60 protein-coding genes (2 of these 60 cut by a window edge) are annotated in these 55,020 nt (G+C 64.1%); 32 read left to right on the forward strand and 28 right to left on the reverse strand.

Features of this window, described 5'->3' with window-relative positions; all coding sequences use genetic code 11:
* The 3 genes from GGQ88_RS13410 to purQ form a co-directional block, all read left to right on the forward strand.
* Positions 1-2,323, forward strand: partial view of a M16 family metallopeptidase gene (locus tag GGQ88_RS13410; RefSeq protein WP_183613938.1) — the 3' portion only. 521 nt of this gene lie to the left of the window's left edge; 2,323 of the gene's 2,844 nt are visible here — the last part of the coding sequence; its start codon lies off the left edge, out of view; the stop codon is at positions 2,321-2,323.
* Between the two features lie 241 nt (positions 2,324-2,564).
* Entirely contained in the window at positions 2,565-2,798 is a 234-nt protein-coding gene (purS, locus tag GGQ88_RS13415) for a phosphoribosylformylglycinamidine synthase subunit PurS (protein ID WP_183613939.1), read from the forward strand.
* A gap of 15 nt (positions 2,799-2,813) precedes the next feature.
* Positions 2,814-3,491 (forward strand): phosphoribosylformylglycinamidine synthase subunit PurQ, encoded by a 678-nt coding sequence (gene purQ, locus GGQ88_RS13420; protein ID WP_183613940.1) that lies wholly within the window; start codon positions 2,814-2,816, stop codon positions 3,489-3,491.
* On the opposite strand, the gene GGQ88_RS13425 is transcribed toward purQ, so the two are convergent.
* The 3 genes from GGQ88_RS13425 to GGQ88_RS13435 form a co-directional block, all read right to left on the reverse strand.
* Positions 3,488-5,782, reverse strand: coding sequence for a putative bifunctional diguanylate cyclase/phosphodiesterase (locus tag GGQ88_RS13425; RefSeq protein WP_183614055.1), 2,295 nt, complete (start codon positions 5,780-5,782; stop codon positions 3,488-3,490). The genes purQ and GGQ88_RS13425 overlap by 4 nt on opposite strands.
* Before the next feature lie 213 nt (positions 5,783-5,995).
* Entirely contained in the window at positions 5,996-6,154 is a 159-nt protein-coding gene (locus GGQ88_RS13430) for a hypothetical protein (protein WP_183613941.1), read from the reverse strand.
* Positions 6,155-6,231: 77 nt separating this feature from the next.
* The gene (locus GGQ88_RS13435; RefSeq protein WP_183614056.1) at positions 6,232-7,827 is read right to left on the reverse strand and encodes an isocitrate lyase; all 1,596 of its coding nucleotides are present in this window, start codon (positions 7,825-7,827) and stop codon (positions 6,232-6,234) included.
* A 143-nt stretch (positions 7,828-7,970) separates the two neighbouring features.
* On the opposite strand from GGQ88_RS13435, the gene GGQ88_RS13440 reads away from it, so the two are divergent.
* A complete protein-coding gene (locus tag GGQ88_RS13440) occupies positions 7,971-9,365 on the forward strand; it encodes a helix-turn-helix domain-containing protein (protein ID WP_183613942.1) in 1,395 nt (464 codons plus the stop codon).
* Here the strand turns inward: GGQ88_RS13440 and GGQ88_RS13445 are convergent.
* The 3 genes from GGQ88_RS13445 to GGQ88_RS13455 are packed head-to-tail and all read right to left on the reverse strand — an operon-like array spanning position 9,346 to position 11,913.
* Positions 9,346-9,507, reverse strand: a complete 162-nt coding sequence (locus GGQ88_RS13445) for a DUF2474 domain-containing protein (protein WP_183613943.1) — start codon at positions 9,505-9,507, stop codon at positions 9,346-9,348. The two genes, GGQ88_RS13440 and GGQ88_RS13445, sit on opposite strands and share 20 nt — an antisense overlap.
* The gene (gene cydB, locus GGQ88_RS13450; protein ID WP_183613944.1) at positions 9,494-10,492 is read right to left on the reverse strand and encodes a cytochrome d ubiquinol oxidase subunit II; all 999 of its coding nucleotides are present in this window, start codon (positions 10,490-10,492) and stop codon (positions 9,494-9,496) included. Before cydB ends, GGQ88_RS13445 begins: the two co-directional genes overlap by 14 nt.
* Positions 10,489-11,913, reverse strand: a complete 1,425-nt coding sequence (locus tag GGQ88_RS13455) for a cytochrome ubiquinol oxidase subunit I (RefSeq protein ID WP_183613945.1) — start codon at positions 11,911-11,913, stop codon at positions 10,489-10,491. Before GGQ88_RS13455 ends, cydB begins: the two co-directional genes overlap by 4 nt.
* Positions 11,914-12,121: 208 nt before the next feature.
* Here GGQ88_RS13455 and GGQ88_RS13460 point away from each other — a divergent pair, with 208 nt between their 5' ends.
* Genes GGQ88_RS13460 through GGQ88_RS13475 form a run of 4 tightly spaced genes read left to right on the forward strand, consistent with a single transcriptional unit; the run spans position 12,122 to position 15,017 of the window.
* Entirely contained in the window at positions 12,122-12,631 is a 510-nt protein-coding gene (locus GGQ88_RS13460) for a GNAT family N-acetyltransferase (RefSeq protein ID WP_246385967.1), read from the forward strand.
* A gap of 22 nt (positions 12,632-12,653) precedes the next feature.
* Complete coding sequence (locus tag GGQ88_RS13465) at positions 12,654-13,223, forward strand: DUF1285 domain-containing protein (protein WP_183613947.1); 570 nt, start codon at positions 12,654-12,656, stop codon at positions 13,221-13,223.
* Positions 13,220-13,822, forward strand: coding sequence for an NUDIX domain-containing protein (locus GGQ88_RS13470; protein ID WP_183613948.1), 603 nt, complete (start codon positions 13,220-13,222; stop codon positions 13,820-13,822). The genes GGQ88_RS13465 and GGQ88_RS13470 overlap by 4 nt, the downstream gene beginning before the upstream one ends.
* Entirely contained in the window at positions 13,815-15,017 is a 1,203-nt protein-coding gene (locus GGQ88_RS13475; protein ID WP_183613949.1) for a CCA tRNA nucleotidyltransferase, read from the forward strand. Before GGQ88_RS13470 ends, GGQ88_RS13475 begins: the two co-directional genes overlap by 8 nt.
* Positions 15,018-15,191: 174 nt before the next feature.
* On the opposite strand, the gene GGQ88_RS13480 is transcribed toward GGQ88_RS13475, so the two are convergent.
* From GGQ88_RS13480 to hisB, 15 genes are all read right to left on the reverse strand, one after another.
* Positions 15,192-15,725: a J domain-containing protein gene (locus GGQ88_RS13480; RefSeq protein WP_183613950.1), complete on the reverse strand. Its 534-nt coding sequence runs from the start codon at positions 15,723-15,725 to the stop codon at positions 15,192-15,194.
* Positions 15,726-15,832: 107 nt separating this feature from the next.
* Complete coding sequence (gene pal, locus GGQ88_RS13485) at positions 15,833-16,348, reverse strand: peptidoglycan-associated lipoprotein Pal (RefSeq protein ID WP_183613951.1); 516 nt, start codon at positions 16,346-16,348, stop codon at positions 15,833-15,835.
* A 96-nt stretch (positions 16,349-16,444) separates the two neighbouring features.
* Positions 16,445-17,836: a Tol-Pal system beta propeller repeat protein TolB gene (gene tolB / locus GGQ88_RS13490; protein ID WP_183613952.1), complete on the reverse strand. Its 1,392-nt coding sequence runs from the start codon at positions 17,834-17,836 to the stop codon at positions 16,445-16,447.
* Positions 17,833-18,810, reverse strand: a complete 978-nt coding sequence (locus tag GGQ88_RS13495) for a hypothetical protein (protein ID WP_183613953.1) — start codon at positions 18,808-18,810, stop codon at positions 17,833-17,835. The genes tolB and GGQ88_RS13495 overlap by 4 nt, the downstream gene beginning before the upstream one ends.
* A 10-nt stretch (positions 18,811-18,820) precedes the next feature.
* Positions 18,821-19,276, reverse strand: a complete 456-nt coding sequence (locus GGQ88_RS13500) for an ExbD/TolR family protein (protein WP_183613954.1) — start codon at positions 19,274-19,276, stop codon at positions 18,821-18,823.
* Positions 19,277-19,279: 3 nt separating this feature from the next.
* Complete coding sequence (tolQ, locus tag GGQ88_RS13505; RefSeq protein WP_183613955.1) at positions 19,280-19,981, reverse strand: protein TolQ; 702 nt, start codon at positions 19,979-19,981, stop codon at positions 19,280-19,282.
* Positions 19,978-20,442, reverse strand: coding sequence for a YbgC/FadM family acyl-CoA thioesterase (locus GGQ88_RS13510; protein ID WP_183613956.1), 465 nt, complete (start codon positions 20,440-20,442; stop codon positions 19,978-19,980). The genes tolQ and GGQ88_RS13510 overlap by 4 nt, the downstream gene beginning before the upstream one ends.
* 94 nt (positions 20,443-20,536) lie before the next feature.
* Positions 20,537-20,914, reverse strand: a complete 378-nt coding sequence (locus GGQ88_RS13515; RefSeq protein WP_183613957.1) for a histidine triad nucleotide-binding protein — start codon at positions 20,912-20,914, stop codon at positions 20,537-20,539.
* A 3-nt stretch (positions 20,915-20,917) separates the two neighbouring features.
* Complete coding sequence (locus GGQ88_RS13520) at positions 20,918-21,241, reverse strand: phosphoribosyl-ATP diphosphatase (RefSeq protein ID WP_183613958.1); 324 nt, start codon at positions 21,239-21,241, stop codon at positions 20,918-20,920.
* Between the two features lie 209 nt (positions 21,242-21,450).
* Positions 21,451-21,615, reverse strand: coding sequence for a hypothetical protein (locus tag GGQ88_RS13525; protein WP_246385970.1), 165 nt, complete (start codon positions 21,613-21,615; stop codon positions 21,451-21,453).
* 121 nt (positions 21,616-21,736) lie between these two features.
* Entirely contained in the window at positions 21,737-22,498 is a 762-nt protein-coding gene (gene hisF, locus GGQ88_RS13530; RefSeq protein WP_183613959.1) for an imidazole glycerol phosphate synthase subunit HisF, read from the reverse strand.
* 136 nt (positions 22,499-22,634) lie between these two features.
* On the reverse strand, positions 22,635-23,360 hold the full coding sequence (gene hisA / locus GGQ88_RS13535) for a 1-(5-phosphoribosyl)-5-[(5-phosphoribosylamino)methylideneamino]imidazole-4-carboxamide isomerase (protein ID WP_183613960.1): 726 nt from the start codon (positions 23,358-23,360) through the stop codon (positions 22,635-22,637).
* A 22-nt stretch (positions 23,361-23,382) separates the two neighbouring features.
* Positions 23,383-24,534, reverse strand: a complete 1,152-nt coding sequence (locus GGQ88_RS13540) for a glycoside hydrolase family 130 protein (protein WP_183613961.1) — start codon at positions 24,532-24,534, stop codon at positions 23,383-23,385.
* 71 nt (positions 24,535-24,605) lie between these two features.
* Positions 24,606-25,235, reverse strand: coding sequence for an imidazole glycerol phosphate synthase subunit HisH (gene hisH / locus GGQ88_RS13545; RefSeq protein ID WP_183613962.1), 630 nt, complete (start codon positions 25,233-25,235; stop codon positions 24,606-24,608).
* Entirely contained in the window at positions 25,228-25,821 is a 594-nt protein-coding gene (hisB, locus tag GGQ88_RS13550; RefSeq protein WP_183613963.1) for an imidazoleglycerol-phosphate dehydratase HisB, read from the reverse strand. Before hisB ends, hisH begins: the two co-directional genes overlap by 8 nt.
* 84 nt (positions 25,822-25,905) lie before the next feature.
* Between hisB and GGQ88_RS13555 the strand changes: the two genes are divergently transcribed.
* Positions 25,906-26,403 (forward strand): SspB family protein, encoded by a 498-nt coding sequence (locus tag GGQ88_RS13555; RefSeq protein WP_183613964.1) that lies wholly within the window; start codon positions 25,906-25,908, stop codon positions 26,401-26,403.
* A 29-nt stretch (positions 26,404-26,432) separates the two neighbouring features.
* The gene (locus tag GGQ88_RS13560) at positions 26,433-26,825 is read left to right on the forward strand and encodes a hypothetical protein (RefSeq protein WP_183613965.1); all 393 of its coding nucleotides are present in this window, start codon (positions 26,433-26,435) and stop codon (positions 26,823-26,825) included.
* On the opposite strand, the gene GGQ88_RS13565 is transcribed toward GGQ88_RS13560, so the two are convergent.
* Entirely contained in the window at positions 26,826-27,458 is a 633-nt protein-coding gene (locus GGQ88_RS13565) for a hypothetical protein (RefSeq protein ID WP_343057215.1), read from the reverse strand.
* 25 nt (positions 27,459-27,483) lie between these two features.
* On the opposite strand from GGQ88_RS13565, the gene gmk reads away from it, so the two are divergent.
* The gene (gene gmk / locus GGQ88_RS13570) at positions 27,484-28,134 is read left to right on the forward strand and encodes a guanylate kinase (RefSeq protein WP_183613966.1); all 651 of its coding nucleotides are present in this window, start codon (positions 27,484-27,486) and stop codon (positions 28,132-28,134) included.
* Between the two features lie 143 nt (positions 28,135-28,277).
* Here gmk and GGQ88_RS13575 read toward each other — a convergent pair whose 3' ends face one another.
* From GGQ88_RS13575 to GGQ88_RS13585, 3 genes are all read right to left on the reverse strand, one after another.
* The gene (locus tag GGQ88_RS13575) at positions 28,278-29,081 is read right to left on the reverse strand and encodes an SDR family oxidoreductase (RefSeq protein WP_183613967.1); all 804 of its coding nucleotides are present in this window, start codon (positions 29,079-29,081) and stop codon (positions 28,278-28,280) included.
* 46 nt (positions 29,082-29,127) lie between these two features.
* Positions 29,128-30,267 (reverse strand): acyl-CoA dehydrogenase family protein, encoded by a 1,140-nt coding sequence (locus GGQ88_RS13580; RefSeq protein ID WP_183613968.1) that lies wholly within the window; start codon positions 30,265-30,267, stop codon positions 29,128-29,130.
* A gap of 131 nt (positions 30,268-30,398) precedes the next feature.
* Positions 30,399-31,559 carry an acyl-CoA dehydrogenase family protein gene (locus GGQ88_RS13585; RefSeq protein ID WP_183613969.1) on the reverse strand — a complete coding sequence of 387 codons (1,161 nt, stop codon included), beginning with the start codon at positions 31,557-31,559 and terminating at the stop codon, positions 30,399-30,401.
* Between the two features lie 182 nt (positions 31,560-31,741).
* Here GGQ88_RS13585 and GGQ88_RS13590 point away from each other — a divergent pair, with 182 nt between their 5' ends.
* The 7 genes from GGQ88_RS13590 to GGQ88_RS13620 all read left to right on the forward strand — a co-directional run bounded on the left by GGQ88_RS13590 (position 31,742) and on the right by GGQ88_RS13620 (position 38,603).
* Positions 31,742-32,590, forward strand: a complete 849-nt coding sequence (locus tag GGQ88_RS13590) for an SDR family NAD(P)-dependent oxidoreductase (RefSeq protein ID WP_183613970.1) — start codon at positions 31,742-31,744, stop codon at positions 32,588-32,590.
* Positions 32,587-34,014 carry an MFS transporter gene (locus GGQ88_RS13595; protein ID WP_183613971.1) on the forward strand — a complete coding sequence of 476 codons (1,428 nt, stop codon included), beginning with the start codon at positions 32,587-32,589 and terminating at the stop codon, positions 34,012-34,014. The genes GGQ88_RS13590 and GGQ88_RS13595 overlap by 4 nt, the downstream gene beginning before the upstream one ends.
* A 78-nt stretch (positions 34,015-34,092) precedes the next feature.
* Complete coding sequence (locus GGQ88_RS13600) at positions 34,093-35,385, forward strand: acyl-CoA dehydrogenase family protein (RefSeq protein ID WP_183613972.1); 1,293 nt, start codon at positions 34,093-34,095, stop codon at positions 35,383-35,385.
* Positions 35,386-35,455: 70 nt separating this feature from the next.
* Positions 35,456-36,544, forward strand: coding sequence for a Zn-dependent alcohol dehydrogenase (locus GGQ88_RS13605; RefSeq protein ID WP_183613973.1), 1,089 nt, complete (start codon positions 35,456-35,458; stop codon positions 36,542-36,544).
* Positions 36,541-37,617 carry a phosphotransferase family protein gene (locus GGQ88_RS13610; RefSeq protein ID WP_183613974.1) on the forward strand — a complete coding sequence of 359 codons (1,077 nt, stop codon included), beginning with the start codon at positions 36,541-36,543 and terminating at the stop codon, positions 37,615-37,617. Before GGQ88_RS13605 ends, GGQ88_RS13610 begins: the two co-directional genes overlap by 4 nt.
* A gap of 5 nt (positions 37,618-37,622) precedes the next feature.
* Positions 37,623-38,003, forward strand: a complete 381-nt coding sequence (locus tag GGQ88_RS13615) for a ribonuclease HI (RefSeq protein WP_183613975.1) — start codon at positions 37,623-37,625, stop codon at positions 38,001-38,003.
* A gap of 159 nt (positions 38,004-38,162) precedes the next feature.
* Entirely contained in the window at positions 38,163-38,603 is a 441-nt protein-coding gene (locus GGQ88_RS13620) for a hypothetical protein (RefSeq protein WP_183613976.1), read from the forward strand.
* A gap of 290 nt (positions 38,604-38,893) precedes the next feature.
* On the opposite strand, the gene GGQ88_RS13625 is transcribed toward GGQ88_RS13620, so the two are convergent.
* Positions 38,894-40,267, reverse strand: a complete 1,374-nt coding sequence (locus GGQ88_RS13625) for a class II 3-deoxy-7-phosphoheptulonate synthase (RefSeq protein ID WP_183613977.1) — start codon at positions 40,265-40,267, stop codon at positions 38,894-38,896.
* A 172-nt stretch (positions 40,268-40,439) separates the two neighbouring features.
* Between GGQ88_RS13625 and GGQ88_RS13630 the strand changes: the two genes are divergently transcribed.
* Genes GGQ88_RS13630 through GGQ88_RS13640 form a run of 3 tightly spaced genes read left to right on the forward strand, consistent with a single transcriptional unit; the run spans position 40,440 to position 43,638 of the window.
* The gene (locus GGQ88_RS13630) at positions 40,440-42,407 is read left to right on the forward strand and encodes a Tad domain-containing protein (protein ID WP_246385974.1); all 1,968 of its coding nucleotides are present in this window, start codon (positions 40,440-40,442) and stop codon (positions 42,405-42,407) included.
* Complete coding sequence (locus GGQ88_RS13635; protein WP_183613978.1) at positions 42,404-42,988, forward strand: TadE family protein; 585 nt, start codon at positions 42,404-42,406, stop codon at positions 42,986-42,988. The genes GGQ88_RS13630 and GGQ88_RS13635 overlap by 4 nt, the downstream gene beginning before the upstream one ends.
* On the forward strand, positions 42,985-43,638 hold the full coding sequence (locus GGQ88_RS13640) for a TadE/TadG family type IV pilus assembly protein (protein ID WP_343057216.1): 654 nt from the start codon (positions 42,985-42,987) through the stop codon (positions 43,636-43,638). Before GGQ88_RS13635 ends, GGQ88_RS13640 begins: the two co-directional genes overlap by 4 nt.
* 4 nt (positions 43,639-43,642) lie before the next feature.
* On the opposite strand, the gene GGQ88_RS13645 is transcribed toward GGQ88_RS13640, so the two are convergent.
* Both GGQ88_RS13645 and GGQ88_RS13650 read right to left on the reverse strand, forming a co-directional pair.
* Positions 43,643-46,525, reverse strand: coding sequence for a M16 family metallopeptidase (locus GGQ88_RS13645; protein ID WP_183613979.1), 2,883 nt, complete (start codon positions 46,523-46,525; stop codon positions 43,643-43,645).
* Positions 46,526-46,573: 48 nt separating this feature from the next.
* Positions 46,574-47,170 (reverse strand): FKBP-type peptidyl-prolyl cis-trans isomerase, encoded by a 597-nt coding sequence (locus tag GGQ88_RS13650; protein ID WP_246385977.1) that lies wholly within the window; start codon positions 47,168-47,170, stop codon positions 46,574-46,576.
* Positions 47,171-47,270: 100 nt separating this feature from the next.
* Between GGQ88_RS13650 and GGQ88_RS13655 the strand changes: the two genes are divergently transcribed.
* The 11 genes from GGQ88_RS13655 to GGQ88_RS13705 form a co-directional block, all read left to right on the forward strand.
* The gene (locus GGQ88_RS13655; protein ID WP_183613981.1) at positions 47,271-47,849 is read left to right on the forward strand and encodes a NifU family protein; all 579 of its coding nucleotides are present in this window, start codon (positions 47,271-47,273) and stop codon (positions 47,847-47,849) included.
* 18 nt (positions 47,850-47,867) lie between these two features.
* Positions 47,868-48,485, forward strand: coding sequence for a tRNA (adenosine(37)-N6)-threonylcarbamoyltransferase complex dimerization subunit type 1 TsaB (tsaB, locus tag GGQ88_RS13660; RefSeq protein ID WP_183613982.1), 618 nt, complete (start codon positions 47,868-47,870; stop codon positions 48,483-48,485).
* Positions 48,486-48,532: 47 nt separating this feature from the next.
* Complete coding sequence (locus GGQ88_RS13665; RefSeq protein ID WP_343057217.1) at positions 48,533-48,985, forward strand: GNAT family N-acetyltransferase; 453 nt, start codon at positions 48,533-48,535, stop codon at positions 48,983-48,985.
* Between the two features lie 152 nt (positions 48,986-49,137).
* Entirely contained in the window at positions 49,138-49,581 is a 444-nt protein-coding gene (locus tag GGQ88_RS13670; protein ID WP_183613984.1) for a Ros/MucR family transcriptional regulator, read from the forward strand.
* Between the two features lie 114 nt (positions 49,582-49,695).
* The gene (locus GGQ88_RS13675) at positions 49,696-50,118 is read left to right on the forward strand and encodes a transcriptional repressor (RefSeq protein ID WP_183613985.1); all 423 of its coding nucleotides are present in this window, start codon (positions 49,696-49,698) and stop codon (positions 50,116-50,118) included.
* Positions 50,102-50,875: a lysophospholipid acyltransferase family protein gene (locus GGQ88_RS13680; protein WP_246385979.1), complete on the forward strand. Its 774-nt coding sequence runs from the start codon at positions 50,102-50,104 to the stop codon at positions 50,873-50,875. The genes GGQ88_RS13675 and GGQ88_RS13680 overlap by 17 nt, the downstream gene beginning before the upstream one ends.
* A gap of 33 nt (positions 50,876-50,908) precedes the next feature.
* On the forward strand, positions 50,909-52,255 hold the full coding sequence (gene miaB, locus GGQ88_RS13685; protein WP_183613986.1) for a tRNA (N6-isopentenyl adenosine(37)-C2)-methylthiotransferase MiaB: 1,347 nt from the start codon (positions 50,909-50,911) through the stop codon (positions 52,253-52,255).
* 97 nt (positions 52,256-52,352) lie between these two features.
* Complete coding sequence (locus GGQ88_RS13690; RefSeq protein WP_183613987.1) at positions 52,353-53,387, forward strand: PhoH family protein; 1,035 nt, start codon at positions 52,353-52,355, stop codon at positions 53,385-53,387.
* Between the two features lie 55 nt (positions 53,388-53,442).
* Entirely contained in the window at positions 53,443-53,946 is a 504-nt protein-coding gene (ybeY, locus tag GGQ88_RS13695) for an rRNA maturation RNase YbeY (RefSeq protein WP_183613988.1), read from the forward strand.
* Positions 53,947-53,966: 20 nt separating this feature from the next.
* Entirely contained in the window at positions 53,967-54,923 is a 957-nt protein-coding gene (locus tag GGQ88_RS13700) for a transporter associated domain-containing protein (RefSeq protein ID WP_183613989.1), read from the forward strand.
* A 9-nt stretch (positions 54,924-54,932) separates the two neighbouring features.
* A protein-coding gene (locus GGQ88_RS13705) for a LysR substrate-binding domain-containing protein (protein WP_183613990.1) crosses the window boundary here: on the forward strand, positions 54,933-55,020 show its start. The gene runs 794 nt beyond the window's last position; 88 of the gene's 882 nt are visible here — the first part of the coding sequence; it begins with the start codon at positions 54,933-54,935; its stop codon lies off the right edge, out of view.

A 55,020-nucleotide genomic window follows, 5' to 3' on the forward strand; every position in this document is an offset into this window, starting at 1 on the left:
GGTGCTGTCCGAACTGCGCGACGGGCAAGGCTGGCAGCGCACCAATCTCGAAGACCAGCTCGCCTTCTTCTATCCCGCCGCGACCTATCCCAAGCGCTTGCCCATCGGCACGGTCGAGGCGCTGAACGCCGCTACGGCCGACACGGTGAAATCGTTCTGGACGCGCGAATACGTGCCTTCCAAAACCACCATCGTCATTGTCGGCGATTTCGATCCCGACACGGTGGAACAGGCCATCCGTGCCCGCTTTGCCGACTGGCAAGCCCGGCCCGAGACACCGCGCCCGGACGAAGGCAAGGTCCTTTCAAAGCAGAAGGGTGCCGCCGACATCCACCTCAACCCCTCGCTGTCAGAGCGCGTCACCGCCTCGCGCCACGGGCCGTGGCTGGATGAGCCCGACACCATCGCCAACCGCCGTCGCGACCTGTTGCGCCAGATCGGCTATGGCGTGATCAACCGCCGCTTCCAGCGCATGACCCGCGTGGTCGATCCGCCGTTTCGTGGCGCGGGGCTCGGCACCAGCGAGGTGTTCAAGATCGGGCGCACCACCAATTTGATCGTCGATGCGGTGGATGGCCAGTGGCAGCGCGGGTTCGCCGCCGCCGCAGGAACATACGCCCGCGCGATGGCGCGCGGCTTCACGCAGACCGAAATCGCCGAACAACTCGCCAACATCCGCACCGGACTCGAAAACGCCGCTGCCGGATCGCAGACCCGCAGCCACGGCGCACTGGTCGGCGCGGCGCTCGCCCTGATCCGCGACGATCAGGTGCCGACCACGCCCGAATCCGGCCTCGCCCGATTCAACGCCTTTACCGCCAGCATCACACCCAAAGCGGTTATGGCGGCGCTAAAGAGCGAAGCTGTCCCGCTCAAAGCCCCGCTCATCCGCTTCCAGGGTCGCACCGCGCCTGCCGGCGGCACCGACGCACTGCGCAAGACCTGGGACAAGTCCACCCACGCCAAGGCTTCGGCAGGCGAAGTGCCCAACCCCGCTCCTTTCGCCTACACCGATTTCGGACCTGCCGGTGCGGTCGTCTCCGACGTTACCGAGCCGCTCTACGGCATCCGCCAGATCCGCTTCGCCAACAACGTGCGGCTCAACCTCAAGCGCACCGACCTTGCGCGCGACCGCGTCCAAGTGCGCATCCATGTCGATGGCGGCGAAATGCTCGATACCCTCGCCAACCCGCTCGCCACCGAGATGACCGGAGTTCTCGCGCGGGGGGGCTTGCGTCTCCACAGCGAGGATGACCTCCAGACCCTCCTTGCCGGTCGCTCGGTCGCCACAGGCCTGGGCGTCAGCGGCGACACCTTCGAAAGCAGCGTCACCACCACGCCGCGCGATCTGGCGCTGCAATTGCAGGTCTCCGCCGCGCTGCTCACCGACCCAGGCTATCGCCCTGAAGGCGAGACCGCCTACCGCCAGAACATCGCCAACTTCTTCGCACGCCTGCGCTCAAGCCCTGGCGACGCACTGTCAAACTCGATTGGCGGCATCCTCTCGGACAACGACCCGCGCTTCACCCTCCAATCGCAGGACGCCTACACCTCGCTCAGCTACGACAAGTTGCGCGTATCCATCGCCGACCGTCTCGCCCATGGCGCAATCGAAATCGCCATCGTCGGTGACATCGACGAAGCCGCCGCCATCGCCGCCGTCGCACAAACCTTCGGTGCGCTCCCGACGCGGGAAGCCGAGTTCCGCCCATACACCGCCGAACGCCAGCGCAGATTCACCGCAAACCGCGGCCCCACCATCATCCGCCATACTGGCGAGGCCAATCAGGCCATCGTCCGCAGCGTCTGGCCGACCCGCGACGATCGCGATCCGGTCGAGGCGATGGGTCTGGCATTACTCGCCGAGGTCGCCGGGATCGAAGTGCTGGACACGGTGCGCGAAAAGCTCGGCAAGGCGTACAGCCCCGGCGCGTCGAGCAGCCTCAGCCACGTCTGGCCCGGCTACGGCAGCTTTGCTGTCGCCGCCTCGGTCGACCTGGCAGACGTTGATGCCACGCGCACCGCGCTCGACGAGACCATGCGCGGGCTTGCCGCCGCCCCGGTCGATCCTGATATCCTCCAGCGCGCTCGCGCGCCGATGCTCGAACGCATCGACAATTCGCTCAAGACCAATGGCGGGTGGATGAACCTCGCCGAACGCGCCCAGACTGAGCCCGATCGCCTCGCTCGTGCAAAATCCGCCCGCTCGCGCCTAGAAGCACTGACAGCCGCCGATCTGCAGAGGCTCGCCGCCCGCTACCTCACGCCGGAACGGGCTGTGCAGGTTCTGGTCCTTCCCGAGGGTGGCGGGGCGGCTCATTAAACCTGACATTACGTGGGAGCGAAAAAGCGCGGACCAGAAAACCCCCGTTCGTGTCGAGCGTAGTCGAGACACCGCGCGCCTGTGTCTCGACTACGCTCGACACGAACGGGGGAGGGGATGAGGTCACGTGCCCTGCGCAAATGCCAGCTTCAAAAACCACTCGCGCCTTGCCCTTCGCGCCCGGCGGTTGCATAGGCCCGCGCAAGGATTCTCCGCTGGTTTCGTCCGAAAGGCTCCGTCGATGAAGGTTCGCGTTCTGGTCACCCTCAAGAATGGCGTGCTCGACCCGCAGGGCCGCGCCATCCACCACGCGCTCGAAGGCCTCGGATTTTCGGGCGTTAACGATGTGCGCGCCGGTCGGGTCATCGAACTCGACGTTGCCGACACCACCTCGGATGAGCAACTCGACGACATGTGCCGCAAGCTGCTGGCCAACATGGTGATCGAGAACTACCGCATCGAAAAGGCCGGCTGAGCAGGAGCGCACGTCATGGCCTTCACTTCCGCCGTCATCACTTTCCCCGGTTCAAACTGCGATCGCGACATGGCCGTTGCCATCGAGCAGGTCTGCGGCGGCACCGTCCACCGCGTGTGGCACGGCGATGCCGACCTGCCCGAGGGCCTCGATTTCATCGCCCTCCCCGGCGGCTTTTCCTATGGCGATTACTTGCGCTCGGGCGCCATGGCCGCGCGCTCGCCGGTAATGCAGGCTGTCGTCCGCGCGGCTGAACGCGGCGTGCCGGTGCTCGGCGTGTGCAACGGCTTTCAGGTCCTCACCGAGGCGGGCCTTCTGCCCGGCGCGCTGATGCGCAACGCCGGTATCCGCTTTGTCTGCCGCGATGTGCAATTGACGGTCGAGAACAACCAGTCGCTGTTCACCGCGGGCTACGACGCAGGCCAGCAGATCACGATCCCCGTCGCGCACCATGACGGCAACTATTTTGCCGACGAAGCAACGCTCGACCGCATCGAAGGTCAGGGTCGCGTTGCATTCCGCTATGCCTCGCCGGTCAATGGCTCGGCACGCAATATCGCGGGCGTGCTGAACGATCGCGGCAACGTTCTCGGCATGATGCCGCATCCCGAACGGATGATCGAAGCGGCACAGGGCGGCACCGACGGTCGCGCGCTGTTCGAAAGCGTCGTGCGCGGTCTGGTCGCGGCTTAGCTCGCCAGGCGCCGTGCCATCCGGTCAGGGCTGAACAGGGCCAGCGCATCGGTCGCGCTCATCGGGCGGCCGAAAAAGTACCCTTGGATCTTCTTGCAACCGAGCTTGCGGATCATCGCCAATTCCGCCTCGGTCTCGACCCCCTCTGCGGTCGTCGACATCTCGAGGCTGTCGGCCATCGCAACGACGGCGCGGACGATCGCCAGGCTCTCCGGGTTGTCCTTGGCAGCGCCCTGCACGAAGCTGCGATCGACCTTGATCGTCGAAAAGCGCATCCGCCGCAGGTAGCCGAGCGAGGAATAGCCCGTCCCGAAATCGTCGAGCGCGACGCCGCAACCGATGCCCATCAGGTTCTCGAGCGTGCCTTGCGCGGTCGTCCCGTCACGCACGAAAATGCTCTCGGTCACCTCGATCTCCAGCCGGTGCGGCGGCAGACCGGTCGCTGACAGCGCGCCGACAACGGTCTCGGAGAAATACGGATCGAGCAACTGTTCGCCGGAAACGTTGACCGCAATCTTGACATTGTCGGGCCAGTTCATCGCCTCGCGGCAAGCGGTGCGCAGGACCCATTCGCCGATGGGCACGATGAGCCGGGTGTCCTCGGCAAGTGGGATGAACTTCGCCGGGCTGACAAAGCCGTGCTCGGTGCTGGTCCAGCGCAGCAGCGCCTCGAAGCTCACCACTTGTTCGGTGATGGCGTCGACCACTGGCTGGTAGACAACCGAAAATTCGTCGCGATCGAGCGCGTTGCGTAGCGAGAATTCGAGCTGGCGCCTTTCCTCGGCATGGGCGTGAAGCGATGGCTCGTACAGGCAGTGTCGCCCACCGCCGTCCTCCTTGGCGCGATACAGTGCGAGATCGGCATTGCGCAGCAGTGTCTCGACCGTCGCTCCGTCGCGCGGCCCGACGCCCGAACCGACGCTTGCGCCGACGTAAAGCGTGTGATGGTCGACGATATAAGGTTGCGAAAGCGTCGAGATGATCGCCTGCGCCAATTCCTCCACGCGTTGGCCATCGGACGCATCCTGGATGATCACGCCGAATTCGTCGCCGCCCAGCCGACCGCACACTTCGTTGTCGCGCAGTATCAATTTCAACCGCTCGGACACCATCGCCAGCAATTGGTCGCCCACCAGATGACCGAGCGTATCGTTGACCGCCTTGAAGCGGTCGAGGTCGATCATCAGGAACGCGCAGCAGCTACGCCATTTTTCAGCGTAACCCATCGCGTCACCGACCGCTTCGTTGAGCATCAGCCGGTTGGGCAGGCCGGTCAGCGTGTCGTAGCGCGCAAGATAGGCGATCTTCTCGGCGCTTTCGCGCTGTTCGGTGACGTCCGATCCGACACCACGGAAGCCGACGAACGCACCGTTATCATCCGTTTTGGGTGAGGCCGAGAGCTCCCACCAGCGATTGCTGCCGCGCAAGGTCACGCGGACCAGCAGGTTCGAAAAACTCTCGCGACGCTTGAGCCGCTCGGCCAGATCGTGGAGGCTGGGATGGAAGTGTCCCTTCTCCCAGGCATCGCCCGCAATGAGCTGGATCAGCGACTTTCCGTCGATATCCTCAGGGTCCTCGCCCAGTGCGAAGGCAAAGCGGGGACTGACCGAACGGACCCGGCGATTGGGGTCGACCTGCCACAGCCAGTCGGCGTCGCCCTCCTCGAACTCGCGCAGCAGCAACGAGACCACCTCGCTTTTGTCGGCCATGCCAGCCTCGGCAACACGTGCACCCAGGAAGGTGCGCGCAGCTTCGACCGCGCCGACCGTCACGATCACGACGAATGCCGTGGCAGCCACAGCCGACGTCAGTTCGCCCTCGAGCAGGAATACGCCGATCGACACCGTGCCGACGATGGCCGAGAACAGCACCGTGCCGAGCGGCATCGACGCGAACGTTACCGCCATGCCGGTCATCAGCATCGCGAGTATCGTCCACAGGGTCATTCGGTCGACAGCGTTTCCGAATGGCGCAAACAGCGCCATCGGAATGGCCCAGACCAGCGCGATGCAGACCGAGCTAACGGTCTGGCGATGCATCTCCCGACGACCGATCCGCCGCCGGTCCGCATCCAGCAAGGTCCGGTCGAACCGCGCCCCGGAAATGAGCACGCCGACCAGTACTGCCATCCACGCGACAAGCGCCACGGGATGAACGCGCGTCGCGAAAGTCTGGAGCACGAGCAGCGCCGCCATGCCGTGTCCGGCAAGACGCGCGAAAGACAGACGGGCGAGACGCGAATACTGCAGGCCGCGCAGCCGGCCCCAGTCTGCCCCTTCCGGGTCGTGCATGCCAATGACGGCAAGCAGCGGCAGCCTGGAAGGCGCGGCATCGACAACAGGAGAGAGGTTGAACGTCACCTGCGAATAATTACAGATGATTCATTATCCAATCGTAACCGACCAGTCGATCCGACGACAAATTTGACGCAAAACGGCCCGCCGCGTTCATGAACGCGACGGGCCGAACTTTCCTCCCCAGGAAAGATCTTGAATGCTGGGAGGTCAGCGCCCCATCGCGCTGCCAAGTCGGTGGTACAGGTGCGAGAACTTCACCGATTCCGGCTGATCCTCGCTTGCTTTGAGATAGTGCAATACCGCTTCGCGGATCAGCTTGAAGTCCTCGGTCGAGAGGACCGCGCGGGCACGGGCTGGTTCAGCCATTGTCAGTCTCCTTGGATCTTCGTGGCATGATTGCCGCGAATTGATGTCGCTATGCAGCGAACTGGTTCCCCGCTGCGCTATGCAGCAAATTGATTCATCGTGTTGGCAGCGCCGCCAGCCTTGAGCGCGGCTTCACCGGCGAAGTATTCCTTGTGATCGTCGCCGATGTCAGAGCCCGACATGTTCTGGTGCTTGACGCAGGCGATGCCCTGGCGAATTTCGGCGCGCTGCACGTTCTTGACGTAGCCCAGCATGCCCTGCTCGCCGAAGTATTCGCGCGCCAGATTGTCGGTGCTCAGCGCGGCCGTGTGATAGGTCGGCAGCGTGATCAGGTGGTGGAAGATGCCCGCCTGTGCCGCTGAATCACGCTGGAACGTACGGATGCGCTCGTCGGCTTCGTCAGCCAGTGCGGTGCCGTCATAATCGACGCTCATCAGCTTGGCGCGATCAAAGGCACTGACGTCCTTGCCCGCTTCGACCCACGCATCGTAAACCTGCTGGCGGAAGTTGAGCGTCCAGTTGAAGCTTGGCGAGTTGTTGTAGACCAGCTTGGCGTTAGGAACGACTTCGCGGATGCGGTTCACCATGCCACCGATCTGGCCGATGTGCGGCTTTTCGGTCTCAATCCACAGCAGGTCCGCGCCGTTCTGCAGGCTGGCGATGCAGTCCATCACGCAGCGATCTTCGCCGGTTCCGGGACGGAACTGGAAGAGGTTCGAAGGCAGACGCTTGGGGCGCATCAGCTTGCCATCACGGGCAATCAGCACGTCGCCGTGGTTGAGGGCAGCCGCATCGACTTCGTCGCAATCGAGGAACGCGTTGTACTGGTCGGCAAGGTCGCCGGCTTCACGAGTGAACGCGATCTGCTTGGTCAGGCCAGCGCCGAGCGAGTCGGTGCGGGCAACGATCACGCCGTCATCGACGCCGAGTTCGAGGAAGGCGTAACGGACAGCGCGGATCTTCGCGAGGAAGTCCTCGTGCGGGACGGTGACCTTGCCGTCCTGATGGCCGCACTGCTTTTCGTCGGAAACCTGGTTTTCGATCTGGATGCAGCAGGCACCAGCTTCGATGAACTTCTTGGCGAGCAGATAGGTCGCCTCGGCGTTGCCGAAACCTGCGTCGATGTCGGCGATGATCGGCACGACGTGCGTTTCGTACTCGTCGATCTTGTGCAGCAGGCGGTGGGTATTGACCGCATCGCCCGCAGCCTTGGCAGCGTCGAGATCGCGGAACAGCATGCCCAGTTCACGCGCATCGGCCTGCTTGAGGAAGGTGTAGAGTTCTTCGATCAGGTCGCTGACCGAGGTCTTCTCATGCATCGACTGGTCCGGCAGCGGTCCGAATTCGCTACGCAGCGCTGCGACCATCCAGCCCGACAGGTAGAGGTAGCGGCCCTTGGTCGTGCCGAAATGCTTCTTGATCGAGATCAGCTTCTGCTGCCCGATAAAGCCGTGCCAGCAGCCGAGCGACTGGGTATAATTTGCTGGGTCCGCGTCGTAAGCCGCCATGTCGCGGCGCATGATCTTGGCAGTATAGCGCGCGATATCGAGGCCGGTGTGGAAACGGTTCTGCAGGCGCATACGCGCGACTGACTGCGCGTCGATTCCGTCCCAGCTTTCGCTATAAGGAGCGATAGCCTTGCCCGCTTCGACGATGTTCTGGTGGTAGGTCATGTCCGATTCCCTCACGCGGTATTCGATGTGTCTGATGGTGAGGTAATCCGGGAAATCGTGGGGCGGAATGGGAAACGGCGTCATGTTGTCAAACTTTACAGAATATGCTTGTAAAGTTGTGCAGCTTGGACAGGATACCGTGAATGGCTTCGAGACCGCTTTATCTTGGCCCGCGCTTGAAGCGATTGCGCCGCGAACTGGGTCTTACCCAGCAAGCGATGGCCGATGAGCTGGGCATATCGCCCAGTTACATCGCGCTGATCGAACGCAACCAGCGCCCGTTGACGGCCGATCTGCTGATCCGGCTCGCGCGGGCCTACAAGCTCGATATGGCCGACCTGGCTGCGGACGACCGCGATGACTACGCGCGCCGGTTGAGCGATTCGCTGCGCGATCCGATCTTTGCGGATATCGATCTGCCCGCGCTGGAAGTAGCCGATGTCGCCGCGAGCTTTCCCGGGGTGACCGAGGCACTGTTGCGACTTTACGGAGCGTGGCAGCGCGAGCAGGAGGCATTGGCCGACCAGCGCAATGCCGGGTCGGGCAGCAGCGCAAGTGACCCGGTGGGCGAGGCGCGTCGCTTCGTGGCGGCTCGGCGCAACTACTTCCCGACCATCGATTCGAAGGCTGAGGAATTGGCGGTCGAAATCGACAAGGCTGGCGGACCGCAGGAGTGGTTGCGCGCGCGCAGCGTGCGTGTGCGGTTCCTTCCGCCCGATGTGATGATGGACGCGATCCGGCGCTATGACCGGCACAACGAGCAGCTGCTAATCGACGACACGCTCTCGCCATCGAGCCGCACATGGCAGCTTGTCCAGCACATCGCCTATACGGCACTGCGGACGGAGATTTCGACGGTGATCCGTGGTGAGAGCTTTGCCAGCCAGACGGCGGGCAACCTCGTGCGGCGGGCGCTGGCGGGCTATGCAGCGGCAGCGTTGCTGATGCCCTACGACAGGTTTGCGCGCGCGGTGGATGCGCGTCGCTATGACATCGAGGCATTGTCGGGACTGTTCGGGACCAGCTTCGAGCAAGTCGCGCACCGGCTGACCACGCTCAATCGGCCCGGGCAGGAGCGCGTTCCGTTTTTTTTCATTCGCGTCGATGCGGCGGGCAACGTCTCGAAGCGACTGGACGGTGCGGGGTTCCCCTTCGCCGCGCATGGCGGGGGCTGCCCGCTGTGGAGCGTGCACGATACCTTCCGCACGCCGGGAAAGGTCGTGACGCAATGGCTCGAGCTGCCCGACGGCCAGCGGTTCTTTTCGCTGGCACGAGCGGTGACGTCCGGTGGTGGCGGGTTCGACAGGCCGAGCACGACACGCTCGATCGCACTGGCTTGCGCGGCGGAACATGCGCCGCGACTCGTCTATGGCGCAGGCGTGGATCCCAAGGCCGCTGTGGCGACACCCATCGGCGTCACCTGTCGCCTGTGCCACCGCGTCGCCTGCACGGCCCGCGCCGAACCCCCGATAGGGCGCGAGATCCTGCCAGACGATTACCGTCGCGCCGCCGAACCGTTCAGTTTTGCGGAGAGTTGAGCCAAGACCGAATCACCCAAGCGACCGCGCCGAGCGTCAAAACGCTCCCAAGCCAGATCGCGACCATCCAGCCGAGGCGCTGCCACAGCGGGCGCGCCTCGGCCTGATCCGCACCGTCAAGGCGCGGGTCAATGATAGCCATGGCTGCCGACCTTGCCCCGGAACACCCAGTAGGCCCAGCCGGTGTAGGCCAGGATCAGCGGCATGACGATGCCGACGCCGATCAGCATGAACACTTGGGAGCGATGTGGTGCGGCGGCATCCCAGATGGATACGCTCTGCGGGACGACCCACGGCCACATCGACACGCCGAGTCCGACCATCCCGAGCAGGAAGATAGCCAGCGTCAGCATGAACGGACGCCAGGCGTGCTTTTTCCCAAGTGAACGCAGCAGCGCGAATGCGACCGCGCCGGTGATCAGCGGTACAGGCGCGAGCCAGTAGATCATCGGCTCGGTAAACCATCGTTGGAAATACTGGCCCGCCAGGAACGGCGTCGCGAGGCTGACGCTTCCCATGAGCAGGATCGTCGCCCACGCCGCCTTGCGGGCAAAGCCGAACGCCTTGTCCTCGGCACTGCCTTCGACCTTGAGCGCAAGCCAGCATGCGCCGAGCAGCGAGTACCCCGCGACCACGCCGATCCCGGTCAGCAACGAATAAGGCGAGAGCCAATCGAGCCAGCCGCCGGCATAAGCGCGGCCCTCGACATGAATGCCCTGCAGAAGTGCGCCGAGCGTGATCCCCTGCGCCAGCGCGGCGACGAGCGACCCGCCGAAAAACGCCATGTCCCAGAACGCGCGGTGGCGCGGATCGCGCCAGCGGAACTCGAACGCAACCCCGCGAAACACCAGCCCCAGCATCATCGCAATGATCAGCGGATACGTCGCGGGCAGGATGATTGCATAGGCCAGCGGGAACGCGGCGAGCAAACCTCCGCCGCCCAGCACCAGCCACGTCTCATTGCCATCCCACACCGGCGCGATGGCGTTCATCGCCTGATCGCGCTCCTCGCCCGGCGCAAACGCGGGAAAAAGGATGCCGATGCCGAGGTCGAACCCGTCCATGACAACATACATGAACACGGCAAAAGCGATGATCAGTGCCCAGATCACGGTAAGATCGATCATTGGACGCCTCCCTGCGGCTGATGCGCCGGGGTGATACCGGCGGTTCGGATCGGTGCCTGCTCGTCCTCTTCCGGCCCATCCTCGTGCGGTTCGGGCGCAGCGCTCATCAGACGCAGGATGTACCAAGTGCCAACGCCGAACACCGCGAAATAGATAACCACGAATGCCAGTAGCGATGCCGCAACTGCCGGAGCCGCGATGGGGCTGACCGAGTCCGCAGTCCGGAGCAGGCCGTAGACCGTGAACGGCTGGCGGCCCACTTCGGTGGTGACCCAGCCTGCGATAACCGCGACGAAGCCCGATGGCCCCATCACCACTGCGGCGCGGTGGAGCATAGGCCATTCGTACAATCGCCTGCGCGTGCGGGCGAGCACGCTCCACAGGCCGAGGCCGAGCATCGCAAAACCGATGCCGACCATGATCCGGAACGACCAGAATACGATCCACACCGGCGGGCGATTCTCGGGTGCGATCGTATCCAGACCCGCCAAAGGTGCATTCGGGTCATGCTTGAGGATCAGGCTCGAGGCCTTCGGAATGCCCACGGCGTAATCGAGCCGCTGCGCCTTGTCGTCCGGGATGCCGAACAGATAGAGCGGCGCGCCATCGGGATGCGACTGGTAGTGCCCCTCCATCGCCATGACCTTAGCGGGCTGATGTTCGAGCGTGTTGAGGCCGTGCATGTCTCCCGCCACGATCTGGACTGGCGCGACGAGCGCTGCCATCCACATCGCCATCGAAAACATCTTGCGCGAATGCGCGTTCGTCCGGTCGCGCAGCAGATGCCATGCGCCGACCGCGCCTACAACCAACGCGGTCGTGAGGTACGCCGCGATGACGGTGTGGACGAGGCGGTAAGGGAAGCTCGGGTTGAAGATGATCGCCGCCCAACTTGGCCCCGGCAGGAACTGGCCTCCCGGCCCCATCTCGAACCCGGTCGGGGTCTGCATCCACGAATTGACCGAGATGATCCAGAACGCCGAGACGAATGTGCCCAGCGCCACCATCAGCGTTGCCGCAAAGTGCAGACCCCGCCCCACCCGCTTCATGCCGAACAGCATCACGCCGAGGAAGCCCGCTTCGAGGAAGAACGCGGTCAGCACCTCGTAAGCCATCAACGGGCCGATCACGCCGCCGACCTTGTCCGAGAACACCGACCAGTTGGTGCCGAACTGGTAGGACATGACCAGGCCCGAGACGACGCCCATCGCGAAGGCGACCGAGAAGATCTTCAGCCAATAGCGGAACAGGTCGAGGTAGAGCGGCTTGCCGGTCTTGAGCCACAGCCCTTCGAGCACAGCCAGATAGCTGGCGAGTCCGATCGAGAAGGCCGGGAAGATGAAGTGGAAGCTCACCGTGAAGGCGAACTGCATGCGCGCCAGAACCAGCGCGGTTGCTTGCGGATCGAGCCCTGCGAACATCTGTTTCCCCAATCTGGGATCGGGCGTCTCTGACGGCGCCTGTTGATGGCCCTTTACGCGCGAATCTGCGCGTTCCGAAATGCTAATGTCGATGTGACGATTGCACGGATTGCATGTGCCGCATGCATACCTTGCGGCCATGATCCATGACCGCTATCGGCGCGCGTCCGCAGGTCTCTTCGGACACGTTCATTTCAGGAAGCATGTTTTGTCGAAGATCATTCCGCTTGCCGACGTCGATCCCGTTCTGGTCGAGGACTTGCTCGATCAGGCGTTCGAACCGGAGCGGCACCAACGCACGGCCTATAAAGTACGCGAGGGCATGGAAACGCTCGGCAACCTGTCGTTTGCAGCGCTCGATGACAAGGATATGCTGGCAGGTACGATCCAGTCGTGGCCAGTTGCGCTGACCGATCCGCAAGGACGCGCGCACCCCATGATCATGGTAGGGCCCGTGGCAGTCCTGCCGCACCTGCAGGGCCTGGGCTTCGGCAAGGCGCTGGTGACGGCAGTGCTGACCGCCATCGACCCGCGCGCGCCGCTGCCGCAAGTCCTGATCGGCGATCCCGAATATTACGGCGACCTGTTCGGTTTTTCGAGCGCACACACCGGCGGATGGGAACTTCCCGGCCCGGTCGAGCGCCACCGCTTGCTCTGCCGCACCGCCAATCCCGCCATCCTTCCGCAGCAGGGCACGTTGGGGCCTTGGCTGCGCTAACGCGATCTGGCACGGCGGACTCGTGCCATATGTCCCACCTCCCGAACTCGCCGCGCTGAGTCTCGCCGACCTTGCCGAGCAGGTTGCCGCGCGCAAGCTGCCGCCGCTCGATCAGTGGGCTCCGCAGGAAACAGGCGACAGCGAAATGCGCATCGCCGCCGATGGTCGTTGGTATCATCAGGGCGGCGAGATTCGCCGACCGGCGATGGTGCGCGCGTTCTCGTCGTTGCTGACCCGTGACGATGCCGGGCAGCACTGGCTGGTCACACCGTTTCAGAAGCTCTCGATCGCGGTGGAGGATGCGGCGTTCATCGCCACCGACATGCAGGTCAAGGTCGACGATGCAGGTGGCAGCGCAATCGCCTTCCGGCTCAACACCGATGATCTCGTGGTTTGCGGCCCCAAGCATGCGCTACGGGTGGGCGGCTCGGCCGAAGTTCCTGCGTACTACCTCTGCGTGCGTCATGGCGTGGAGGCCCGGCTCAACCGAAGCACCTACGGCCAGTTGATCGACTATGCACTCTCACGCGATCCCGTGGAGTTGGTCGTCGAAAGCCAGGGCTTGCGCATCGCACTGGTACCAGCTCTGTGAGCCTGTTCGACCGTTTGACGCGGGCCTACGTGGCAGGCCACCGCGAGCCTGCCCGCGATCTTTACGAGGATTGGCGGTCCTTGCCCGAGGACGGCTTGCGCCCCGCAGCGGTGCTGATCGCCGTCACCGACCGGTGCGATCACCCCGAAGGCCCCGGCGTGCTGATGATCCACCGCCCCTCGCACATGCGCGCGCACCCCGGGCAAGCCGCGTTCCCCGGCGGCAAGATCGATCCGGGCGAGAATCCGGTCGAGGCTGCACTGCGTGAGGCGAACGAGGAGCTGGGCGTGCGCAGCGAGGATGTGCGAGTGATCGGTGCAACCGACCGCTACCGCACCGGCACTGGCTACGACATAACCCCCGTCCTGGCGATGGTCCCGGCGGACCTGCCGCTCATGCCCAATCCGGCGGAAGTCGCCGACTGGTTCGAGCCGCCGTTGGACTTCGTGCTTGATCCGGCGCGGCACGCCAGCAAGATCGGCGAGTTTCGTGGCCAGAAAGGCCAGTACCTCGAAATCATGTGGAACGAGCACCGCATCTGGGGCGTGACCGCCGCGATCATTGCCAACCTTGCCAAGCGGATGACGTGGCATGACTGAACGCTTGCCTGACGCAGGGTGGACCTCGCGGGAGGACCTCGCCGATCTGGTAACCGCGCTCGATCCGACAGGCGAAGGTAACTGCCGCTGGGTGGGCGGGGTCGTGCGCGACACAATCCTGGGGATCACGCCCAAGGACATCGACATGGCCACGACGCTCTTGCCCGAGCAGACCATGGAGCGCCTGACTGCGGCCCGGATCAAGTCAGTGCCGACCGGGATCGCCCACGGAACGGTAACCGCCGTTGTTGCAGGCGGGCCGGTCGAGATCACGACCTTGCGACGCGACGTATCGACAGATGGACGTCATGCCACGGTCGCGTTTTCGACGCAGTGGCAGGATGACGCCGCGCGCCGCGATTTCACGATCAACGCGCTCTATGCCGATCCGCGCACGCTGGAAGTTTTCGATTACACTGGCGGCGTCGCGGATCTCGCGGCGCGTCGCGTGGCATTCATTGGCGATGCCCATGCGCGTATTCGCGAAGACTACCTGCGTATTCTGCGCTACTTCCGCTTTCAGGCGCGTTTCGGTTCGCTGCCTGCCGATACCGCTGCCGAGAGCGCGGTGGCCGAACTCGCGCCGGGTTTGAAAGGCCTGTCGCGCGAGCGCGTGGGTTGGGAACTGATGGGCCTGCTCGCCCTGCCCGATCCGGCAGTTTCGGTGCGACGCATGGCAGAGCTTGGTGTGCTGCGAGAGGTCCTGCCCGAAGTTCTGCCCGAAGGGATCGAAACACTGGACGCACTGATCGCGCATGAACGCGCGCTCGGCTTGAAGGGCGAGGCTGTTCGCCGTCTGGCCGCGCTTCTGCCGGCCGATCCGGCAGTTGCCGAGACGGTTGCGGCGCGCTTGCGCTTGTCGATTGCTCAGCGCAAGCGCCTGATCTGTGCTGCGCGCCGTGGAGGCATATCAGGCGATCCTCGCGTCCTTGCCTATCGCATTGGGCTTGAGGAAGCGCGCGACCGGTTGCTGCTTGCCGGGCTTCCGACCGCTTCGCTCGATGGCTGGGCAATTCCGGTCCTGCCCTTAAAAGGCGGGCAGATCGTGGCGCGCGGCGTCAGCGCCGGACCACAAGTCGCCGCGATCCTGCGAATGGTCGAGGACCGGTGGGTCAGCGAAGCGTTTCCGGGCGACGCACGAACTGGCGAACTGCTTGATGAAGTCCTGGGACATACCAGCGGGACAGCCGGATAAGCATGCGCACCGCCGAGCGCGGCCCCGGCATCGACTTGGCATGGTCGAACCGTTTGCGCTGAGGCTGTGGGATCAGGTTAGGCGGCCAACGCCCATCGCGAACCAGAGCGCCGTCCCGCCGCAGCAGCTTCACCTACCCCCCTACTGGAAAGTGCGCGAGTGGGCAGGTGCCGGTCATCCCTTCCATTCGCGCCGATCTTCGGCTGCACGCAGGACTTCGTAGGATACTTGCAGCTTCTGGAACTGCTCGGCCGCTTCCTTGTCGCCGGGGCGCACGTCCGGATGCACTTCCTTGGCTTTGGAGCGCCAGGCTTTCTTGACCGCGTCGAAATCGGCGTCGGGATCCAGGCCGAGCATTTCGAGCGCGCGAAGTTCGTCGCGACTGCGCGTGCCATCGCCCGTGCCGCCCCATGCCTCCCATGCGGACTGGCTGTAGCCCGAGGTATCGCCGCGTTCCTGCGCTTCGCGCTGCTCGGCCTCCTCCTTGTCGAGGCCTTCGAAGTAGTTCCAGCCCTGGTTGTATTCGCCCGCGTGCTTGGGGCAGAAGTACCAACGATCGGGATTGTTGGGTGATTTTGGCGCGGGGCAATCGCCTTTTTCGTTGCAGCCCGCGCGGTCGCACAGCCGCACCGGCGCAGCATCGCGCGCGCTTTCGTAGCCCCGCCAACGCGGAAAGCCCCAGTCACTCGATCGTCCGTGCCGCGTCATGCGTCAGTCAAAGCCTTACCGTGCGCAAAACGTCAAGATGGGACGGATGCGGGAAATAGCAAAGGCCCGGACATCGCTGCCCGGACCTTCGATCAATGTGCGGTCGATCAGTTGACCGTGACGGTAACCGCACGACGGTTGCGCGCCCACGATTCCTCGTCCGAACCGATCGCGATCGGGCGTTCCTTGCCGTAGCTGACAACGTTGATCCGGGCGGGATCGATGCCGACGCTGACGAGGTAGTTCTTGGCCGAATTGGCCCGGCGTTCACCCAGCGCGATGTTGTAATCCCGGGTGCCGCGTTCGTCGGCGTGGCCTTCGATCGTGATCGACTTGTTCGGGTAACGCCCCAGCCACTGCGCCTGGCTCTGCAGGATGCCCTGATCCGCAGCGTCGATGTTGTAGCGGTCGGTATCGAAATTGACCGTGTCGGACATGACCGAGGCGATGAAGTCGGCCTGACTTCCAGCGACCGGGCCTGCCGGCGTTGCGGCGGTCGATCCCTGATACGAATTGGATGCAGCAGGGCCGGGTTCGGGCGGCAGGGTCTTGGGCTTCGAGGCGCAAGCACCCAGGGTCAGCGTTGCGGCGGCAAGGCCGGCAATCAACAGCGAACGGGTCATGGGAAACTCCTCTTGGTCGGACAATCGAACAATACACCGCAGTTTTTTTTGCAGCGAAATGGTGAACCGGTTCGCCTGGCAAGGCAAACCCTTTGGTCAGGGCAGAACCGGCCCCCACGCAGGATCAGAACCATCGACGGGTGTATTGAGTTTCCGTTCGTTGCGCCCCGTGAGGTCGACCTGCCAGATGCCGGTCTTGCCACTACCGCGTTCCGTGCGGAAAAACTGGATGATCCGGCCGTTTGGCGACCACGTGGGAGCCTCGTCCTGCCAGCTGTCGGTCAGCAGGCGCATGCTGCCGCCCGATGGTGTGGTGACGCCGATGCGGAAGTTGCCCGCGATGTTGGTGAAAGCGATCTGGTCACCGCGCGGCGACCATTCGGGCGTGGCGGCGCGGCCACCGAAAAAGCTGATGCGCTTCTGGTTCGAACCATCCGCATTCATCACATAGATCTGCTGCCCGCCCGAACGATCGCTCTCGAACACGATCTTGCTGCCATCGGGTGAGTACGATCCGCCGACGTCGAGGCCCGGTGAATCGGTCAGGCGCTGGGACTGCCCGCCACCCACCGAAACGCGGTAGATGTCGGTGTTGCCCGCAATCGCCATCGAATAGAGGATGTACTTGCCATCGGGCGACCAGCGCGGCGAGAACGTGGGGTTGTTGCTCGAGGTAACGAGCTTCTGCTGCCCGGTGCCGATGTTGTAGATGTAGATCCGCGGCGCACCGTTGAGGTAGCTCAGGTACACGATCTGGCTGTAGTCGGGCGAATAGCGCGGCGTCAGCGCGGTGGCCTGACCGTTGGTGATAAAGCGGTGGTTGGCGCCATCGGAATCCATGATCGCCAGTTGCTTGCGGCGGCGATCCTTGGGGCCGGTCTCTGCAATGTAGGCGATCTTGCTGTCGAAGAACGGGCTTTCGCCGGACAGCCGCGAATAGACCATGTCGGCGCATTTGTGCGCGGCGCGCCGCCATTCCTCGGGCTTCACGACATAACCCTGCCGCGCCAGCTCGCTGCCGAGCGCGACGTCGTAGAGGTAGCAGCCAACGGTCAGCTTGCCATCGCCATTGGCGCGGACGAAGCCCTGCACCAGCATTTCGGCCGAGCGACCGCGCCAGCCGTCGAACGCGGGGGCGGCCACCTGGGGGAAAGCGATCGCCGGAAGGGCATCGGGGCCGACCGGCTTGAACAGGCCGTTGTTCTTGAGATCGTTGAATACCACCCGCGCGACATTGCGGCCGAGCGCCTCGGTATTGCCACCCTCTGCTGCCGTGGCGACGCTGGCGTTGGTCGGGAACGCAGGGATCGCGATGCCGAGGTCCTGCCATTCGTTCTCGTCCGAGACCGAGCCGGTAAGGCCTTCTTCCTCGACGGCCTGGGGTGCCGCCTGAGGCGCAGCCGACGAGGGCAGCGTGGTCTGCTGGGCCACCACAATCGCGGGTGCCGAGACGAGCCCGGCAAGCAGGACGAGGTTTCGCATCTTCATTGGGACAACTTCCTGTCGAAGCGGAAGGCGGTCACGCGCTTCCATCCGGAGTAATACATTTCGGGCAGATCAAACGGTGCGGCGAGCTGGACCGCGCGCACCGCCTGCTCCGCATGACGCTTGGCCTGCGCCTCGTTGGCAGGTGTGATGCCCTGCTGATCGACCACACGGGGGCGGCCCACCAGGCTGCCGTCCTGATTGAGGTCCCAGGCCAGAATGGTGACCAGCTTGTCGGCATCGACACCCTGCGGCGCGGCCCAGCGCGGCTTGATCTGGCGGGATATGGCACTCGCAAGACTGGACTTTACTGCCGGACCGATCGCAGCGGCAGGCGGCGTTTTTGCGGTGCCGGGGGTGCTGGCAGCGGGAATGCCCTTGAGGAAATCCGAGCCGATGCGGCTGCCACCGGCGGGCGCGTCGGGGCGACGGCGCGGGCTGGTGTCGGCAGGCCTTGCGGTCGCGGGCTTCGCCGGAGCGGCTTTGGCAGGGGCTGCTTTTGCTGGCGCGGCCTTAGGGGGTGCAGGGCGTGCAGGAGCAGGCTTGGGCGCAGGCTTTGTCGGGGCCGGTTGCGGGCGTGGCGCAGGCTTTTGCGGGACCGGCTTGGGCCGAGGGGGCTGAGGGGCAGGCTTGGGAGGTGCAGGCGCCGGACGCGGCGGGGCAGGAGCCGGTCTGGGCGCTGGTTGAGGGACCGGTTGTGGAGCCGGTTGAACGACCGGCTCCGGAGCAGGGTCGGGCTGCGCTTCGCCCAGTTCAGCCGCGACATCGGGAGCCGCCTGCGCCATCGGATCGGGCGAGGTCGACTGGTCGGCGATCTCTTCGGAGAAAGTCACTTCCATCCGTTGCGGCGGCGGCTGGATCGTCTTGCCCGGAGGCGACAGCGAGAGGACGACGAGCAGCGCGACATGCGCCGCTGCCGCAATCGCGAGGCCAGCACCTTCCTGCTTCGTCAGTCCGCCTGCGGTTGGATCTCGCATCAGTCCAAACCTATTGCGGCGCGGATGAACTGTTGGTGACCAGCGAGATCGACTTGAAGCCGCCTGCGTTCAATTCGCCCATCACGGCGGCCACGCGACCCCAGTCGAGCACGCGGTCGGCACGCAAGGTTACGAGCGGCGGTTTGGTCCCGCGGCCAAGGCCCGCGAGCCGCTCGGTCAGTTCGCCGGGGGCAAGCTGTTCGTCGTCGAGGAACACCGCGCCCTGGGCGTCGATGCTGACGGTGATCTGGTCCTGCTGCTGGTCGAGCGGGTCAGCCTTGCTGTCGGGCAAGTCCACCGGCACGCCCGCCGCAAGCATCGGCGCGGTGACCATGAAGATGATCAGCAACACCAGCATCACGTCCACGAACGGCGTGACGTTGATCTCGCTCATCGCCGCGCGACCGCCCCGGCCCCGCCGTCCGCGCCCCGCGCCGCCCTTGTTCGAACCTACCGACATCGCCATGGCTCAGGCCTCCAATTCGCGGCTCAGCGAAGCGTGGAAACGGTCGGAGAAACGGTAGAGCCGCGTTTCGAAGCGGTTCACGCTATGCGAGAAGCGGTTGTAGGCGATAACCGCCGGGATGGCTGCGAACAGGCCGATCGCGGTGGCGAACAGTGCTTCGGAAATACCCGGCGCGACGACCGCGAGCGAGGAATTCTGCTGCGCGCCGATGTTGAAGAAGCTGTCCATGATGCCCCAGACGGTGCCGAACAGGCCGACGAACGGCGCAACCGAGCCGACCGTGGCGAGGAAGTTCAACCGGCTGGCGAGGTTGTCGGATTCGGTGACGACCGCGCCTTCCAAGGCGCTCGACAGGCGTTGGCGCGTGCCTTCGCGGTCGATCGCCTTGCCCGACGTCGAGCGACGCCATTCGGCGAGCGCGGCGTTGACCAGACGCGCTGACGGAAGATCACGGCCCTTGTTGTCCTTCTGGAACTGATCGATATCGCGCGCTTCCCAGAATTCGCGCTCATACTTGTCGCAGCCGCTTCTGACCGAGCGCAGCTTGAGCGAGAAGCCGATGATGATGGTCCAGGTCCAGATGCTGGCCAGCACGAGGCCGATCATCACCGCCTGCACGACATAATCGGCATCGAGGAACAGCTTCACCGGGTTGAGCGAGGTCGGCGCGAAGGAAACACCTTGGGCGAGCAACTCGAAGGTCATGCGGGTACTGGTCCTTCAGCTTGGGAAGATACGGTCTGGAAAGCGGACATCCACGCGCGCGGCTGGCGGCGAGGACGACCGTTGGGGGCAACGAAGGCGACGCGGGCCGTAGCCTCGCACAGGAGCGTGTCGTCCCTGAACGCACGCTGCACGATGCGGCAGGTGGCGGGCGAAAGTTCGGCGACGTGGCTGCGGATCAGCACGGCATCATCAAGCTTGGCAGGACGCGCAAATCGCAAGTGCATTTCGGCAACAGCATAGGCCCCCTCGCCCGCCTCGTGCGCGGCGCGCTGGTCGATGCCGAGCACGCGAAGCATGTCCGACCGGGCACGTTCGAACCAGCGCAAGTAGTTGGCGTGATAGACGACGCCCGACAGGTCGGTATCCTCGAAATAGACGCGGACCGGGAACAGGTGCTCGTTGCCGTCGAAACGGCCGGAGGGAGGCTGGGGCAATGTCATTCGCGGGCGACTCTACCCTTGCGACGAGTCGAAGGGCAAGGGTTGGTTAACGGCCCGACCCCGCTAAGGGCCTTTTCAGCGCACCAACACCGCGTCAGCGCACCAACATTGGGCCGAGCGGCTTTCCGGCGAACAAGTGGACGTGGAGATGCGGCACTTCCTGATGGCTGTCGGTCCCGGCATTGGCCAACAAGCGATAGCCCGGCGCGACCAGTCCCATGTCGCGCGCGACCTTGCCCACGGCGCGGACGAAGCCCGCGATCTCGGCATCGGACGCCTTCGCCGAGAAATCGTCCCACGAAACGTAAGCGCCCTTGGGGATCACCAGCACATGCGTCGGCGCTTGCGGATTGATATCGTGGAAGGCGAGCGCGAAGTCGTCCTGATAGACCGTCTGGTTCGGGATTTCCCCGCGCAGGATCTTCGCGAAGATGTTCTGGTCGTCGTAGGGTTGGGTTGCGTCCACGGCCATGGCTCAGTTGCTCCTGCCAGCTTTTTCGACGATGCCCGAGGTACCTTCGCGGCGTTGCAGTTCGGCAAGGACTTGCGCCAGTGGCACGCCCTTTGCGCCGAGCAGGACCATCAGGTGAAAAATAAGGTCTGCGGCCTCGCCGACCAGTTCGTCGTGATCGCCGGACAGCGCGGCGATGACGGTTTCGGTGGCCTCTTCGCCGACCTTCTGCGCGATCTTGCCGACGCCCTTGGCGTTAAGCTTGGCGACGTAGCTGGCGGTGGGATCGCCCTGCAGGCGCTGGCCTATCGTGGCTTCGAGGCGGGCGAGAGTGTCGCTGTGTTCCATGGCGGTGGCATGGCTTGGCGACACGCGGCGGTCAAGGGTCGGCCTTCTCGCCCTAACTTCGTCATCCCCGCGCAGGCGGACTTTTAAACAACCGTCGCATGCCCACCCCGCTGCGACTAATTCCGCCTGCGGCTGCATAAGTCTCGCTCCCCTCCCGCCTGCGGGAGGGGTTGGGGGTGGGCTCGTCGCTACCTGCTAAACGGGACTCGTTACTTCCGGCGCTTGGCGACCTGCCTGCCGACGATCAGCCCGACCAAGCCGATCGCGAACAGCGCGCCGTCGGTAGGCTCGGGGATCGAGATACCGCCCGACTGGGCCATGGCGGGTGCGATGGCGGCGAGAGCTGCGGTGATGGCGAGGGTGATGCGAAGCACTGGGTGTGACCTGTAAGACGGCAAACCTTGCATGGTTCACGCCCCGCCCTGCCAGAGCCTGCGAGTCGGTATAAGCCCTTATGTCATATGGTAAATGACCCATTACGGGACGGGTGGGGATTTACGATCGCGCCGGCAAGCCTGCAGCACGCAAAGCCGCATGCGCCTCGGCGACCGAGTGCGTGCCGAAGTGGAAGATCGAGGCGGCGAGCACCGCGCTGGCGTGGCCTTGCGTCACGCCTGCCACGAGGTGATCGAGCGTGCCGACCCCACCGCTGGCGATGACCGGGACGGGCACCGCATCGGCGATCGCGCGGGTCAGTTCCAGATCATAACCCGCTTTGGTGCCATCGCCGTCCATCGAAGTGACGAGCAGTTCGCCCGCGCCGAGTTCGGCAAGTTTCACCGCATGGGCCAGCGCGTCTATGCCAGTGCCCTTGCGCCCACCGTGCGTGAAGATTTCCCACTTGCCCGGAGCGACGCGCCGCGCATCGACCGAGCCGACGACGCATTGCGCGCCGAACTTCTCGGCGATGTCGCGGACCAGTTCAGGGCGGGCAACGGCGGCGGAATTGACCGCGACCTTGTCGGCGCCCGCCAGCAGCAGCGCACGGGCATCCTCGACCGCACGAACGCCGCCGCCGACGGTGAGCGGCATGAAACAGACCTCTGCGGTGCGCGCGACAACGTCGAGCAGCGTACCGCGGCCCTCGTGCGTGGCAGAAATGTCGAGGAAGCACAGTTCGTCGGCCCCCGCCTTGTCATAGGCCCGCGCCTGTTCGACAGGGTCGCCGGCATCGCGCAGATCGACGAAGTTCACGCCCTTGACCACGCGGCCATCGCGGACGTCGAGGCAGGGGATGACGCGGACGCGGACGGTCATGGTGTTGCTCCGGCGTTAAACCCTCTCCCCTTCAGGGGAGAGGGTTGGGAGAGGGGCTGCCCCTCTCAACTGCGGCTAGGCAGACAAGCTGCCAAGCCTTCATATCTCTCCCCTGAAGGGGAGAGAGCAAGCACTATCAGGCCTCAGCCATCGCAATCGCCGCGGCCAGATCGAGCCGACCCTCAAACAGCGCCCGCCCTGTAATCACGCCCTCGATACCATCGACTTCGTGGATTTTGAGCATGCGGATATCGTCGATGCCCTTGACGCCGCCGCTGGCGATGACCGGAATATCGACACGGCGGGCGAGTTCCACGGTGGCGTCGATGTTGACGCCCTTGAGCAACCCGTCGCGACCGATATCGGTGAACAGCAGGCTGGCAACGCCTGCATCCTCAAACCGGCGTGCGAGATCGACGACTTCGACGTCGGAGACATCGGCCCAGCCCTCGGTCGCGACCATGCCGTCGCGCGCATCGACGGCGACGACGATGCCGCCCGGAAATTCCTTGGCCATGTCCTTGACGAACTGGGGGTCTTTCAGCGCGGCAGTGCCCATGACGACGCGGGCGACGCCGAGGTCGAACCAGCCGGTCACAGCCTCACGCGTGCGGATGCCGCCGCCCAACTGGACGTGGCCGGTGAAGGCTCTGAGGATGCCCTCGACCGCCTCGCGGTTCTCCGCCCGGCCCGCGAACGATCCGTCGAGATCGACGACGTGGAGAAACTGCGATCCGGCCTGGGCGAAAAGCGCGGCCTGATGTGCGGGATCGTCACCATAAACGGTCGCGCGATCCATATCGCCCTCGGAAAGACGGACGACCTGGCCAGCTTTCAGGTCAATGGCGGGAAACACGATCATGGTCGGCGCGACTAGCAGGCGATCACGCCGAGCGAAAGACCTCCTTGGGAACATGAGTAATGCGGCACGCAAGGTCGGCTTCGCCCGAGGCGACGATGAAGCGTTCGCCGACGTCGGCTATGCCGGTAGTGAACACGACGTCGCGTAAGTAGAGCAAGTCTTCCAAGGGGCGGGTCAATTCGGGATCCGGCTCGAGCAGCGGGGTGTGGCTGCCCGCGATGACCTTCCACGGCTGGTCCGGGTCCAGTAGCGACCAATAGGTGCGGTAGATGCCGACGATCTCCTTGGGTTCTACCCCATGCCACAGGGTCAGCCAGCCCTGCTTGCCGTCGATCTCTGTCAGGATCGGCGGGGTGCCGCCGCCCATGCGCGCGGTGGCGGCAGTCCCGGCGTGGGGGCGGATGCCGGGGTGAATGTTCGGGCGCCAGTGGAGTGCGTCGGGCGAAGTCGCAAGGTTGATCGATGGGCCTGCACGCCATTCGCTGCCCGGCGGATAGGCGAAGTACAGGTCGCCCAATGGCCGGGTCTGTGCCCAGTATTCGCCGTGGACGAGGCCTTCGAAGATCAGCATGTCCTTGTTCTGGTGATCAAGGACAATGCCTTCAAAGGTCCAGTCGAGGCCGTTGTCGGACGAGTACAGCGTGGTCGAATGGCGCTCGGGGCTGACCGAACAGGTGGTCATCAGGTAAGCGCCCTCGCCCATGTGCGAGATGCGCGCATCCTCAATGCCGTAGCACTGGAAGGTCCCTTGCGGGGTGATTGCCTTGTCGTAGTGCACAGCGATGACGTCGAGGCCGTCGGGCGACATTTCGACCGGGAGTAGCCATGACAGCGAAGTCAGCGCCATGACCTTCCAGCCGCCGCCGTGGAGCGTGAACTTGCGCGGATCGGCAGTGTCGGCGAGTTCCAGCGGCCAACCGTCGAGGACGTACGTGCCCCCGTCCTCGGAGGCCTCCCAGCGGATCGCATGGACTTTGCCGTCGCGTACAGGATGGCGCAGCGCCTCTGCCACGCGGACCATGAGCAGGATGTTGCCATTGGGCAGCACGGTCATGCCGGGGTTGAACGCGCCCAGCACATAGGTTTCGGCGTCGAAGTGCCCGGCAAGCGGGGAGCGGTCGAGATCGACCATGAAGGGCGTGAATACGAGACGGTCGAATGGAAATGTGGACATCGGGCTTGCGGGCCTCCTTCTCAAGAAAGGTAAGCCCCCGCTTGTCGCTTATGTTCCCTCAGGCTGCCCCGTCATGGCTTCCATTCGAGGAAACGCGCGAGGAGTTCGAGGCCGTAGGACTGGCTCTTTTCCGGGTGGAACTGCACGCCGAGGATGTTGTCGCGCGCGACGGCCGCGACTATGCCGCCGCCATGATCGCTCATCGCGGCGATGTCGGTGCCTTGTTCGGTCACGAAGTGGTATGAATGGAGGAAATAGGCCTCACCCGGCACGATCAGTTCGGTGCCGCTGGTGTGGTGCATCGGCTCGACATCGTTCCAGCCCATGTGCGGGACCTTGATTGAAGGATCGGCAGGCTCGATCGCGCGGACCTCGCCGCCGATCCAGCCCAGACCCTCGGTCACGCCATGTTCGACGCCACGGTCGGCTAGCAGTTGCATGCCCACGCATATGCCGAGGAACGGCGCGGCTCCGACGAGCACGCGTTCCTCCATCGCCTCGACGAGGCCCGGCACGCCGGTCAACGCGCCGATGCAGTGGCGGAACGCGCCAACGCCGGGCAGGACGATGCGGTCAGCCGTGCGCACGATGCCGGGATCGGCGGTGACGACGACGCCTTGCGCCCCCGCAGCCTTCAGCGCATTGGCGACCGAGCGCAGGTTGCCCGCGCCGTAATCGACCAGCGCGATGGTTTCAGCCACCGAGGATGCCCTTGGTCGATGGAATTGCGTCGGCCTTGCGCGGGTCGATGGTGATGGCCTGGCGCATCGCGCGGGCAAAGCCCTTGTAGATGCCTTCGATGATGTGGTGGTTGTTCGAGCCGTAGAGGCTTTCGATGTGCAGAGTGATGCCCGCAGCCTGCGAAATCGAGGCGAACCAGTGTTCGAACATCTCGGTGTCCATCTCACCCAGGCGCGGCTGCGTGAAGGCGGCCTTCCACACCAGCACCGGACGCCCCGAAATGTCGAGCGCGACGCGGCACAGCGCCTCGTCCATCGGCGAGTAGGTGTGGCCGTAGCGGGTGATGCCCTTCTTGTCGCCTAGCGCCTGCGCGATGGCCTGGCCCAGCGCAATGGCGCTGTCCTCGGTCGTGTGGTGCTGGTCTACATGAAGGTCGCCCTTCACGCGGCATTCGATGTCGATCAACGAGTGACGGCTGAACTGTTCGATCATGTGATCGAGAAAACCGATGCCGGTTTCCACCTTGTAGGAGCCCGTGCCATCGAGGTTTACCGACACGGCGATGTCGGTTTCCTCGGTCTTTCGCGTGATCGATCCGGTGCGCATGAACGCGCCTATACGCCCATAATGTCGAGAATCAATGACCGTCCCCACTTGACCGGGGCACTGGCGGAGGCCAGTTGTGGGGCTATGAGCGATGCACCCGACAGCCTGATCCCTTATGACGAAATCGTTCAGGAGGCCCTGCGCGCGGTCGTTGGCCGGGTGCTGGGCCAGGTCGCGGCGGGCGGCGGCATGCTGCCCGGCACGCACCACTTCTACATCACGTTCAAGACCGGCGCACCCGGCGTGGACATTCCGCAGCGGCTGCGCGAGCGGTTTCCGGACGAGATGACCATCGTCCTGCAGAACAAGTTCTGGGATCTGAAGGTCGAGGACGACCGCTTCAGCGTGGGGCTATCGTTCAATCAGATCCCCTCGACGCTGCTGGTGCCGTTCTCGGCGATCACCGCGTTCGTCGATCCGGCGGTCGATTTCGGGCTGCAGTTTCAGGCGGTGGTCGATGACGAGGCCGAGCCGCTCGATCCCGCTGAAAACGATTCGCCGGAACAAGCCGATGGCCCCGCCGTTGAAAAGGCCGATGACGGATCGAATGTCGTCACCGTGGATTTCGGCAAAAAGAAGTAGGGCCTGACCGGCTCGGACGAAGGGTTGGCATGGCAAAACGTGGCAAGACAGTTGTTGATGGTGCCAAGGGCGTGATCGCCAAGGTGCCCGCCCCCAGCCCCAACCCGATGACCAACCTGATCATCACCGACATCGCCTTGCGCGCAGGCGGTACGCTGCTGCGCCATACGCTGGAACGCGGTGCGGTGGGTGCGAAGCTCGGCGCGAAGAAGGCGGGGCAAGTGGTCAAGGGCCGCTCGATGATGCAGACGCTGGTTGGCACGGCAGTGGCGCGGATCGCGACACGGTCAGTCCCGGGCGCGATCGTCGTTGGCGGCGGGTTGCTGATCAAGACCTTGGTCGATCGCAAGCGCGCGAAAAGCGCGCAAGTCGAAGGCTCCGTGGCGCTGGACGAACAGCTAGAGCGCGGCAAGAAAGCCTGATCAGACTCGTTTTACGGTCAGGACGAGTATGGCAGGATTGTCCGCCCAGCTCAGGCCGGGCACGGGGTGCGAAGTATCCCAGCACGCGGCAAAAGCCTTGCGCGCCGAAAGATGCAGCTTCGATCCAGAGGCAGGCCACCGCCACAGCAAGCCGCCGAGATAGGACACAAGGCCCTCTGCCGTTAGATCATGCAGGGAAATATCCTGAAGCTGTTCGGTCCGCCGAGATACGAGTTCAAGTCTGATACGGCAGGCCCAGGCGGGCATATGCGGGGCGGCGATCCATTTTTCGTTGGGATCGACCAAAGGGCGCCCCTGCCAGCCGTTCCCCGCGCGATCACGCCTCCAACCATCGGAAAACGCGACGAATTCTGCTCGCTTGATGTCGGTTAGCAGTTCCACGCCGTCTTGCACACGCCCGGGTGCGCAGGCTTCGTGCCCGAAAATGATTTCGCCGGGCTCAAGTCTGCCAAGCCAGTGCCCTGCCCCAAGCCGAACTTGCGTCTTCCGGCCCTCTAGCAGCGCGCGCGCAGAAGCAGGATCGAAGGTTATCGCAGGGCGCATCGTTCCCCATTCGGCGGTGCGGTTGCCATTGGCAAGCCTGATTGCCGGATAGCCAACGCTTGACCGCACGCGGCGGCTTGCCCCACTAGCGGGCATGCCAAACACGATTCCGCACGACGATACGCTTCACCGCCGGGGATTGATGCTGATCCTGTCTTCGCCTTCGGGCGCGGGCAAAACGACGATCGCGCGCAAGCTGCTGGCGGAGGATAGCGAAATCGCGATGTCGGTATCGGCCACCACGCGCCCGATGCGTGAGGGTGAAGTCGATGGAAAGGACTACTTCTTCGTCGACGAAGCCGAGTTCGAACGCATGGTCGATGCCAGTGAATTCTACGAATGGGCCACTGTGTTCGGCAATCGCTACGGCACCCCCAAGGCGCATATCCGCGACCGTCTGAAAGCGGGCGGCGACGTGCTGTTCGACATCGACTGGCAGGGCACGCAGCAGCTGTTCCAGAAAGCGCAGGCCGACGTGGTCCGCGTGTTCATCCTGCCGCCCAGCCTTGCCGAACTGAACCGCCGCCTGACCGGACGCGGCACCGATGCCCCCGACGTGATCGACGCCCGCATGGCCCGCGCGCAGGCCGAGATCAGCCACTGGGACGGCTACGACTACGTCGTGATCAACGACGACGTCGAGGGGTGCTTCGAGAAAGTGCGCGAGATTTTGGCGGCGGAGCGGATGAAGCGGACGCGGCAGACCGGGTTGATCGATTTCGTGCGTGGGTTGATGGCTGGGTAGCTCTGCCTGCGCACCAGTTTGTGCGCCCCCGCGAAGGCGGGGCCCTCGGGCACGACGCGGGAGCCTTTGTAGCGCAATTCGGCATGAGGCCCCCGCCTTCGCGGGGGAGCGGTGGTCTTGTTGCGGTTTGGTCGGTGGCGCGATCAGTGCCCCGACGGATCGACCACTTCTGACGGAATCCAGCCGTTAACGATGCCCCCATCGATCGGCAGCGCGGTGCCCACGACGTAATCCCCGGCGCGGCTGGCGAGGTAGATGGCGCCGCCTGCCATGTCTTCAGCCGTGCCCACGCGCTTGGAGGGGATGCCCTTGGCCGAGGCGTCGGGATTGCGCGAGGCGGCCTTGTTCATCTCGGAGGGGAAGGCGCCGGGGCAGATGCAGCTGACGACGATCTGGTCGCGGATCAGGCGGGCGGCCATGCGGCGGGTCAGGTGGACGACGGCGGCTTTGGAGGCCTGATAGCTGTAGGTTTCCCACGGGTTCGGGCGCAACCCGTCGATCGAGGCGATGTTGATCACCTTGGCGAGCTGATCGGCGCGAGCGGCAGCTTTCAGCAGCGGGAGCAGCTTCTGCGTCAGGAAGAACGGGGTCTTGACGTTAAGGTCCATGACCTTGTCCCAGCCGACTTCGGGGAAGTCTTCGATTTCGGCGCCCCAGGCAACACCTGCATTGTTGACGAGGATGTCGATGTGATCCTCGCGCTCGGACAGATCGGCGACGAGTTGTTCGATCCCGGCGAGGGTCGAGATGTCTCCGGGCAGCGCGATGCAGCCTGCGCCGAGGCGGGCGGCGGTTTCCTCGACCACGGCGGCCTTGCGCGCGGTGATGTAGACGCGCGCACAACCTGCCGCGAGGAAGCCCTGCGCGATCATCTCGCCGATGCCGCGTGAGCCGCCGGTGACGACGGCGACGCGGCCTTCGAGGCTGAACAGCTTGGTGAAGTCCATCAGTATACTCCCCTTCCCCCTCCTCTTCAGAGGAGGGGGAGTATTCTCAATACCCGCTGAGCTGGGCGACGCGTTCGGCATGGTAGTATTGATCGCCCATGAATTCGGTCAAAGAGCGGTCGCGCTTCATGTAGAGACCGATGTCGTATTCGTCGGTCATGCCGACACCGCCGTGCATCTGGACGCCTTCGCGGACTGCCAGGTTGCAGGTGCGTGCGGCCTTGGCCTTGGCGACCGAGACCATCAGTTCGGCCTTTTCCGCCCCGCCATCGAGCAGTTGCTGCGCCTTGATCACGGCGGCACTGGCGATTTCGAGTTCGGAATAGAGGTGCGCGGCGCGGTGCTGGAGCGCCTGGAATTCGCCGATCAAACGCCCGAACTGCTTGCGCGTCTTGAGGTAGGCGGTGGTGATGTCGAACGCGCCGTGGCCGACTCCGGTGAGTTCGGCGGCCGAGCCGATGCGGCCTGCGGCGAGGACCTTGTTCAAGAGTTCGCGCCCGCCATCGACTTGCCCGATCACGCAATCGCCATCGAGCTCGACGTTATCGAAGCGGATGTTGCTGGCCATCGCGCTATCGACCAGCCGCAGGTTTTCATGGGTGATCCCGTTCGCATCTTTGGGCACGGCGAACAGGGTGATGCCATCTGCGTCGGTGTCGCTGCCCGAGGTGCGTGCGGCGACGATGATCGCGTCGGCCGATGCGCCCTGCACCACGAACGATTTGTTGCCCGACAGGCGGAAGCCGTTGCCCGCCTTTTCGGCGCGCGCGGCGATACGTTCGGGGCGGTGCTTGGGGCTTTCGTCGATGGCGACGGCGAGAACGCTGTCACCCGCGATTACGCCGGGCAGCCAGCGGCCGCGCAAGTCGTCCGACCCGCCCGACAGCGCGGTGACGCCCATGACCGAGGTGGTCAAGAACGGCGACGGGGTAAGGTTGCGGCCGATCTCTCGCAGCACGATACCGGCTTCGACATGGCCCATCGCAAGACCGCCATCGGCTTCGCTGGCGAGCATGCCGGTGAGGCCCATTTCGGCAAACTGCTTCCACAGCGCGTGGCCGAAGCCGTCCTGGCAGCCCATGTCGCGATAGTAGCGCAACTGCTGCTTGATGCCGCCTTCATCGGCCATGAAACCGGTGACGGTATCGGCGAGCATCGCCTGATCTTCGGTGTGATAGAGCGGCATAGTATCTCCCTCTCCCCCTCGGGGGAGAGGGTCGGGGAGAGGGGCTGTCTCTCGCTCCGACCCAAATTTGTTGTGGAAGGACAGCCCCCTCTCCCCACCCTCTCCCCTGAAGGGGCGAGGGCTTTACATGCTTACGCTCCCGGCAGATCGAGGATGCGTTTGGCCACGACGTTGAGCATGACTTCGCTGGTGCCGCCTTCGATCGAATTGGCCTTGGTACGCAGCCACGAGCGTGCAGGACTACCGCCATTGGTGCGTTCGCTGTCCCATTCGAGCGCGGTGGCGCCGCCTGCCGACATCAGCAGTTCGTGGCGGCGCTTGTTGAGTTCGGTGCCCGCATATTTCATCATGTTGGGCTGCGCGGGGTGCGCTTTGCCGATCTTGGCTTCATCGAGGAATTTCTCACCCATGCAGCCGTAGGCCAGCGCATCGACATCGAACATGGCAAGTTCGGCGCGCAGCATCGGGTCTTCGAGGCCGTTGCGGGCGACGACCGCGCCGATGGCGTTGAGCCGGTCACCGCCGCCTGCGCCCGAGATCATCTCGCGTTCGTGGCCGAGCAGGTACTTGGCGACGTCCCAGCCGCGGTTGAGTTCGCCGACGATCTGGTGCTTGGGCACTTTCACATCGTCGAAGAACGTCTCGCAGAACGGGGAGTTGCCGCTGATCAGCAGGATCGGCTTGGTGGTGACGCCGGGCGTGGTCATGTCGAACAGCAGGAAGCTGATGCCCTGGTACTTGTTCGCCTTGTCGGTTCGGACGAGACAGAAGATCCAGTCGGCCTTGTCTGCATAGGATGTCCAGATCTTCTGGCCGTTGACGACCCAGTGGTCGCCCTTGTCCTCGCCGAAGGTTTGCAGGCTGACGAGGTCCGAGCCCGAGCCGGGTTCGGAATAGCCCTGGCACCATCGGATTTCGCCGCGCGCGATTTCGCCGAGGTAGTGGACCTTTTGTTCCTCGGTGCCGAACTTGAGTAGCGCAGGGCCGAGCATCCAGATGCCGAAGCTGGACAGTGGCGGGCGTGCGCCGATGCGGGCGCACTCCTCGCGCCAGACCTTGGCCTGCGCCGGAGACATTCCGGCACCGCCGTATGCTTGGGGCCAATCGGGGACGGTGTAGCCCTTGGCGACGCACCGTTCGAGCCACTGCTTCTGCGCTTCGTTCTTGAACACGAAATTGCGGCCGCCCCAACAGACATCGCCTTCATCGGTTACAGGTTGCCGCATTTCGGCGGGGCAGTTCGCCTCCAGCCAGCTGCGGATTTCCTGACGGAAATTCTCAAGGTCAGACATTGTGATGCTCCTCTCTTAAGTGAGAGGTTAAGGCGAGTCGCAGCGTGCTGGCAAGCACGGAATTCGGGCATTTCTGCCAAGTGCAGCATGCCGTAGCGTCAACCATGCGGGCATTGACGCGAGGGGTTTCGCGCCTAAGCTGACGTAAACGTAAAACGGTCCGAATGCTCTGGGAGAGAGCCATGCGCTTCAAGGAAAGAACCGTCGTCGTCACCGGCGCGGCATCGGGAATCGGGCGCGCGACCGCTCTGGCCTTCGCGGCCGAAGGGGCGGTGGTCTACGCTGCGGACATCGACGCGGCGGGACTGACGGCTTGCGCCGAAGCGTCCAACGGCAGGGTCATTACCGCACAGTGCGACGTGATGCGGACAGAGGACATCAAGGCGCTGATGGATCGCGCCGCTGCCGAGACAGGCGGCATCGACTGCGTCTTCAACAATGCAGGCGCGGGCGGCGATCGTGCGCCCATCGACGAGATCGAGCCCGAAGGCTGGGACCGGACGATGGACCTGTTGCTGCGCTCGGTCGCATTCGGCATCCGCTACGCCGTGCCGCACATGATCGGGCGCAAAGGCGCATCGTTCGTCAATACGTCGAGCGTTGCGGCGGTCGGGCCGGGTTATTCGCCCACGGCCTATGCGGTGGCCAAGGCGGGTGTGCTGCACCTGACCAAGGTTGCGGCGGCGGACCTTGCCAAGCAGCAGATCCGGGTCAACGCGGTGCAGCCGGGCTTCATCAACACCAACATCTTCACCTGTTCGCTGGACATGCCCGAGGCGCTGGAGCGCCAAGCCAAGGGCGCGATCGCGGCGATGTCGCAGGCGGCACAGCCTGTGGCGCGCGGCGGTCAGGCTGATGATATCGCGCAGGCCGTGCTGTTCCTCGCGAGCGAGGCGGCGAGCTTCGTTACCGGCACGTCGCTGCTGGTCGATGGCGGGATCACCATCGGGCCGCGCCATAGCTGGGACCCGACGATGCCGGGGCTGTTCGACGCGCTGCAGCAAATAGCCGATAGCGACAAGGTTTCATGATCCCCGTCGCAGGCAAGGTCCCGACGCGGCTGGCGCTGGCCAATGGGCTGGGAAGCGTCGCCTATGGCATCAAGGACAACGGCTTCGCGACTTTCCTGCTGCTGTTCTACAATCAGGTGCTGGGGATGGACGCGCGGCTGGTCAGCCTCGCACTGCTGATCGCGCTGGTGTTCGATGGACTGATCGACCCGGTGGTGGGGCATTTCTCGGACCGCACGCGGACGCCGTGGGGTCGGCGGTTGCCGTTCCTGTATCTGGCGCCGATCCCGCTGGCTCTGGCCTGGGCGTTCCTGTGGTCGCCGATAGGGGAGCCGAATTTCTGGGTGCTGCTGGCGTCGGCCATCGCGGTGCGCGCGCTGGTGGCGATGTGCGAGGTGCCATCCGCAGCGCTGGTGGCCGAGATCACGCGCGACTACGATGATCGCACGCGGCTGACCCGGTTCCGCTTTTTGTTCAGCTGGGGCGGCGGGCTGCTGATGCTGCTGCTGGCCTATGGCGTGTTCCTGCCCAACGCGATGCTGGCGCGCGAGGGTTATCGCAACTTCGGACTGTTCGGCGCGGGGCTGATGGTGACCTGCGTGCTGCTTTCGGCACTGGGGCAGCATCGCACGGTAGCCGGTTGGCCGCCCGAGCGTGCGGGTTCGGACAAGGGTGCGCTGGCATCGCTGGGGGACATCAAGGAAAGCTTTTCGCACCCGGCATGCCTGGTGGTCATGGCGGGAATCGGGGCGGCCTTGACCGCGCAAGGAATGACGTTCGCGCTGTCGAACTATCTGTACCTTTACGTGTGGAAGTTCACGCCGACCGCCTTGCAGGCGTTTCCGTTCCTGCTGTTCGGCAGCGTCGTGGGCGCGGCGGTGCTGGTCGGGCGGGCGCAGAAACGCTGGGGCAAAGCGGGCACGGTGATGCGCATGGCACCCCTTGGCATGATGTTCTGGATCGGGCCGCTGCTGTGCCGCTGGCTCGGGATCTGGGCTCCGGATGGCACGACGACGGCAATCGTCGGCATGTTCGCCTGCACGTTTGCGTCCAACGCCTTAACCGTGGCGGGGACGATGACGCTGTGGTCGATGATCGCGGACGTTGTCGAGGCATCGGAAGAGCAGACCGGGCGGCGGTCCGAAGGCACGCTGGCGGCCGGTGCGTTTCTGGCGTCGAAGTGTGCGGGCGGGCTGGGCGTGTTCGGCGCGGGTTTGCTGCTGGGCTTTGCCGGGCTGGAGGCGAACACCGCGCCCGATGCGGTAGCGCGCGAGGTGACCGACCGCTTGAGCCTGGCCTATGCCGGATGCCTGTTCGTGCTGGCGCTGCTGACGACCTTCGTGGTGCGCAAGTTCCCGATCGACCGCGCGAGCCATCAGGCGCGGGTGGCGCGGCTCGATCAGGTAGCGCGAGTCGATCCGGACGCCGGGGGCTTGCATCCATGATATTAACCGAACGCTTAAAATTACACTTGATATCGCGATCCGACCGTTCGACAAGATGGCCGCGCCAAGGAGATAGCCATGGATTTTGAACCGACCGACCGCCAGAAGTACTGGCGCGACCGCGTCCACCAATTCATCGAAGATCACGTACGGCCACGCCACAAGGACTATAAGGCCGAGCAGGCGACGGCGGATCGCTGGAAGGTGATCCAGACGATCGAGGAAGAGAAGGCCCGGGCCAAGGCGCAAGGCATCTGGAACCTGTTCATGCCCCCGCGCAATGGCGGGCACCATCATGTCGAAGAGTCGTTCGCGTTCGACGGTCCTGGGCTGACCAACCTTGAATACGCGCTCTGCGCCGAGGAAATGGGCCGCATCGGCTGGGCGAGCGAGGTGTTCAACTGCTCTGCGCCCGATACCGGCAACATGGAGGTGTTCCACCGCTATGGCACGCTGGCGCAGAAGGAGCAGTGGCTGCGTCCGCTGATGAACGGCGAAATCCGCTCGGCTTTCCTGATGACTGAGCCTGCGGTCGCCTCGTCCGATGCGACAAACATCGAGACATCGATCCGCCGGGATGGTGACGAATACGTGATCAACGGGACGAAGTGGTGGTCTTCGGGCGCGGGCGATCCGCGCTGCAAGGTCGCCATCGTCATGGGCAAGACCGATTTCGAGGCCAAACGCCACCAGCAGCAGTCGATGGTGCTGGTGCCGCTCGACGCGCCGGGCGTGAACATCCTGCGCCACCTGCCGGTGTTCGGTTACGATGACGCGCCACATGGCCACATGGAGATCGAGCTGAAGGACGTGCGCGTCCCTGCGGACAACATCCTGCTGGGCGAAGGGCGCGGCTTCGAGATCGCGCAAGGTCGCCTCGGGCCGGGCCGAATCCACCACTGCATGCGCACGATCGGCGTGGCCGAAGAGGCGCTGGGCAAGATGGCGCGCCGCCTGCAGAGCCGCGTGGCGTTCGGCAAGCGCGTGTCCGAACAGTCGGTGTGGGACGAGCGGATTGCGAGGGCACGCATCGATATCGACATGACCCGCCTGCTCTGCCTGAAAGCGGCGGACATGATGGACAAGGTCGGCAACAAGGCCGCTGCCGCCGAAATCGCGATGATCAAGGTGCAGGCACCGCGCATGGCGCTGCGGATCATCGACGATGCGATCCAGGCGCATGGCGGCGGCGGTGTTTCGGCGGACTTCGGGCTGGCCGAAAGCTATGCCCACATGCGCACGCTCCGGCTGGCGGATGGCCCGGACGAAGTGCACGAGCGCGCGATTGCACGGATCGAATATGCGCGTCATTCGGATATGCCGCAGGGTGACCGGGGGTTGAGCTCGGGTGATCTTGGGGTTGCGCGATAGCAAGTACACACCTTGGCGTCCCCGCGAAGGCGGGGGTCAGAAGCGTTTTGGATAGCTGGGAGTTTACGCCATGAAAGCCGCCGTCCTCGTCGCCCCCGGCAAGCCGCTGGAAATTCACGACCTGAGCGTGTCCAATCCCGGCCCGCATGAGGTCCTGATCCGCACCGCTGCCTGCGGGCTGTGCCATTCGGACCTGCACTTCATCGACGGAGCCTATCCGCACCCCTTGCCCGCCGTGCCCGGGCATGAGGCGGCGGGCATCGTCGAGGCGATCGGGTCCGAGGTGCGGACGGTCAAAGTCGGCGATGCGGTGGTGACGTGTCTTTCGGCGTTCTGCGGACATTGCGAGTTCTGCGTGACCGGGCACATGTCGCTGTGCCTTGGGGCCGATACACGGCGCAAACCGGGCGATGCCCCTCGCCTGACCCGAAGCGACGATGGCAGCGTGGTCAACCAGATGCTCAACCTCTCGGCCTTTGCCGAGCAGATGCTGGTCCACGAACATGCCTGCGTGAAGATCGACCCCGACATGCCGCTGGACCGCGCGGCAATCCTTGGCTGTGCGGTGACAACAGGCGCAGGCGCGGTGTTCAACGCCTGCAAGGTGACGCCGGGCGAGAGCATGGCCGTGGTCGGTTGCGGCGGCGTCGGGCTGGCCACGATCAACGCGGCCAAGATCGCGGGCGCAGGCCGGATTATTGCGGTCGATCCCATGCCCGAAAAGCGCGCTCTGGCGCTGAAGCTGGGCGCGACCGATGCGATCGATGCGGGGCCGGATGCGGCCGCGCAGATCATGGAGATGACCAAGGGCGGCGTGCATCACGCGATCGAGGCTGTCGGGCGTCCCGCATCGGGCGATCTGGCGGTCGCATCGCTGCGGCGCGGCGGGACCGCGACGATCCTGGGCATGATGCCGCTGAACCACAAGGTCGGTCTGTCGGCGATGGACCTGCTGTCCGACAAGAAACTGCAGGGCGCGGTGATGGGCCGCAACCATTTCCCGGTCGACCTGCCGCGGCTGGTCGATTTCTACATGCGCGGGCTGCTCGACCTTGATTCGATCATTGCCGAGCGTATCCCGCTGTCAGCTATCAACGACGGGTTTGAAAAAATGAAGCAAGGCACATCCGCTCGTTCAGTCATCGTGTTCGACGCATGACCGATCAACTCGACGCCCAGGCCGCGTTCACCGGCACGGTCGCGCCCGAGGGTGCGGACCGATTGGATGAGGCCGCCCTCACCCGCTGGTGCGAGGCAAACGTCGCGGGCTTCGAAGGCCCGCTGACGGTCGCCAAGTTCAAGGGCGGGCAATCGAACCCGACCTACAGGATCGACAGTCCCTCAGGCCCTTACGTTCTGCGCCGCAAGCCGCTCGGCAAGCTGCTGCCATCGGCGCACGCGGTCGACCGCGAATTCAGGGTGCAGTCCGGGCTGCATTCGACGGGCTTCCCGGTGCCGCGCCAGTATGGCCTGTGCACCGATGACAGCGTGCTGGGATCGTGGTTCTATGTGATGGGTTGCGTCGATGGGCGCTCGATCTGGGACGGGGCGATGCCGGGAGCGACACCCGAATTCCGGCGCGCAACGTATTTCGCCATGGTCGATACGCTGGCGCAATTGCATCAGGTCGATCTGGAGGCTGCGGGGCTTTCGACATATGGCAAGCCCGGCAACTACTTCGGTCGGCAGGTGGAACGCTGGACCAGCCAGTACCGGCTAGCCGAAACCGAGACGATGCCCGACATGGAGCGGCTGATCGCGTGGCTGCCTTCGACCCTGCCGACGCAGGACCGGACGAGCGTGGTCCACGGCGATTACCGGATCGACAACCTGATCTTTGCGCGTAACGAGGCCCGAGTGGCGGCGGTGCTCGACTGGGAGTTGTCGACGCTGGGCGATCCGCTGGCCGATTTCACCTACTTTTGCATGGCATGGGTCACCGATAACGCAGGACGTTCGGGCGTGCAGGACGTCGATCGCAAGGCGCTGGGTATTCCCGAACTGGACGAAGTGGTGGCGCGCTATTGCGCGAAGACCGGGCGTGAGGGCATTTCCGATATAAACTGGTACTTGGCGTTCAACTTCTTCCGCCTCGCCGGGATTATCCAAGGCATCAAAAAGCGCGTGATCGAAGGCACCGCATCGAGCGCGCACGCCAAGGCGATGTCCGAGCGGGTCGCGCCACTGGCTGAGGCGGCGTGGAGCTTTGCGGTGAAGGCTGGCGCGCGCTGACCCCTTTGCGCAGGCTCAAAATCTACTTCGATGGCGGCAGCCGCCCCAACCCCGGCCCGATCGAGGTGGCGGCGGTGGTACGCGGCGTGGCGCATGTCCGCGACGATCTGGGGCACGGCACGAACGGCGACGCGGAGTGGCTGGCACTGATCCATGCGCTGGAGGTGGCGCAGGCGTGCGGAGCGGCTGAGTTCGATCTGGTCGGAGACAGCCGCAACGTGATTGCGCAGGCGACCGGGGCTGCGCGCAGCCGGTCTGCGGGGGACAGGGCGCATTTCGAGCGGTTTGTTGCGCTGGCGGCTGGGCATCCGCCGGTGCGGGTGCGGTGGATCAAGCGGGCACAGAACCTTGCCGGGATTGCGCTCGCTGCACGGCATGGGCGGTAGGGTGCGGTGACGGCGGCTATGCGGGATTTCGAGGCGAAAGCGGCATTTCCGGACACGACGCCATTCCCACCGCTCTCGTCCCTATAACGTGCATTGCAAAGTGAATCATTACAGATCCCTGATCTTGTCAGTTCAAGTGAGGCTAGGCATCATGAGCAAATGATTTTGCACCCGCGCCTCCACGTTGAGCAATCACGCCACAGCTTCATACGTGATTTAATTCCAATATATAGCGGGTATCAACTGGTCTGGTGTGTAGGTATCGTCGTCATCGGGGGCGGTGTTATTACTGCTCTTGATCTTGTTCGCCCATCGTCGATCCTCGGCACGATTCTTGGCATGTTAGCGGTGAGCTACCAGTCCCGCCCAGCAAAAATGATCGTTGCAGCTGATAAGGTACGCCAGATTGAAGATGCCTTGCGCGAGGAAGGGCGTTATGTTCACGGGGACGATGGGCTTTGGCGATCGGTGAAGGCTAGGTGGTGGAATACATGGCCGCACTACAGTATTGAAATAATTGCTGAAGGATCGAGCGCGACCATCTTTGCAGCAATGCCTACGATCAAGCGCATCAGGCGGGGGCTTGCGGCGCGGCAGTGACAAATGTCCGCTTTTCAACTTCGCCTGTCGAATGCTGCCCGTCTTCTATCCACCCAATTCCCGCCATCCAGTGAATGTTATCCTCAGACCATTTGCCGACCTTCAAGCCAAGTGAAGTTCCCCAAGCCAGTTGATCAGCAAAGCAGAAAGCAAGGCCTACCCCCTGCCCCTCCCGCCTGCGGGAGGGGGGAAGAAGTGCGTCGCTCCCCCTCTACCGCAAGCGTGAGGGGAGCGAGACTTGGTGAGCCGTAGGCGAGCCTACTCGCGGCGGGGTGGGCTACTGCGCTTGATCAGGCAGCCTCCGCTTTCGCCCCCGCCCGCTCAGCATTCAGCGCCTCCGCCAGCAGGAATGCCAGTTCGATCGACTGCGCCGCGTTCAGGCGCGGGTCGCAGTGGGTGTGGTAGCGGTCGGCGAGGGCTTCGTGCGTGATCGCCACGGCGCCACCGACACATTCGGTGACGTCCTGGCCGGTCATCTCGATGTGGATGCCGCCCGCGTGGGTGCCCTCGGCGCGGTGGACGGCGAAGAAGCCCTTTACCTCGTTCAGGATGCGGTCGAAGGGCCGCGTCTTGTAGCCGCTGTTCGACTTGATCACGTTGCCGTGCATCGGATCGCATGACCACACGACGGGATGACCCTCGCGCTTGACCGCGCGGACCAGCGGAGCAAGCCCGGCTTCAACCTTGTCGTCACCAAAGCGGCTGATCAGCGTCATGCGGCCCGCCTCGCGCGCCGGATTCAGCGTATCGAGCATAGCGAGCAGCGCGTCAGGCGTCAGCGATGGTCCACACTTCATGCCGATCGGGTTATTCACCCCACGCAGGAATTCGACATGCGCCGATCCTTCGAAGCGCGTGCGATCGCCGATCCACAGCATGTGCGCGCTGGTATCGTACCAATCGCCGGTCAGCGAATCCTGCCGCGTCATCGCCTCTTCGTACTGCAGCAGCAGCGCTTCGTGGCTGGTGTAGAAACTGGTGCCCTGAAGCTGCGGCACGGTGCGCGGATCGACGCCGCAGGCTTCCATGAAATCGAGCGATTCACCGATCTTGTCGGCCATTTCGCTGAACTTGGTCGCCCACGGGCTTTTGCCGATGTGGTCCAGCGTCCACTGGTGGACCTGACGCAGATTGGCATAGCCGCCAGTCGAGAACGCGCGCAGCAGGTTGAGCGTCGCTGCCGCCTGGCTATAGGCCCGCAGCATGCGTTCAGGGTCCGGGATGCGCGATTCCGGCGTGAAATCCATGCCGTTGATATTGTCGCCGAGGTAGCTCGGCAGTTCGACGCCGCCCACGGTTTCGACCGGCGACGAGCGCGGCTTAGCGAACTGGCCGGCCATGCGGCCCACCTTCACGACAGGCTGCTTGCTGGCAAACGTCAGCACAACCGCCATCTGCAGCAGCACGCGGAAGGTGTCGCGGATGTTGTTCGGGTGGAATTCGGCGAAGCTTTCGGCGCAGTCCCCGCCCTGTAGCAGGAAGCCGCGACCGGCCGCTACTTCGGCAAGATCGGCCTTGAGCGCGCGAGCCTCGCCAGCAAAGACCAGCGGCGGAAAGCGCGTCAGGGTCTGCTCGACCTCGCCCAGCTTTTCGGCATTCGGGTAGGTCGGCAGATGCCGGCCTTCATATCCGCGCCATGATTCCGCAGTCCAGTTCTGTGCCACTTTGTATGTCCTTTCGAGTGGCGGGGCCATAAGCCGCGCGCGCACGAATTGCAAAGGAAGCGTTGCGGTTACGGCAATCGAGAACCACGATCAGTGCCCTACGTGAAATCCACTAGGGCCGGTAAGCGGTTGGTTGGCGCTGGGGCGGGTAGATTAACCCTTCCCGTTAGTCATGCCGAAAGTGCGCCCGCCTGCAATGTCGCCCGTTACCCGCCTTGTCTACGCGCTGTTACGCAGCCGTTCGGGGAACATATTGCCACTGGCGGCAGGGGCGATCTTCGCGGTGGCGGCGCTGATCGGCGGAGCGATCGACATCAGCCGTGGCTGGCGCGTGCAGACGCGGCTTCAGGCAGCGTGCGATGCGGGTGTGCTGGCCGGGCGCAAAGCGGTCACGACCAAAGGTTTCGATGCTGCGGCGGAAGCATCGGCGGCGAGCTATTTCAACGCCAACTTCGACCCGGACCAATTCTCGGCAAAGGATACTGTGTTCGACCCGTCATCGGCCGATCGCGGAAGCACGATCGATGCGGTGGCGACGACCTATCTGCCGCCGCTGCTGATGCAGATCTTCGGCTTCGGCGATATGGAGGTAACCACCCGCTGCACCGCTTCGATGGGCGTGGGCAACAGCGATATCATGCTGGTGCTGGACACGACCGGATCGATGTCTTCGCTGCTTTCGGGGAGCACGCAGACGCGCATCCAGGCGCTGCGAGCGTCGATGAAAAGCTTCTACACCACGATCGAAACTGCCGTGTCGGGCACCAATGCCCGGGTGCGGTACGGTTTCGTGCCGTATAGTTCGTCGGTCAACGTCGGGCACCTGCTGGTCGATCTCAACCCCGAATATCTGGTCGACAGTTGGGTGATTCAATCACGCAAGCCGATCTACAAATCGGTCCAGACCTTCACCGGTTATGGCACGCCGACCAACGGTGCGCCGGTGGCGACGACGACCAACCCGACCTATTCGTCTTGGTCCAACTACAATTCGACGACGTATTTGAGCAGCGGCAGTTGCAACGCCCAGAAACCTGCAGACACGGCGTGGAGCAATAACGGCGTTGCAACTACGACCAGCACGACGACGATCAACGGATCAGGCCAGCAGGTCGTCACGACGACGACTTCCCAACCTCAGACCGCGACACTGTACGGCTGCAACATTTCGTTCCTGAGCTACCGGCTACAATCCCGCACCGGCACACGGCAGTCGGTCACGACCGTGACTTCGACCGCGAATGCCCAATACGTCACGACGCAGGTCTTCGACAAATGGGAGTACCGCCCGGTCACGTACGATACGAGCCACTACAAGCAATTCGAAAGCGTATCGACCAATACCGGTGACAATGCAGCGGCGGTCAGTTCCAGGTGGAAGGGCTGCATCGAGGAGCGTTCGACCGTTTCGGAAGATGCATTCACGTGGTCGTCGGTAACGGGCATGACCCCGGCGGGGGCAGAGGATCTCGACATCGACGGTGCGCCCGATGGGTCTCCGGGTACAAAATGGGCGCCGATGTGGCCCGAGGTTGTCTACATCCGCACGACGATCAGCTTTGGCACCGTGTACATGAACAGCGCACTGCCGTCTGCGACCGGCCAGCAGGCTGCGTCCTATTGCCCTTCGCCGGCGCAATTGTTTTCGAGCATGAACCAGGCCGCGTTTTATGCTTATGCCGATGCGCTCGTGCCCGAAGGCGGAACGTATCACGACATCGGTATGGTGTGGGGGGCGCGCCTTTCGTCGCCTGATGGCATGTGGTCCGGCCACGTACGTGATGCGCCGGACAACGGCGGCGAAGTCTCGCGGCACCTGATCTTCATGACCGATGGCGAAATGGCGCCGAGCTATTCGATCCAGTCGGCGTGGGGCGTGGAGTATCACGACCGGCGCGTCACCGACGATGGGGTAACGCACGATACCGAGCGTCACAACTCGCGTTTTCTGGCGCTGTGCAATCAGGTAAAGGCCAAGGGTATCCGCGTGTGGGTGATCGCCTTTGCCCAGGCGATGACCCCGCAGTTGCAGGCCTGCGCATCGGATTCGAGCGCGTTTACCGCCGCCAATGCGAGCCAGCTCGACACAGCATTCCAATCGATCGCCAAGCAGGTCGGCGAATTGCGGGTGGTGCAATGAGCCTGCGCGCGCTTCGTGGCGACTCCTCCGGCGCGACGATCGTGGAATTTGCGATCGTGATGCCGATGTTCCTCGTGCTGTTGCTGGGGATTCTCGACATCGGGCAGATGGCCTATGGCAAGTCAGTGCTGTCGGGCGCGGTGCGCCGGGCCGCGCGCGCCTCTGCGCTTGAGACGCGGAGTACCGCGCAGGCCGATGCGATGGTGCTGGATATGGTGAAGGAGGTCCTCCCGGGAGCCACGCTCAGCACCTCGCGGACAAGCTATTACGATTTCAGCGACATCGGGCGCGCCGAAAAGTGGAACGACCGCAACGGCAACGGCCGTTGCGATGCGAGCGAGACGTTCACCGACGAAAACCGCAACGGTGTGTGGGACGAGGAGATGGGCCGGTCGAACAGCGAAGGCAGCGCGAACGACGTCGTCGTCTACAAGGTCGTGGCCTCGTTCGAGCCGGTATTCAAAGTGCCGTTCCTGCCTGGAGCGTGGGGCCGACGTACGCTGACAGCGACCGCAGTGACCAAGAACCAGCCGTTCGGTGCGCAGCCGGGCTATGGGTCGAGCGCGGGGGCCTGCGCGTGAAACGCGTTTGGCCCATGCTCAAAAGGTTGTTGCACGACGCGCGTGGCGTTTCGGTAACCGAATTCGCGATAGTGCTGCCGGTCTTCATCACGCTGGGCATGTACGGCGCCGAGATCGCGTGGATGAACTCGGCCGCGATGGAGGCCAGTCAGGTCGCAATCGCGCTGGCCGACAACGCATCGCGGCTGGGGCAGACCGACAACAGCGGGGTTACGCCGACGATCACCGGGGCCGACATCGAATCGGTGCTGACCGGCGCGACCGAAGAGGGCGCAACCATCGGACTGGCCCAGAACGGCCGGGTGATCCTGTCGAGCTTGGAGACGCATTCGGTCACGGGCAAGCAGTACATTCACTGGCAGCAGTGCATGGGCGACCTGAAGAAAAGCTCCGATTTCGGCAAGCCGGACCTGACCGGCAGCGCACTGTCCAAGGTCGCGTCGGGTCTTGCGCTCGGCAAGACCAAGATCACAGCGCCCACCGGGTCATCGGTGATGGTTGCCGAAGTCTGGTACAATTACAAAGGCCTGTTCGGCACGATGTTCGTCAAGCCGTTCGTCATGCACGAGCAAGCAGCGATGATCGTGCGCGACAACCGGAATACCGGACCGGGGGTCAGCAACGTCCTGACGAAGACCTCCTGCTCCTGAACCCTCAGGGCTTCTTCTGCTCGGGCACCACTTGCAGCCGCCAGCTCTTGTCCTTCGTCAGGTAGCGCGCGGCCAAGGCCTGCATGCGTTCGGGCGAGGTCTGGCTGTAATCATTGAGGATCGTGCGGATGCCGGCGATCTTACGGGGATCGTAGGCGGCGCCTTCAAGCTGGAACATGTAGAACCCGTTGCCCGTGCTGGCGCGGGTGATCACTTGCTTGAGCGGTTCGGTGACGCGCGCGATTTCATCCGCGGTGGGCGGCTTGGCGGCAAGATCTGCGGCGATTTCGTCGGCCGAGGCGAAGAACGCGGCAAAGTCGGTCGGGCGCAGTTGCACGGTTGCGGCGATGTAGCCGCCCGAGGGCAGATCGAGCGGCCAGCTCGATCCAACTTGCGGGGCGTAGCTTGCGCCGATCTTTTCGCGCATTGAATCGAACAGACGATTGTTGAAAATCTGCGCGAGAATTTCGAGCTGGCGACTTTCGCGCACGCCCGCCTGCCCGCCGCCGGTCGGCCATGCGACGACCGCCGCTGCCTGCGACGGATCGCCGCGATGCGTCAGCACCAGCGGTTCGGGATTGTGTGCGGGGATGTTGGGCGTCAGCGCAGGCGGTGTAGTCGCAGCACGCGTTGGCAAGGCACCGAACGTCTTTTCGAGTGCCGCCAGCGCCTGTTCGCGGTTGAAATCGCCGAACATGTCGATCTCGATCGGGCCTTGCGCGAGCAGCGGTTCCCACATCTGGCGGAAGCCTTCGGGCGTGGCCTTGTCGAGTTCGACCGGGTTGGGCGTGGCGTAGCGCGGATCGCCATCACGCAGGAGCCACGTTAGGTCGCGTCCGAGCACGGCCATCGGTGAGGAATTGTAGCTTTCGTACTGCAGCTTGGCCGCAGCCTTGGCGCGCAGCACGGGGTTCGCGTCCCAGCGCGGCGTAGCGAGCTTGGCCGCCATCAGGTAGAGCTGGTCCTGCAGGTCGGCCGGACGCGTGTCGGCCGAGAAGCGGAACGCGGTATCGTCGATGTCGAAATCGAGGTTGAGCTTGCGGCCCGTGGCGAGACGGTCGAGATCGTCGCGACCCAATGTGCCGATGCCGCTGTCCATCAGCGCGACAGTGCCGAGCGGACCGTAGACCGCATCTTGCGGGCGGATGGCGGAATAGCCGCCGCCGAAGCGTGCCTTGACGATGATCCGGCCGGGTTCAGCATCGTTGGGCCACAGCAGGACCTTGACGCCGTTCGACAGTTCGATCTGTTCGATGCCGAGCAACCCGATGGGTCGCGCGCTGGCGACGGTGCCAGGCGTACCGACGGGCGGCAGATCGGCGAACTTGAGCGAGTTGGCCGCGACCCGGCTGCCCGATGCTGCCTCGACCTTTTCCGTGAGGGAGGCGCGTAACGCAGCCTCAGTGGCCTCGCCCGCCTTGGGGGTGATCATCATCGGGCGGATGACGGTGCCCTCGAACAACTTGCGCGTGCTGGCGAGGACCGCCTCGGGTTTGAAGCGCGGGATCGACTGCTTGAAGATTTCGTAGACGGTGTCGGGGTTGGCGACCGTTTCGCGGATGTCGACGGCGTTGACGATGTCGTCTGCCGCCTTCGATCCGGCGATGGTCGACTGGGTTTCGACGCCGACCTTGAACGCGACTTCGAATTCGGCGGCCTCGCGGTCGATTTCTTCCTGCGAGGGGGGCGTTGCGAGCGCATCAGCGATGACCGAGCGGACGTCGGTGACGGCGCTTTTCCAGTCATCGCCCAGTGGGGTGACGGTGACGACGGTGGCATCGGCCGAGCGCGAGAGTTCCTGCTTCATCTCATCGACCGAGGCGAGGAGGTAGCTGCCGCCGCCGCGCGCGCGGCCTTCGAGGCGGCGGTTGATCAGTGCCAGCGCGAGCCGGTCGACCATGAGGCCCTGGTTGTAGTCGATCGTGTCGTTGACCTTGAACCACGGCCGCAGGATCGCCCAGTTGACGATGCGTGGCAGGTCTGGTTCGACCAGCACGCGAGCCTCGCCCACCGGGTTCTTGCGATCGAGGCCCGAAGGGGCGACGGGTTTGCCGAAATCGGGCTGCGCGGGCTTCTTGCCGGCAACTTTCCAGCCGCCGAACCACTGCTGGATGCGCGCGATGAGGACGGCGGGCTCGGCATCGCCAGCCACAACGATCACGGTGTTGTCGGGGCGATACCACTTGTCGTGGAAGGCTTTGACCGCAGCCGCATTAGCCGCGTTCAGTGTTTCAGGCGTGCCGATCGGATTGCGCGCGGCGAGCAGTTGGCCCTTGAAGAACAAGTCGCGCGTCTGATCGAGCACGCGCGATTGCGGGCTGGTGCGTTCGCGCAATTCGGCAAGCACGATCGGAACCTCGGTCTTCACGCCGTGATCCGTAAAGATCGGCGCCGTGACCATGCCCGAGAGCAGCTTGAACGTCTCGTCCAGCTTGGCGGGCGTCGCTTGCGGGATATCGAGCTTGTAGACTGTCTGCGTCGGGCTGGTTTCGGCATTGGTGTCGCTGCCGAACGTAGCGCCAAGGCGCTGCCACGTCGGGATCGTCTCGCCTTCCTTGAGATATTTCGATTCGCGGAAGGTCAGGTGTTCGATCAGGTGAGCGTAGCCGCGCTGGGCATCGGTTTCGTACATCGAGCCGGCATCGACCAGCACCCGGATCGAAACCTGTTCGGGGGGCACGCCATTGTGGCGCACGGCATAGCGGATGCCGTTGGGCAGCGTCCCGAAGGTCCACGCCTTGTCCTGCGGGACGTCCGATCCTTTGTAGAGCCATGGCGTCTGCGCAGATGCCGGTGCCGGAGCGCGGGCGTCCAATGGAGCAGCGCTGAGCAGCAGGAGTGGGAGGAGAAGGCCAAGGCGCCGGGCGCGCTTTTCTGGGAAATGCATCACCCGACTATAGGTAGCCTTGGGATTAAGGACCAGTGAATAGGTCCGTTATTGTGGAGCGGGAGCGGGCGCTCCATCTGCGCCCTGCGCTGCACGCATCGCTTCGACTTCGGCAGCGGTCTTGAAATCGGCCAGGGTTACCTGGAACACGAGGTCGGAGTTGGCCGGGATCGGACCCGATACCTTCTCGGCGTAACCAAGCGCGGACGGGACGCACAGGCGCATGGTAGCGCCCTTGGCCATCAGTTGCAGGCCTTCGGAGAAGCCCGGAATGACCCCGTCCACAGGAAATGCGGCCTGCATGCCCTGATCGAACACGACGCCGCTTGCTGCCAGATAGCCGATGTAATTCACCAGCACGATATCGGTCTTGGTCGGCTTGGCGCCCTCCCCCGCCTTGAGTACCAGCGTGCCCAGGCCACTTGCGGTCTTGGCGTTGCACAAACGCAGGCCCGCACTGATGACCGGATTGAGCGGCAAGGCGATCGCCTCCATCGAAGCGGTTGGACCTGCCGGCGCAGGGGGCGTGGCCGCCGTGGCTGGCGCTGTTGCGAGCGCGAGAAGAGCGAGCGGGGCGATGCGGCGAAGCGCCGGAAGGGTCAGGATCATGCCCGGTCCATAAGCGCAGCGATGTTGCAGCACCATGGCGAATCCGTACAAACCGGCGGCCAAAGCACAAGCCGCGCAAAGAAATCCACGCCTTTCGCGTACTTGACCCTGTGCGTGGCAGGCCTACATGCGAATCATGTTCATCGAGACCGAAACAACGCCAAACCCCGCCACGCTGAAGTTTCTCCCCGGAGAACTGGTCATGGCAACCGGTACGCGCGAGTTTACCTCGCCCGAAGAGGCCGAAGTCTCGCCACTGGCGCAAGCGCTGTTCGACCTCGGCGATGTGACCGGCGTACTGTTTGGACGCGACTTCGTGTCAGTGACCGCAGGTCCGGGCACCGAGTGGGCGAGCCTCAAGCCGCAAGTGCTGTCGCTGCTGCTCGACCATTTCGTGGCGCAGGCCCCGCTGTTTGTACCCGGCAGTGCCGGCGGCATCGCGGTTCCAGCCGAAAGCGATGACGGCGTCGCTGACGATCCCGCCGATGCCGAAGTGATCGAACAGATCAAGGATCTGATCGAGACGCGCGTCCGCCCCGCCGTTGCCAACGATGGCGGCGACATCATCTACCAGGGCTTCCGCGACGGGGTTGTGTACCTGCGGATGCAAGGTGCGTGCTCGGGCTGCCCATCGTCCACCGCGACACTCAAGAACGGCATCGAAAGCCTGCTCAAGCACTATGTGCCCGAAGTCAGCGAAGTTCGGGCAGCTTGATCCTGCGGGCCTGACGCGATGCGCCGGTTGATCATCGACAGCGCAACAGAGAACTGCTCGGTCGCGCTGATCGAGGATGGCGTGCTGATCGCGGGCGACGGCCTGATCCTCGGACGCGGACATGCCGAGCGGCTCGTGCCGATGATCGCCGCCTTGCCCGACAAGGGCCGCGCCGATGTGATCGCGGTCGATGTAGGGCCGGGAAGCTTTACCGGAATTCGTGTCGGACTTGCCGCTGCGCGCGCGCTGGCCATGGCGTGGAGCGCGCGGCTCGAAGGGTTCGAGAGCCTGACACTGGTTGCTGCGATGGCGCGCGTACAGCATCCGGGCATGGCGGTGGACGTGTGCATGAGCGGGGGCCATGGCGAGTGGTTCTTCCAGCCCTTTGCTGCCGACGGTAGCGCCCTCGCCCCACTTGCCTCGCTTGCGCCTGCCGATACGATCGCGCGCTCGACCGCGCCGGTCGTGGCAGGGAGTCAGGCGGTGGCCGTGGCGCAAATGCGGGCTGGCGTCGTCGCGCTCGACCTGCGGCCCGATGCGCGCCATGCACTGCTGCTGGGTGAGCAAGCCTTCCACGCCGATCCCCGCCCCAGTTATGGCCGCGCGCCCGACGCCCGGCTGCCATCGGCCGCCTAGAGCCCGCACGCACGATGATCGCACCGCCCGACGACGTCGACCGCATCATGTCCGTCATGGAGCGCGCCTTTCCGCCCGAATTCGGTGAGGCATGGAACCGGCGGCAAGTCAGCGATGCGTTGATCGTGGGCAATTGCCGATATGGCCTGATTGCTCCCGATGGCACGCAAGACTTTGAAAGTAATACAGATACGGCGGGCTTTTTCTTGGGCAGAGGAATTCTTGACGAAGAAGAACTGCTCCTGTTCGCAATAGCACCGCAGTATCGTATGCAGGGTCTTGGGCATGTCCTGCTCAAACGCTTTATCGCAGAAGCGCGCGCCAACCACATGGCGCGCTTGTTCCTTGAAATGCGGCGCGACAACCCGGCAGGCCATTTGTACGCCGCGCATGGCTTCCGAGAAGTTGGCGTGCGTCCTGCTTATTACCGCACGCCGGGTGGCAGTCGCATCGATGCGCTAAGTCAGGAACTGGTTCTTGACGATTACGCCGGTACTTAATAGCATTTTTGACAGTAACCGGCGTGATTCAAAAAATTGTCATACCCCTGTTGTTTCTTTCATAGAGTCGACTATAAAAGGTGATCCGCATCACCAAACAAGTCTTGGATAACGACTGCTCGTGACGAGCAATCAAAGAAAGTCGGTTCGCAATGAGTGAAGTACAAAACGACATGCGTGAAACCCTGATCACACTGACGTCGGACATCGTCGCTGCCCACGTCAGCAACAATAGCGTGTCGGTGAATGACCTGTCGACGCTGATCACCAACGTCTACACCGCGCTCGCCGGGCTGGACAAACCCGCACCGGTTGCCGAAGCGGCTCCCGAACCTGCGGTTTCGATCCGTTCTTCGATCAAGAACGATCACATTGTTTGTCTGGAAGACGGCAAGAAGCTCAAGATGCTCAAGCGCCACTTGGCCACGCGCTACAATCTGACGCCCGACCAGTATCGCGCGCGCTGGAACCTTCCTGCTGATTATCCGATGGTAGCGCCTGCTTACGCTGAAAAGCGTCGCGAACTGGCCAAGAAGATCGGCCTTGGCCGCAAGCCTGCGCCCAAGCGCCCAGGCCGCAAGCCTGCTGCTGCCTGATCGCTGCTACACCCCGCCGCGCAATCGTATTGCGCGCGGTTGAAGTTACGGCCCGCCTCTCTATAGATTGGCGGGCCGTTCTTTTTTTTGCCGACTTCATCAGACGGAAACCCAGTGCACCAGGCCATCGACATCGAAGCCCTCTGCGCAGAGCGCGGCTTGCGCATCACCGACCAGCGCCGCACGATCGCGCGCGTGCTGTCGGAGAGCGAAGACCACCCCGACGTCGAAAAGCTGCACGAGCGCGCCTCGGCAATCGACCCGCGCATCTCGATTGCCACGGTCTACCGCACGGTCCGGCTGTTCGAAGAAGCCGGCATCCTTGATCGCCACGATTTCGGCGATGGCCGCGCGCGCTATGAAGCCACGCCCGAGGCGCACCACGATCACCTGATCGATGTGGAAACCGGCCGCGTCATCGAATTCGTCGATCCTGAACTTGAACAGCTTCAGCGCCAGATCGCCGAGAAGCTGGGCTATCGGCTGGTCGATCACCGCATGGAACTGTACGGCGTCAAGCTTGACCGCGACGGCTGACGCCCTTCCCCGCGCCGGCTTTTCGCTGGCTGGCCGCGCGCGCGTAAGCTTGCGCATTGCGGCGATGCTGCTGTGGCTGATGGCCTGCGTGCCGCTGTACTACCTGTGGCGGGTCATGCGGATGCGTAATCCTTGGCCGCGCCGGTTTCTTGGCGGGATCGCGCGCATTGTCGGTGCCCGCGTCACGATCAACGGCACCGCGGCGCGCAAAGGCGCGTTTCTGTTATCGAACCATGTCAGCTGGCTGGACATTCCGGTGATCTCGGGCGCGAGCGGCAGTGCTTTCGTCGCACATTCGGGGCTGGCCGATCATGGCGCGCTGAAATGGCTGTGCGACATGAACGATACCGTGTTCGTCGCGCGGCATGAGCGGCGCAGCGTCCACGCGCAAGTCGAACAGGTCCGCGCCGCACTGAGTGAGAGCAACGCGCTGACGGTATTTGCCGAAGGGACGACGAGCGACGGGACGAGCCTGTTGCCGTTCAAGTCCTCGCTGCTCTCGGCGCTCGATCCGCCGCCGCCGGGGATTGCGATCCAGCCGGTGTGGCTGGACTATGGGGTGGATGTCGCAAGCATGGCCTGGGTCGGGGAGGAGCCGGGGCTGGATAACTTCATCAAGATCCTGGCGCGCCGTGGCCCGCTGCCGGTGACGGTGCATTTCCTCGCGCCGCTGGATGGCGAGGAGAGCGCGAGCCGCAAGACGATGGCGCTTGCCGCACGCGAACGCATCCTTTCGGCGATGGCCCGCAACCGGTAGCCAAGCGGGGCCAAATCCAGTATCGGCGCGGCGATGTCCGCACCAACCTCCCCCCCCAAAGACTTACCAAAGACCTTCCACGTCAAGAGCTTCGGCTGCCAGATGAACGTCTACGACGGCGAGCGCATGGCCGAATTGCTGGCGGCGCAAGGCATGACGGCGGCAGAGGCGGGTGCGAATGCCGATCTGGTCGTGCTCAACACCTGCCACATCCGCGAGCGGGCGACCGAGAAGGTCTATTCCGACATCGGCCGGATCGTAAAGAACTGGGACGGTGAAGCCGGCACCGCACCCATGATCGCGGTGGCGGGCTGCGTGGCGCAGGCCGAGGGCGAGGAAATCATGGCGCGCGCGCCGAGTGTCAGCGTTGTCGTCGGGCCGCAAGCCTATCACCGCCTGCCCGAGATGGTGGCGACGGCTGCTGCAGGGGGCCGCGCGACCGAGACCGACATGCCCGCCGAGGCCAAGTTCGCCGCACTGCCCAAGCGCCGCAAGTCTGCCCCCAGCGCTTTCCTGACCGTGCAGGAGGGTTGCGACAAGTTCTGCACGTACTGCGTCGTGCCTTATACGCGCGGGGCGGAAATCTCGCGTCCGTTCAGTGATCTGGTCGAGGAGGCGACGCTGCTCGTGGCGGGCGGCGCAGTCGAGATCACGCTGCTGGGGCAGAACGTCAACGCCTGGATGGGCGAGGACCACAAGGGCCGCGCTGTCGGGCTGGACGGGTTGATCCGGACGCTCGCAGCGAACCCCGACCTGCAGCGCATCCGCTATACCACCAGCCATCCCAACGACATGACCGACGCGCTGATCGCGGCACATGGCGAGATCGACAAGCTCATGCCGTTCCTGCACTTGCCGGTGCAGGCTGGCAGCGACCGTGTGCTCAAGGCGATGAACCGTAGCCACAGCGTCGAAAGCTATCTGCGGGTGCTCGACCGGGTGCGCGCGGTGCGTCCCGACATCGCGCTGTCCGGTGATTTTATCGTGGGATTTCCGGGCGAGACGGACGCCGAGTTTGCCGAAACGCTGCGCCTGGTCGATGCGGTCGGATACGCGCAGGCGTTTAGTTTCAAGTATTCTGCCCGCCCGGGCACGCCTGCCGCAACGATGGCCGATCATATCTCGGCCGAGGTCATGGACGAGCGGCTGCAGCGGCTGCAGGCTGCATTGCAGCGCGATTCGCAGGCGTTCAACGCCGCGAGCGTCGGCAAGCGCTGTCACATTCTCGTCGATCGGCGGGGCAAGCTCGTCGGGCAGTGGCTGGGCAAGTCGCCCTGGCTGCAATCGGTCCATTTCATGGGCGATGCAGCGATCGGCGATCTCGTTGAAGTCGACCTGATCGAGGCCGGTCCTAACTCGCTGACAGGGCGGCTGGTTTAAACTCCTGTGGAATAGCGGCGAATTCAACGCGCGCCGCCTTGTGCGCGGGCCATCCGTTCCTATTCTCCAGACAGGTCTTTACCCCTGAAAGGAGAGCATGGCCCGAAAACTCCCACGCGCCCATGATGAGGCGCATCACCGTCCGGACCACCGTACCGATCTGCATCGGCGCGCGCGGATCGAGGTGGAATTCGATGAACAGACCGTGCTCGGCGCGTTGTTCGGCCAGTTCGACACCAATCTCGTGCATATCGAAAACCGGTTGGGAGTTTACATTTCGGCACGCGGCAACCGCGTGATGATTGAAGGGCCTGACGATGCGGTGGCGCGCGCGCGCGATGTGCTCAAGGGCATGCACCAGCGGCTGCTGACCGGGCAGGAACTGGATACAGGCGCTGTCGAATCACTGATCGCGATGAGCGTCGAGCCGACGCTGGAGGGGATCATTACCGGTATGCCGGGTGGCACTCCGCCGATCATGATCCGCACGCGCAAGAAGACCATCGTTCCGCGCAGCCCAACGCAGATCGAATACATGAAGGCGCTCATTTCCAACGACGTGATCTTTGCGCTCGGCCCAGCGGGTACGGGCAAGACCTATGTCGCGGTGGCGCAGGCGGTGGCGCAATTGATCTCGGGCTCGGTGCAGCGGCTGATTCTTTCTCGTCCGGCAGTGGAAGCGGGCGAGCGGCTTGGCTTTCTGCCCGGCGACATGAAGGAGAAGGTCGATCCGTACCTGCGCCCGCTGTACGATGCGCTCTACGATTGCATGCCGCCCGAGCAGGTCGAGCGGCGACTTGCATCGGGTGAAATCGAGATTGCTCCGATCGCATTCATGCGTGGCCGAACGCTGGCAGATGCTTTCGTGATCCTCGACGAGGCGCAGAACACCACGCCGATGCAGATGAAGATGTTCCTGACGCGCTTCGGTCAGAACAGCCGCATGGTCGTGTGCGGTGATCCGAAACAAACCGACTTGCCAGGCGGAGTTGGTGCCAGCGGGCTGAACGATGCGGTGCAACGGTTGGAGGGCGTCGAGGGAATAGCCACGGTACGTTTCGGCGTGGCCGACGTGGTCCGCCATCCCATCGTCGGCCGGATCGTCGAGGCCTATGAAGGTAAAGACGCGTGACGTTTGTTGGTTTCCGCTCTTTTTCCCCTCCCCTTCACAGGAGGGGGCTTAAGGCATGACCGCGCCGATCCTTGAGATGGATATCGATCCGGTGTGGGGGGATGCGATCGACTGGGAGGCGCTCGCCAACCGGGCGGCTGAGGCCACTGCAAAAGTTGCGCCGGAACTGGCGCACGACAACCTGCTGGTCAGCTTGGTCATGGCTGACGACGATGAAGTTCACGCGCTGAACAAGCAGTGGCGGGCCAAGGACAAGCCGACCAACGTACTTTCGTTTCCGATGCTTAGCCGCACGGAAGTGCTGCATGCAGGAGCTGATGAAGGCGCGCCGGGTATGCTTGGCGACCTGATCCTGGCGCATGGAGTTTGCGGGCGTGAGGCGGCGGACAAGGGCGTGTCGGTCGAGGTGCACGCCAGCCACCTGATCGTCCACGGACTGCTGCATCTGGCGGGCTACGACCATGAAACGGGCGAGACGCAAGCCGAGGAAATGGAGAATCTGGAGCGGAAGGCGCTTGCACTGATGGGCATCGCCGACCCATATGCGGTCGAAGACTGACATTTGGGGAGTTTCGAGTAGTGCCCGAGGGCAATGGCTCCACCGGCGACAGCCGGTCGGGAGACGCAGACAGTAGTAGCAGCCCGGCTTTATGGCGCGCGCTGTGGCGTGCGATCAAGGCGTTCTTTCGCGGTCCGGATCAGGACCAGTCGCTGCGCGCGCAGATCGAGGAAGCGATCGACGAGCACGAGGGCGAGCCGCATCACGCCGGTGCCGAGAACGGCGATCTGGTGCCGCTCGAACGGCAGATGCTGCGTAATCTGCTCCACTTCAGCGAACATGACGCCGACGACGTGGCGATTCCGCGTGGCGAGATCATCGCGGTACCCGCGTCGGCGACGTTCGAGGAACTGGTCGCTGCGTTTGCCGAGAGCGGTCACAGCCGGTTGCCGGTCTATGGCGAGTCGCTCGACGACATCCGCGGCATGATGCACATCAAGGACATGTTCGGGATCGTGGCCGGCATGGCGCTTTCGGGCAAAGCGCCGCCCAGGGAATGGGCAAGCCTGATGCGCCAGCCGCTGTTCGTGCCACAGGCGCGCGGCGCGCTTGACGTATTGGCAGACATGCGCAGCAGGCGCATGCACTTGGCGGTGGTCATCGACGAGTATTCAGGAACGGACGGCATCATCACGATCGAGGATCTGGTCGAGGAGATCATCGGCGAGATCGAGGACGAGCATGACGACGCCCCGACCGAGATGATCCGCCGGATCGATCCCGACACGTGGGAAGCCGATGCCCGCGCCGAACTCGACGATGTCGCCGAAACGGTCGATGCGCGGCTTGCAGAGGTCGAGGAAGACGTCGATACGCTCGGCGGCCTTGCGGTCGTGCTGGCAGGCGAAGTGCCCAAGGTCGGCCGCGTGCTCGAACATGCCAGCGGCTGGCGACTGGAAGTGACCGCGGGCGACGAACGCCGCCTGACGCGCCTGCGGCTCCACGCGCCCAAGGCGATCGAAGACGTTGAGGAATAGGATAAGACGATGATTCGCCGCCTGCCCCCACTGCGCTCGCTCGAGGCGTTCATTCGCGTCGTGCGCGCAGGCTCGGCCAAGACCGCGGCGGCCGAAC

It is taken from the genome of Novosphingobium hassiacum, from assembly GCF_014196055.1.
Classification (GTDB): domain Bacteria; phylum Pseudomonadota; class Alphaproteobacteria; order Sphingomonadales; family Sphingomonadaceae; genus Novosphingobium; species Novosphingobium hassiacum.

What these genes read in the sequence shown, in the direction of transcription:
- GGQ88_RS13440 (WP_183613942.1), top strand. Translation starts at nt 7,971, where the DNA reads ATGGCTTCGAGACCGCTTTATCTTGGCCCGCGCTTGAAGCGATTGCGC.
- GGQ88_RS13645 (WP_183613979.1), bottom strand. Translation starts at nt 46,525, where the DNA reads ATGCATTTCCCAGAAAAGCGCGCCCGGCGCCTTGGCCTTCTCCTCCCA.
- GGQ88_RS13635 (WP_183613978.1), top strand. Translation starts at nt 42,404, where the DNA reads ATGAGCCTGCGCGCGCTTCGTGGCGACTCCTCCGGCGCGACGATCGTG.
- GGQ88_RS13595 (WP_183613971.1), top strand. Translation starts at nt 32,587, where the DNA reads ATGATCCCCGTCGCAGGCAAGGTCCCGACGCGGCTGGCGCTGGCCAAT.
- tolQ (WP_183613955.1), bottom strand. Translation starts at nt 19,981, where the DNA reads ATGACCTTCGAGTTGCTCGCCCAAGGTGTTTCCTTCGCGCCGACCTCG.
- GGQ88_RS13510 (WP_183613956.1), bottom strand. Translation starts at nt 20,442, where the DNA reads ATGACATTGCCCCAGCCTCCCTCCGGCCGTTTCGACGGCAACGAGCAC.
- hisF (WP_183613959.1), bottom strand. Translation starts at nt 22,498, where the DNA reads ATGACCGTCCGCGTCCGCGTCATCCCCTGCCTCGACGTCCGCGATGGC.
- cydB (WP_183613944.1), bottom strand. Translation starts at nt 10,492, where the DNA reads ATGATCGATCTTACCGTGATCTGGGCACTGATCATCGCTTTTGCCGTG.
- ybeY (WP_183613988.1), top strand. Translation starts at nt 53,443, where the DNA reads ATGACCGCGCCGATCCTTGAGATGGATATCGATCCGGTGTGGGGGGAT.
- GGQ88_RS13690 (WP_183613987.1), top strand. Translation starts at nt 52,353, where the DNA reads ATGGCCCGAAAACTCCCACGCGCCCATGATGAGGCGCATCACCGTCCG.
- GGQ88_RS13555 (WP_183613964.1), top strand. Translation starts at nt 25,906, where the DNA reads ATGAGCGATGCACCCGACAGCCTGATCCCTTATGACGAAATCGTTCAG.
- GGQ88_RS13540 (WP_183613961.1), bottom strand. Translation starts at nt 24,534, where the DNA reads ATGTCCACATTTCCATTCGACCGTCTCGTATTCACGCCCTTCATGGTC.
- GGQ88_RS13655 (WP_183613981.1), top strand. Translation starts at nt 47,271, where the DNA reads ATGTTCATCGAGACCGAAACAACGCCAAACCCCGCCACGCTGAAGTTT.
- miaB (WP_183613986.1), top strand. Translation starts at nt 50,909, where the DNA reads ATGTCCGCACCAACCTCCCCCCCCAAAGACTTACCAAAGACCTTCCAC.
- purQ (WP_183613940.1), top strand. Translation starts at nt 2,814, where the DNA reads ATGGCCTTCACTTCCGCCGTCATCACTTTCCCCGGTTCAAACTGCGAT.
- GGQ88_RS13580 (WP_183613968.1), bottom strand. Translation starts at nt 30,267, where the DNA reads ATGCCGCTCTATCACACCGAAGATCAGGCGATGCTCGCCGATACCGTC.
- GGQ88_RS13425 (WP_183614055.1), bottom strand. Translation starts at nt 5,782, where the DNA reads ATGCACGACCCGGAAGGGGCAGACTGGGGCCGGCTGCGCGGCCTGCAG.
- hisB (WP_183613963.1), bottom strand. Translation starts at nt 25,821, where the DNA reads ATGCGCACCGGATCGATCACGCGAAAGACCGAGGAAACCGACATCGCC.
- GGQ88_RS13435 (WP_183614056.1), bottom strand. Translation starts at nt 7,827, where the DNA reads ATGACCTACCACCAGAACATCGTCGAAGCGGGCAAGGCTATCGCTCCT.
- GGQ88_RS13585 (WP_183613969.1), bottom strand. Translation starts at nt 31,559, where the DNA reads ATGTCTGACCTTGAGAATTTCCGTCAGGAAATCCGCAGCTGGCTGGAG.
- GGQ88_RS13600 (WP_183613972.1), top strand. Translation starts at nt 34,093, where the DNA reads ATGGATTTTGAACCGACCGACCGCCAGAAGTACTGGCGCGACCGCGTC.
- GGQ88_RS13515 (WP_183613957.1), bottom strand. Translation starts at nt 20,914, where the DNA reads ATGGCCGTGGACGCAACCCAACCCTACGACGACCAGAACATCTTCGCG.
- hisA (WP_183613960.1), bottom strand. Translation starts at nt 23,360, where the DNA reads ATGATCGTGTTTCCCGCCATTGACCTGAAAGCTGGCCAGGTCGTCCGT.
- tsaB (WP_183613982.1), top strand. Translation starts at nt 47,868, where the DNA reads ATGCGCCGGTTGATCATCGACAGCGCAACAGAGAACTGCTCGGTCGCG.
- GGQ88_RS13630 (WP_246385974.1), top strand. Translation starts at nt 40,440, where the DNA reads ATGCCGAAAGTGCGCCCGCCTGCAATGTCGCCCGTTACCCGCCTTGTC.
- GGQ88_RS13605 (WP_183613973.1), top strand. Translation starts at nt 35,456, where the DNA reads ATGAAAGCCGCCGTCCTCGTCGCCCCCGGCAAGCCGCTGGAAATTCAC.
- GGQ88_RS13445 (WP_183613943.1), bottom strand. Translation starts at nt 9,507, where the DNA reads ATGGCTATCATTGACCCGCGCCTTGACGGTGCGGATCAGGCCGAGGCG.
- GGQ88_RS13620 (WP_183613976.1), top strand. Translation starts at nt 38,163, where the DNA reads ATGATTTTGCACCCGCGCCTCCACGTTGAGCAATCACGCCACAGCTTC.
- gmk (WP_183613966.1), top strand. Translation starts at nt 27,484, where the DNA reads ATGCCAAACACGATTCCGCACGACGATACGCTTCACCGCCGGGGATTG.
- GGQ88_RS13590 (WP_183613970.1), top strand. Translation starts at nt 31,742, where the DNA reads ATGCGCTTCAAGGAAAGAACCGTCGTCGTCACCGGCGCGGCATCGGGA.
- GGQ88_RS13480 (WP_183613950.1), bottom strand. Translation starts at nt 15,725, where the DNA reads ATGACGCGGCACGGACGATCGAGTGACTGGGGCTTTCCGCGTTGGCGG.
- GGQ88_RS13670 (WP_183613984.1), top strand. Translation starts at nt 49,138, where the DNA reads ATGAGTGAAGTACAAAACGACATGCGTGAAACCCTGATCACACTGACG.
- GGQ88_RS13495 (WP_183613953.1), bottom strand. Translation starts at nt 18,810, where the DNA reads ATGCGAGATCCAACCGCAGGCGGACTGACGAAGCAGGAAGGTGCTGGC.
- pal (WP_183613951.1), bottom strand. Translation starts at nt 16,348, where the DNA reads ATGACCCGTTCGCTGTTGATTGCCGGCCTTGCCGCCGCAACGCTGACC.
- GGQ88_RS13430 (WP_183613941.1), bottom strand. Translation starts at nt 6,154, where the DNA reads ATGGCTGAACCAGCCCGTGCCCGCGCGGTCCTCTCGACCGAGGACTTC.
- purS (WP_183613939.1), top strand. Translation starts at nt 2,565, where the DNA reads ATGAAGGTTCGCGTTCTGGTCACCCTCAAGAATGGCGTGCTCGACCCG.
- GGQ88_RS13650 (WP_246385977.1), bottom strand. Translation starts at nt 47,170, where the DNA reads ATGGTGCTGCAACATCGCTGCGCTTATGGACCGGGCATGATCCTGACC.
- GGQ88_RS13610 (WP_183613974.1), top strand. Translation starts at nt 36,541, where the DNA reads ATGACCGATCAACTCGACGCCCAGGCCGCGTTCACCGGCACGGTCGCG.
- GGQ88_RS13520 (WP_183613958.1), bottom strand. Translation starts at nt 21,241, where the DNA reads ATGGAACACAGCGACACTCTCGCCCGCCTCGAAGCCACGATAGGCCAG.
- GGQ88_RS13665 (WP_343057217.1), top strand. Translation starts at nt 48,533, where the DNA reads ATGTCCGTCATGGAGCGCGCCTTTCCGCCCGAATTCGGTGAGGCATGG.
- GGQ88_RS13575 (WP_183613967.1), bottom strand. Translation starts at nt 29,081, where the DNA reads ATGGACTTCACCAAGCTGTTCAGCCTCGAAGGCCGCGTCGCCGTCGTC.
- tolB (WP_183613952.1), bottom strand. Translation starts at nt 17,836, where the DNA reads ATGAAGATGCGAAACCTCGTCCTGCTTGCCGGGCTCGTCTCGGCACCC.
- GGQ88_RS13475 (WP_183613949.1), top strand. Translation starts at nt 13,815, where the DNA reads ATGACTGAACGCTTGCCTGACGCAGGGTGGACCTCGCGGGAGGACCTC.
- GGQ88_RS13500 (WP_183613954.1), bottom strand. Translation starts at nt 19,276, where the DNA reads ATGGCGATGTCGGTAGGTTCGAACAAGGGCGGCGCGGGGCGCGGACGG.
- GGQ88_RS13560 (WP_183613965.1), top strand. Translation starts at nt 26,433, where the DNA reads ATGGCAAAACGTGGCAAGACAGTTGTTGATGGTGCCAAGGGCGTGATC.
- GGQ88_RS13455 (WP_183613945.1), bottom strand. Translation starts at nt 11,913, where the DNA reads ATGTTCGCAGGGCTCGATCCGCAAGCAACCGCGCTGGTTCTGGCGCGC.